At 40.5% G+C, this 57,671-nt stretch carries 52 protein-coding genes, 1 other RNA gene and 4 pseudogenes (1 of these 57 running past the window's edge); 13 read left to right on the plus strand and 44 right to left on the minus strand.

Annotated features, from left to right (window positions below):
• Positions 1–2,010: 2,010 nt before the first annotated feature.
• The 9 genes and pseudogenes from fic to ACY3FQ_RS12450 all read right to left on the minus strand — a co-directional run bounded on the left by fic (position 2,011) and on the right by ACY3FQ_RS12450 (position 10,299).
• Positions 2,011–3,117, minus strand: a complete 1,107-nt coding sequence (gene fic / locus ACY3FQ_RS12410; RefSeq protein WP_489774122.1) for a protein adenylyltransferase Fic — start codon at positions 3,115–3,117, stop codon at positions 2,011–2,013.
• Positions 3,118–3,405: 288 nt separating this feature from the next.
• Positions 3,406–3,729, minus strand: a pseudogene (ssb, locus tag ACY3FQ_RS12415) (single-stranded DNA-binding protein); the annotation flags it as partial.
• 525 nt (positions 3,730–4,254) lie between these two features.
• On the minus strand, positions 4,255–5,877 hold the full coding sequence (locus ACY3FQ_RS12420) for a DUF3987 domain-containing protein (RefSeq protein WP_407079333.1): 1,623 nt from the start codon (positions 5,875–5,877) through the stop codon (positions 4,255–4,257).
• Between the two features lie 34 nt (positions 5,878–5,911).
• On the minus strand, positions 5,912–6,103 hold the full coding sequence (locus ACY3FQ_RS12425) for a hypothetical protein (RefSeq protein ID WP_407079332.1): 192 nt from the start codon (positions 6,101–6,103) through the stop codon (positions 5,912–5,914).
• A gap of 3 nt (positions 6,104–6,106) precedes the next feature.
• The gene (locus ACY3FQ_RS12430; protein ID WP_201950384.1) at positions 6,107–6,322 is read right to left on the minus strand and encodes a transcriptional regulator; all 216 of its coding nucleotides are present in this window, start codon (positions 6,320–6,322) and stop codon (positions 6,107–6,109) included.
• A gap of 100 nt (positions 6,323–6,422) precedes the next feature.
• Positions 6,423–7,451 carry a hypothetical protein gene (locus ACY3FQ_RS12435; protein WP_201950381.1) on the minus strand — a complete coding sequence of 343 codons (1,029 nt, stop codon included), beginning with the start codon at positions 7,449–7,451 and terminating at the stop codon, positions 6,423–6,425.
• Between the two features lie 397 nt (positions 7,452–7,848).
• Positions 7,849–8,634, minus strand: a pseudogene (locus ACY3FQ_RS12440) (tyrosine-type recombinase/integrase); the annotation flags it as partial.
• A complete protein-coding gene (locus ACY3FQ_RS12445; RefSeq protein ID WP_489774123.1) occupies positions 8,622–9,950 on the minus strand; it encodes a phage major capsid protein in 1,329 nt (442 codons plus the stop codon). The gene ACY3FQ_RS12445 and the pseudogene ACY3FQ_RS12440, both read right to left, overlap by 13 nt.
• A gap of 94 nt (positions 9,951–10,044) precedes the next feature.
• Complete coding sequence (locus tag ACY3FQ_RS12450; protein ID WP_265102680.1) at positions 10,045–10,299, minus strand: primase-helicase family protein; 255 nt, start codon at positions 10,297–10,299, stop codon at positions 10,045–10,047.
• A gap of 113 nt (positions 10,300–10,412) precedes the next feature.
• Between ACY3FQ_RS12450 and ACY3FQ_RS12455 the strand changes: the two are divergent.
• Positions 10,413–10,703 (plus strand): annotated as a pseudogene (locus tag ACY3FQ_RS12455) (site-specific integrase); the annotation flags it as partial.
• A 376-nt stretch (positions 10,704–11,079) separates the two neighbouring features.
• Here the strand turns inward: ACY3FQ_RS12455 and ACY3FQ_RS12460 are convergent.
• Positions 11,080–12,072 (minus strand): Fic family protein, encoded by a 993-nt coding sequence (locus ACY3FQ_RS12460; RefSeq protein ID WP_017395734.1) that lies wholly within the window; start codon positions 12,070–12,072, stop codon positions 11,080–11,082.
• A gap of 199 nt (positions 12,073–12,271) precedes the next feature.
• On the opposite strand from ACY3FQ_RS12460, the gene ACY3FQ_RS12465 reads away from it, so the two are divergent.
• From ACY3FQ_RS12465 to ACY3FQ_RS12475, 3 genes are all read left to right on the plus strand, one after another.
• Complete coding sequence (locus ACY3FQ_RS12465; protein WP_017395735.1) at positions 12,272–12,949, plus strand: cupin domain-containing protein; 678 nt, start codon at positions 12,272–12,274, stop codon at positions 12,947–12,949.
• Between the two features lie 162 nt (positions 12,950–13,111).
• Complete coding sequence (locus tag ACY3FQ_RS12470) at positions 13,112–13,843, plus strand: Fic family protein (protein WP_017395736.1); 732 nt, start codon at positions 13,112–13,114, stop codon at positions 13,841–13,843.
• A gap of 431 nt (positions 13,844–14,274) precedes the next feature.
• Positions 14,275–14,517 carry a hypothetical protein gene (locus tag ACY3FQ_RS12475; RefSeq protein WP_017395738.1) on the plus strand — a complete coding sequence of 81 codons (243 nt, stop codon included), beginning with the start codon at positions 14,275–14,277 and terminating at the stop codon, positions 14,515–14,517.
• 334 nt (positions 14,518–14,851) lie between these two features.
• On the opposite strand, the gene arsH is transcribed toward ACY3FQ_RS12475, so the two are convergent.
• The 13 genes from arsH to ACY3FQ_RS12540 all read right to left on the minus strand — a co-directional run bounded on the left by arsH (position 14,852) and on the right by ACY3FQ_RS12540 (position 23,236).
• Positions 14,852–15,556: an arsenical resistance protein ArsH gene (gene arsH / locus ACY3FQ_RS12480; RefSeq protein WP_016659428.1), complete on the minus strand. Its 705-nt coding sequence runs from the start codon at positions 15,554–15,556 to the stop codon at positions 14,852–14,854.
• A gap of 9 nt (positions 15,557–15,565) precedes the next feature.
• The gene (arsB, locus tag ACY3FQ_RS12485) at positions 15,566–16,606 is read right to left on the minus strand and encodes an ACR3 family arsenite efflux transporter (protein WP_489774125.1); all 1,041 of its coding nucleotides are present in this window, start codon (positions 16,604–16,606) and stop codon (positions 15,566–15,568) included.
• An 11-nt stretch (positions 16,607–16,617) separates the two neighbouring features.
• Positions 16,618–17,088: an arsenate reductase ArsC gene (locus ACY3FQ_RS12490; protein ID WP_489774127.1), complete on the minus strand. Its 471-nt coding sequence runs from the start codon at positions 17,086–17,088 to the stop codon at positions 16,618–16,620.
• 6 nt (positions 17,089–17,094) lie between these two features.
• Positions 17,095–17,415, minus strand: coding sequence for a metalloregulator ArsR/SmtB family transcription factor (locus ACY3FQ_RS12495; RefSeq protein ID WP_489774129.1), 321 nt, complete (start codon positions 17,413–17,415; stop codon positions 17,095–17,097).
• Between the two features lie 195 nt (positions 17,416–17,610).
• Positions 17,611–17,850, minus strand: a complete 240-nt coding sequence (locus ACY3FQ_RS12500) for a thioredoxin family protein (RefSeq protein ID WP_489774130.1) — start codon at positions 17,848–17,850, stop codon at positions 17,611–17,613.
• An 18-nt stretch (positions 17,851–17,868) separates the two neighbouring features.
• Entirely contained in the window at positions 17,869–18,891 is a 1,023-nt protein-coding gene (locus ACY3FQ_RS12505) for a permease (protein WP_489774131.1), read from the minus strand.
• A 56-nt stretch (positions 18,892–18,947) separates the two neighbouring features.
• Entirely contained in the window at positions 18,948–19,382 is a 435-nt protein-coding gene (gene arsC, locus ACY3FQ_RS12510) for an arsenate reductase (glutaredoxin) (RefSeq protein ID WP_004988483.1), read from the minus strand.
• Between the two features lie 409 nt (positions 19,383–19,791).
• A complete protein-coding gene (locus ACY3FQ_RS12515) occupies positions 19,792–20,127 on the minus strand; it encodes a carboxymuconolactone decarboxylase family protein (protein WP_005400068.1) in 336 nt (111 codons plus the stop codon).
• A 55-nt stretch (positions 20,128–20,182) separates the two neighbouring features.
• Positions 20,183–20,578, minus strand: coding sequence for a rhodanese-like domain-containing protein (locus ACY3FQ_RS12520; RefSeq protein ID WP_489774133.1), 396 nt, complete (start codon positions 20,576–20,578; stop codon positions 20,183–20,185).
• A gap of 100 nt (positions 20,579–20,678) precedes the next feature.
• Entirely contained in the window at positions 20,679–21,461 is a 783-nt protein-coding gene (locus ACY3FQ_RS12525; RefSeq protein ID WP_489774134.1) for a sulfite exporter TauE/SafE family protein, read from the minus strand.
• Positions 21,462–21,526: 65 nt separating this feature from the next.
• A complete protein-coding gene (locus tag ACY3FQ_RS12530; protein ID WP_005400070.1) occupies positions 21,527–22,399 on the minus strand; it encodes an MBL fold metallo-hydrolase in 873 nt (290 codons plus the stop codon).
• Positions 22,400–22,401: 2 nt separating this feature from the next.
• A complete protein-coding gene (locus ACY3FQ_RS12535; protein WP_005400071.1) occupies positions 22,402–22,818 on the minus strand; it encodes a DUF6691 family protein in 417 nt (138 codons plus the stop codon).
• 1 nt (position 22,819) lies between these two features.
• Positions 22,820–23,236: a YeeE/YedE family protein gene (locus ACY3FQ_RS12540; protein ID WP_005400072.1), complete on the minus strand. Its 417-nt coding sequence runs from the start codon at positions 23,234–23,236 to the stop codon at positions 22,820–22,822.
• A 120-nt stretch (positions 23,237–23,356) separates the two neighbouring features.
• Between ACY3FQ_RS12540 and ACY3FQ_RS12545 the strand changes: the two genes are divergently transcribed.
• Positions 23,357–23,668 (plus strand): ArsR/SmtB family transcription factor, encoded by a 312-nt coding sequence (locus tag ACY3FQ_RS12545; protein WP_004984482.1) that lies wholly within the window; start codon positions 23,357–23,359, stop codon positions 23,666–23,668.
• Between the two features lie 256 nt (positions 23,669–23,924).
• Here ACY3FQ_RS12545 and ACY3FQ_RS12550 read toward each other — a convergent pair whose 3' ends face one another.
• The 7 genes and pseudogenes from ACY3FQ_RS12550 to ACY3FQ_RS12580 form a co-directional block, all read right to left on the minus strand.
• Positions 23,925–24,638 (minus strand): ABC transporter ATP-binding protein, encoded by a 714-nt coding sequence (locus ACY3FQ_RS12550; protein ID WP_004984479.1) that lies wholly within the window; start codon positions 24,636–24,638, stop codon positions 23,925–23,927.
• A complete protein-coding gene (locus tag ACY3FQ_RS12555; protein ID WP_005400074.1) occupies positions 24,631–25,854 on the minus strand; it encodes an ABC transporter permease in 1,224 nt (407 codons plus the stop codon). The genes ACY3FQ_RS12550 and ACY3FQ_RS12555 overlap by 8 nt, the downstream gene beginning before the upstream one ends.
• Positions 25,851–27,077 (minus strand): annotated as a pseudogene (locus ACY3FQ_RS12560) (efflux RND transporter periplasmic adaptor subunit). The gene ACY3FQ_RS12555 and the pseudogene ACY3FQ_RS12560 overlap by 4 nt, the downstream one beginning before the upstream one ends.
• A gap of 371 nt (positions 27,078–27,448) precedes the next feature.
• Entirely contained in the window at positions 27,449–30,328 is a 2,880-nt protein-coding gene (locus tag ACY3FQ_RS12565) for a type I restriction endonuclease subunit R (protein ID WP_005400076.1), read from the minus strand.
• A gap of 58 nt (positions 30,329–30,386) precedes the next feature.
• Complete coding sequence (locus ACY3FQ_RS12570; RefSeq protein WP_005400077.1) at positions 30,387–31,049, minus strand: hypothetical protein; 663 nt, start codon at positions 31,047–31,049, stop codon at positions 30,387–30,389.
• 8 nt (positions 31,050–31,057) lie between these two features.
• The gene (locus ACY3FQ_RS12575) at positions 31,058–32,296 is read right to left on the minus strand and encodes a restriction endonuclease subunit S (RefSeq protein ID WP_005400078.1); all 1,239 of its coding nucleotides are present in this window, start codon (positions 32,294–32,296) and stop codon (positions 31,058–31,060) included.
• Positions 32,296–33,864, minus strand: a complete 1,569-nt coding sequence (locus ACY3FQ_RS12580; protein ID WP_039889810.1) for a type I restriction-modification system subunit M — start codon at positions 33,862–33,864, stop codon at positions 32,296–32,298. The genes ACY3FQ_RS12575 and ACY3FQ_RS12580 overlap by 1 nt, the downstream gene beginning before the upstream one ends.
• A 203-nt stretch (positions 33,865–34,067) precedes the next feature.
• Between ACY3FQ_RS12580 and ACY3FQ_RS12585 the strand changes: the two genes are divergently transcribed.
• Together ACY3FQ_RS12585 and ACY3FQ_RS12590 are read left to right on the plus strand one after the other, a co-directional pair.
• Positions 34,068–34,229, plus strand: a complete 162-nt coding sequence (locus tag ACY3FQ_RS12585; protein WP_004694826.1) for a YhfG family protein — start codon at positions 34,068–34,070, stop codon at positions 34,227–34,229.
• Positions 34,230–34,241: 12 nt separating this feature from the next.
• Positions 34,242–34,838, plus strand: coding sequence for a putative adenosine monophosphate-protein transferase Fic (locus ACY3FQ_RS12590; RefSeq protein ID WP_005400080.1), 597 nt, complete (start codon positions 34,242–34,244; stop codon positions 34,836–34,838).
• Between the two features lie 27 nt (positions 34,839–34,865).
• On the opposite strand, the gene ACY3FQ_RS12595 is transcribed toward ACY3FQ_RS12590, so the two are convergent.
• The 7 genes from ACY3FQ_RS12595 to ACY3FQ_RS12625 all read right to left on the minus strand — a co-directional run bounded on the left by ACY3FQ_RS12595 (position 34,866) and on the right by ACY3FQ_RS12625 (position 42,154).
• Positions 34,866–35,096: a helix-turn-helix transcriptional regulator gene (locus ACY3FQ_RS12595; RefSeq protein WP_004694829.1), complete on the minus strand. Its 231-nt coding sequence runs from the start codon at positions 35,094–35,096 to the stop codon at positions 34,866–34,868.
• Between the two features lie 79 nt (positions 35,097–35,175).
• Positions 35,176–36,057, minus strand: a complete 882-nt coding sequence (locus tag ACY3FQ_RS12600) for a recombination directionality factor (RefSeq protein WP_039889811.1) — start codon at positions 36,055–36,057, stop codon at positions 35,176–35,178.
• A gap of 222 nt (positions 36,058–36,279) precedes the next feature.
• Positions 36,280–37,326, minus strand: coding sequence for a YqaJ viral recombinase family nuclease (locus tag ACY3FQ_RS12605; RefSeq protein WP_489774138.1), 1,047 nt, complete (start codon positions 37,324–37,326; stop codon positions 36,280–36,282).
• Between the two features lie 142 nt (positions 37,327–37,468).
• Positions 37,469–38,524, minus strand: coding sequence for a DUF932 domain-containing protein (locus tag ACY3FQ_RS12610; RefSeq protein ID WP_348959028.1), 1,056 nt, complete (start codon positions 38,522–38,524; stop codon positions 37,469–37,471).
• A 22-nt stretch (positions 38,525–38,546) separates the two neighbouring features.
• Positions 38,547–38,825: a hypothetical protein gene (locus ACY3FQ_RS12615; protein WP_005400084.1), complete on the minus strand. Its 279-nt coding sequence runs from the start codon at positions 38,823–38,825 to the stop codon at positions 38,547–38,549.
• A gap of 118 nt (positions 38,826–38,943) precedes the next feature.
• Complete coding sequence (locus ACY3FQ_RS12620) at positions 38,944–39,810, minus strand: YagK/YfjJ domain-containing protein (RefSeq protein WP_005400085.1); 867 nt, start codon at positions 39,808–39,810, stop codon at positions 38,944–38,946.
• A gap of 307 nt (positions 39,811–40,117) precedes the next feature.
• The gene (locus tag ACY3FQ_RS12625) at positions 40,118–42,154 is read right to left on the minus strand and encodes a hypothetical protein (protein ID WP_489774140.1); all 2,037 of its coding nucleotides are present in this window, start codon (positions 42,152–42,154) and stop codon (positions 40,118–40,120) included.
• Positions 42,155–42,263: 109 nt separating this feature from the next.
• Between ACY3FQ_RS12625 and ACY3FQ_RS12630 the strand changes: the two genes are divergently transcribed.
• Complete coding sequence (locus tag ACY3FQ_RS12630) at positions 42,264–43,424, plus strand: tyrosine-type recombinase/integrase (protein WP_489774141.1); 1,161 nt, start codon at positions 42,264–42,266, stop codon at positions 43,422–43,424.
• A gap of 65 nt (positions 43,425–43,489) precedes the next feature.
• On the opposite strand, the gene ssrA is transcribed toward ACY3FQ_RS12630, so the two are convergent.
• Positions 43,490–43,848: a transfer-messenger RNA gene (ssrA, locus tag ACY3FQ_RS12635) on the minus strand.
• 130 nt (positions 43,849–43,978) lie between these two features.
• Here ssrA and glpK point away from each other — a divergent pair.
• Positions 43,979–45,463 (plus strand): glycerol kinase GlpK, encoded by a 1,485-nt coding sequence (gene glpK, locus ACY3FQ_RS12640; protein ID WP_004984334.1) that lies wholly within the window; start codon positions 43,979–43,981, stop codon positions 45,461–45,463.
• A 96-nt stretch (positions 45,464–45,559) separates the two neighbouring features.
• Here glpK and ACY3FQ_RS12645 read toward each other — a convergent pair whose 3' ends face one another.
• The 3 genes from ACY3FQ_RS12645 to ACY3FQ_RS12655 form a co-directional block, all read right to left on the minus strand.
• Positions 45,560–47,089: a DHA2 family efflux MFS transporter permease subunit gene (locus tag ACY3FQ_RS12645; RefSeq protein ID WP_005400144.1), complete on the minus strand. Its 1,530-nt coding sequence runs from the start codon at positions 47,087–47,089 to the stop codon at positions 45,560–45,562.
• Positions 47,090–47,095: 6 nt separating this feature from the next.
• Positions 47,096–48,247, minus strand: coding sequence for an EmrA/EmrK family multidrug efflux transporter periplasmic adaptor subunit (locus ACY3FQ_RS12650; RefSeq protein ID WP_489774142.1), 1,152 nt, complete (start codon positions 48,245–48,247; stop codon positions 47,096–47,098).
• Between the two features lie 247 nt (positions 48,248–48,494).
• Positions 48,495–48,992 carry a thioesterase family protein gene (locus ACY3FQ_RS12655; protein WP_004694841.1) on the minus strand — a complete coding sequence of 166 codons (498 nt, stop codon included), beginning with the start codon at positions 48,990–48,992 and terminating at the stop codon, positions 48,495–48,497.
• A 108-nt stretch (positions 48,993–49,100) separates the two neighbouring features.
• On the opposite strand from ACY3FQ_RS12655, the gene hemB reads away from it, so the two are divergent.
• The gene (gene hemB, locus ACY3FQ_RS12660; RefSeq protein WP_005400146.1) at positions 49,101–50,114 is read left to right on the plus strand and encodes a porphobilinogen synthase; all 1,014 of its coding nucleotides are present in this window, start codon (positions 49,101–49,103) and stop codon (positions 50,112–50,114) included.
• 27 nt (positions 50,115–50,141) lie between these two features.
• Positions 50,142–51,251 (plus strand): glycine oxidase ThiO, encoded by a 1,110-nt coding sequence (gene thiO, locus ACY3FQ_RS12665; protein WP_005400147.1) that lies wholly within the window; start codon positions 50,142–50,144, stop codon positions 51,249–51,251.
• Positions 51,252–51,267: 16 nt separating this feature from the next.
• Here thiO and ACY3FQ_RS12670 read toward each other — a convergent pair whose 3' ends face one another.
• The 3 genes from ACY3FQ_RS12670 to ACY3FQ_RS12680 form a co-directional block, all read right to left on the minus strand.
• Positions 51,268–52,179, minus strand: a complete 912-nt coding sequence (locus ACY3FQ_RS12670) for a TIGR01777 family oxidoreductase (protein ID WP_005400148.1) — start codon at positions 52,177–52,179, stop codon at positions 51,268–51,270.
• 59 nt (positions 52,180–52,238) lie between these two features.
• Positions 52,239–52,685, minus strand: a complete 447-nt coding sequence (locus ACY3FQ_RS12675) for an ABZJ_00895 family protein (RefSeq protein ID WP_005400149.1) — start codon at positions 52,683–52,685, stop codon at positions 52,239–52,241.
• A 334-nt stretch (positions 52,686–53,019) separates the two neighbouring features.
• Entirely contained in the window at positions 53,020–53,997 is a 978-nt protein-coding gene (locus ACY3FQ_RS12680) for a GGDEF domain-containing protein (protein ID WP_039889837.1), read from the minus strand.
• Positions 53,998–54,394: 397 nt separating this feature from the next.
• On the opposite strand from ACY3FQ_RS12680, the gene ACY3FQ_RS12685 reads away from it, so the two are divergent.
• Together ACY3FQ_RS12685 and ACY3FQ_RS12690 are read left to right on the plus strand one after the other, a co-directional pair.
• Complete coding sequence (locus tag ACY3FQ_RS12685) at positions 54,395–55,648, plus strand: exonuclease SbcCD subunit D (RefSeq protein ID WP_005400151.1); 1,254 nt, start codon at positions 54,395–54,397, stop codon at positions 55,646–55,648.
• A 9-nt stretch (positions 55,649–55,657) separates the two neighbouring features.
• Positions 55,658–57,671, plus strand: the 5' portion of a protein-coding gene (locus ACY3FQ_RS12690; RefSeq protein WP_489774143.1) for an AAA family ATPase. The gene runs 1,583 nt beyond the window's last position; the window shows 2,014 of its 3,597 coding nt (coding positions 1–2,014); the start codon lies at positions 55,658–55,660; its stop codon lies off the right edge, out of view.

Below are 57,671 nucleotides of genomic sequence, written 5' to 3' on the forward strand. Positions count from 1 at the left end.
TTTAAAATGTAGTGAAAAGATATACTCAAATTTGATTGCATTAAAACCACGCTTTAACGCTCTGCCTCGCACGCCCATGCGTTTCTTTTGATTATACGAATAGGTAGCTCAGGTTTACTGTGTTTTATTGAGGGCAGTCAAAAGGGCTAGAACCTTATAAAACCTGAAATCAAAACCTAGCAAGACCCAACATTAGGACGGCAAGATAGAACTATAGAAAACTTCAGGTTGTTATCAATTATTATCGTTTGAACTTAGTAAAACTTAGTCTTAGAACCTATCAAAACCTGTGGTCTGTCTGCATAACTGCTAAGGTTAAAACAGATCAAAATTCTATACAGTTCTATACGGCGAATAGAGTTTTCCTTGATGTACCTTGATGAAATAGGTTTTTCTCAAAATGACGATAAGCCTTACTGTACATACCTTACAGCCAGTTTTTACCATATTTAATGAGCAACTCATCAAGGAAAAGTATCCAGTTTTTCTATGGTCGGATTAGATGAAATTACCCTTACGTAGTCTTACGAAACACCTTATCGTCAAAATTGCCGTAAAGCTTGCACCGTGTAGGCTTAAGCCTGTTTTTATGCCATTTAAACGTGAGTGGCGTAAGGGTAAATGTGATGCCCTAAGCAATCGTACTGGTTCAGTTGATTTATACTTATCTTGCTTTACGTAGCTTTACGAAATAAGAACCATCATTTCGCTGTAAGTCTTTCTATATATGATCTGCTTATCAATTTCCACCAATACGCCGTAAAACAAAAATTACTTAGATGTACTTAGATGGAATAGGCTCTTTTTCAACTATCTTGTGATACGTACTGATACGAAATTAAAGATCAAAAGTCGCCGTGTCCCTTATAGTTCTTGGCATACATACGAATTTTAGTAAGTGAGCTGTATCACAAAAAATAAGCCGTCCTTGTATCTCTAAAATTGAGGCATTTTGTACGACCTAGTACGACAAAACACGTTTTTCTTGCATGACGTAGCATGACAAAACGCACTTTTCTCAAAAGCTCTAAAACCCTTATATAGCCTAGCTTTTAGTGTATTTTTAGGGGTTATTTTATTGACATCTTGTCAAGCAAAATATAAATACCCTGTCGTACAAGATTTAAAGCCTTTTTGCGACACGTAGCGACACAGAACGGTATATGTACCAGTGCGTTTTAACCCTCATAGATTTGAAATCCATAAGGGTAGAATTTCGGATTCTAAATCCTGAATTTGTTATACGTAGTCATACGGATTTACTTTGACGTACCTTGACGAAACGCCACTTTAAAAAACTCACTTAAAACGACTGTAATGCAATACTGGCAAGGCTTTCAATTGAATATACATGCTGTTTTATGTGTGGGTCTGTCAAAGTAAATTGCCTGTGTCTTGTATGACAAGATTTAAGCCCTTTTTATTTATTTTGTTGTACGTAGCTGTACGGATTTACTTGGACAAAACACAACTTTCAACAATGTACATAAAAGAGCTGTGATGCTTTATTTGTAAGGCTCTCAATGGGTTTTCAATGTGGTTTGAAACATAAAGCCGTCCAAGTAAATTACACCAGTGTTGTACAACAAAATACTCGGCGTTTTTCATTCTACGTTGATGGAGTGGTGGAAATGGCACGTAAGTTGATGACATTTAGAATATGACCAAGTTTTTGCTATACGTAGCTATACGAAATGCGCTTTTTTAGGTTGACGTACGTTGACAGAATGGGGATTTATAAAAAATGGCTAAAGCCTTTCTATACATGGGTTTGAATGGGATTTAATGCCTAATTTCTATCGCATACCGTCAACCTAAATTTAAACACCCTGTATAGCTATATTCACGATGTTTTTGTCGATCAAAATGTTAAAACAATTGGTTTATTTTTTAATATTTTATGGCGATATGTCGTAATTAAATGTCAAAAATCTTGGCGAACTTGGAAGTAAATCTTCTATGTTTAATTAGCCAATAAAAAAGCCCCTCAAGCTAAGGGGCTATTACAATTTATTTGTACGGCGTGAATTGGTTGCTATCGTCTTGTAAGAGATTTAATAGTTTAGGATGAATAAAAAGCTTCTCTTTTCCTAGTTGTAATTCATGCAATACACCAATTTCTACAAGTTTTTTTAAGTATGTTGATGCTGCTTGGCGCTTAGCTATATTTTTGTCAACTAGGTTGGATATACGACTGTATGGTTGCTCAAAAATAGTATCAACTAGCTCACGAGTATAAATTTTATCTGCATGAGTTCTTATGTATTCAATTGTATGCTCATGTAGACTTTTGATAGCTGTAATTTTAGATATAGTCCATTCACTGGTGTTCTTGACCGCTTGTAGCATAAACATTACCCAAGAACGCCAATCACTTTCTTTGGTCACATTGAGTAGCAACTCGTAATATTGTGATTTATTTTGAATAATGAATCGACTTAGATAAAGAATAGGCAAGCTTAATAAGTTGCAATCCATAAGGTAGAGAATATTTAAAATTCTTCCTGTACGACCATTCCCATCAATAAAAGGGTGAATTGCCTCGAATTGATAATGAGCTATAGCCATTTTAACCAAAGGGTCTAATTCTTCATTGTAATGAATAAATTTTTCCCAATCGGACAATAATGCCCGTATTACATCTTCGCCTACTGGAGGGGTATAGATAATTTCACCAGTATAACTATTTTTTAAGGCAGTGCCCGTTGTTGCTCTAATCCCTAAATCCACACCTTTAATTGTTTGGCATATCTCAACAGTTGTGCCTGTACATAGAGGTCGTTCTTTAATTGATTGAACCCCTTTATACAATGCAGTTCTATACCTTAAAGCCTCTTTAGTTGCATGGTCTGCATGTTCATCACCCTGTGCATGCTGAAATAGTTTGTCTGTGGTTGTGACAATATTTTCAATTTCTGAGCTGTCTTTGGCTTCTAATAGCGGAATAATATTTATTAGAATCGTTTGATTCGGTATCAACTCCCCAGCTTGTTTTAATTCAGCTAGTGCCGATCTAGCTTCAATACATAATTTTAATACAGCTTTATTTTCTACATCTTGTGATGGGGGAAGAAAGGGTAGAGTGTTATATGGTTGATCTGCTTGCCATTGACTCATTACAGTTATCTCATTTTGTGTCGATTACAATAAGAAAAATCGACATGATTTTTAGTTTATGTCGATAGGATAAACATAACACGACCTTCATGTCGATATATTTAATAAAAATCGACATGAAGTTGTAATTATGTCGATGCAATAAACATGACTATATAAATATGTCGATAAAAACTAAAAAATCGAACATGAGTTTTTGTATATGTCGATGGTATAAGCATATTAATGGTCATGTGTCGATTTGAATAAAAAACATAAGCCCCTTAAAAGAGAGGAGCTTTATTTTTAAAGCAACTGCAACACGTCTGCCCGAATCTCTGTTACCTCTCGATCTACGCTGTTTTGGTCTTTCCATTTCCTAGTACGCAATGAACCCTCTATATATGCCTTACAGCCTTTCTTGAGGTACTTATTGGCAACATCCGCTAAACGTCCGTTGGTGCTGATTCTGTGCCACTCTGTAGCCTCTTTGCGTTCTCCAGTGGTCTTGTCTTTCCAAAACTCAGAAGTTGCTACGCTGAATGTGGTAACGCTTCCACCATTGGGAAATTGTTTAGTTTCAGGGTTACGACCCAGCACACCCATGACAGTGACTTTATTTACGTTTGGCATCTTTTACCTATCAAATTTATATATTTTCTTAGAAGTCTTGGCTTAATGGCTTAATTGCGCTGTAAGGCTTATGTAGTAAGGTTTTCCACTTAGCCAACACCCTAAAAAGCCATTGGCATAATGGCTTAATCAGGATAATTTATTTACTCATTAAGCCACTATGCCACCACATAAAACCCTATCATGCTTAATGGAAAGCCTTTTATAGCAAGGCTTTCAAGGTGATTAAGCCATGAAGCCACCATTTCTAGCAAAATAGGGTTAATTAAGATGTGTCGTGTTCTCCCTACTGATTCAACTTTTATATATTTCCCTAGAAACCTTGCGATTTTGCGATTTCATCTTGTAACCCTTACGTATCAAGGCTTTCAATATCGCAAGCATGTGATTTGCGGTTTTGCATTTTGCGATTCCTTGCATCAATCGCAAAGGAATCGCAACTTATCGCAGTGCTATCGCAACCTATATTGCGATTCTCAAGCCCTTATGCAGTAAGACATACAGCTTTAAATCGCAAAAACGCAGTCATTCTAGTAATAAAGGGTTTAATTCAATGTATGTGGATTTGTTGATAGTGACCAATCGAACATAATTAAATTCAATCAATTCATTGATACAAGGGTCAAATTCTTTGGCTTTTCTTAGGTGTGACGGCGCACCTTTCATAGCCAATGTTTTAGAAATACTACTTACTTTTTGCTCTACACATTTTCGAATAAGCCACTTAATCAGACGTTCAGCATCACTTTCCGTTTTGACCTCAATATCTGCATACATTGCCCATTCATTGAGTGAATGCTTAACGACCTCACAAGCCCCTGTTAAGGTTTTGGCATCAATCCACTGTAAGCCCTCAAAATAAGCGAACACAGTAGCTAAGCGCCGTGCTAATTGACTGGCACGACTAGCAAATGCTTGTAGGTATTCGTAGCGCTTACCTTTGCCCTGCAATTCTTCAAACATGTTGTAGAACGATGCATCTATTTCCCTTGCTTCCTCATTCATGGGAATGACATAACGCCCATTGTGAAGTTCTTGCCCTCCTTGTGGTCTAGGACAGTCATCGAGCAAGTATTCGCACCGTGTCCAGTAAGCAATCAGTCTATGGTCATGATTGGCATTCATAGATCGGTAAATGGCATCTTGTAGGCGTGTCCCTGCCAAGTTCTCAGGGATGGTTAAGATGAATCTCGGCAAAAAGCCTTGCCCCCTTAACACTGGGTCTTTCAAGGCATCTGATAAAACCTCATGCTGTCCCTGTAAATTAAAGGTCAATCGCCCATCATAAGCACGACCACTCCCGTTTAAATTGGATTTAGATCGAGTACGCTCCACAAAACCATCATCAAATAACTTGGCATAGCCTCCAATGGCTTGGGTGCGGGTATCTCCTTTCATGGTATAGCCACCAAAGAATTGACCTGCTTCATCACTGGCAATGGATGCATTGTTTAATATGCCATCCACATATAGCCCTGCAATGGATTCCAAGGTGATGTCACTGTATAAGGTACTTGGGTCATGTGATGGGGGATTCTCAGTACCGTATGCCTCCTTATCCTTTTTATTTAACCCTGCTTGACCGCTTTTCCATTGTTCAAGGTCACGGCGGTATAACTCATATTGTTTACGCTCATGCTGAATAATGGCCTTGTCTGCCATATTACGACTGGTACTTTTACGACTTCCGCTTTGTCCCTCGGTGAGTAGATATAAACTACATGGCTCACCTTGAGGGTTGAATGGGTGCGGTGCATTTACGTGCGCTTGAGCGATATGTGACATAGTCCCAATGACACATTGAGCTGTCATACCAATTGGCGCTTGCACATGCTCGGCTATCGCTATCACAGCATCCCTTGCCAGTGGTGGTAATGCATGGATTGGATAAGTGCTATTTACGGATGTTTCAGCCTGTACCAATGGTAAGAGTTCACCCCATTGATTAGGGGGTGATAAACGCTTGATAGATTCATCAATGAAGATTGTCACATCCTCCGCATCATCATCCTTGTACAGCTCAATGAGGTAATCGGTTTTAATGCCTTGCTCATCAATCACGATATGTTGATTCAGCAAGCGAAGCGCCGTGTCCTGCTCTAGCTTTTGAAATCCCTCGAGCTGGATATGCTCGGGGCGTACTGGCATATAGAGCTTGGTATATCCTGCCTTTGAAAGCTGATTAATCACAAAAATCAAAGGGCTTAAACTCGGTATGTGGAGCATCACATAGGCTTGGCAATATGATCAATGCCACGGCGTAGCCTGTTTGGGCAATCTTAAAGAATGCCTCTAGGTTATAAACATCCTTTGCCACGGCGTTTAATTGTCGACTGGCATTTAGGGCAATGGCTTTGATTTGGGTCTTAGTCATGGATTAAGCCCCCAATACTGCAAGGCTTTGCATTTGCTTGTTATGCCATTCGATCAATTGAGCATAATCAAAATAGACTGAGGCCTGTTTGCTCTCCCCTGTCTTAATTGGTCGGGGAAATGAGGCATCAGTGCGCACGATATGACGCAATGATTCACGGCTTACGTCCAATAACTCGCAAGCTGTTTTAAATTGAACTCGGATTGGTTTGATATTCATAAAAAAACCCATACATGAAAGAATATGGGCTTAGTATGTTTTTGATTTTTATATTGTAATAGTAAGCAACATCTACTTAATAGGGATTAAGCTTAGGTTCCTACCCATTTCTAGGCCTTCCCGCTTGTCTTGAATATGGGTATTTAATTGCTATAGGTTTAATCCATTCCTCAATACTTTTTGCTGTTTCAGGCAATTCATTTTTGTGCTCTGTAGAAACCAAAATACTTTTCAATGTCTTAGCCATCTCACCAATTTTTATTTCTTGTACTTTATCTTGCATCCACAAATAATCAGCTAATGTTCTAGCTGCAAACTTTGCATCAGATTTGCTCTGACTAATTCCTGTTTTATGGCTAGCTGTTATACATTCATCATCATCTTGAATATCTCTACTATTCAAATTCCTCAATTTACCCGTCTTAATTAATTCTAACTCATCATGCGTTATATACATGTTATCTCTAGATAAAGGAAGTTTTATTGCATCATGCAACCCATGCCCTGCAACATATGGGTTTAGTATTTTATTTGTCCTATCCTCTGTTATGGAAAGGGGGACGGGGACAGAAATATCACTACTAAATATAAAACATGAGCATGATTTTTCTGTTTTTTTTAATTTAAATAAAAAATTTCCTAAATGGGTATTTGAGTCAGCAATATATCTAGCTTTTATATCATCCTTATCTGGGTTAAAATTTGAGCGCTCGGTGAATGGTAGGCTTAGAGCTTTTTTTTCATCCAAAAAAACACCATATGGATCATAAATATAATATTCAAAAAATGATTTATAATGGGACTTGTCACAATAATTAAAACCAAAACTCATTAATGACTTAGGATCAATTTTTAAAAAAATATAGTGAGTATTTCTATTAATTAAGTAGCTTCCGTATACGTCAAGCTCCTTTTCGTCACCTTCATATTTTGCGTGAGTATTAGCAAGTAAACCAAAATCATGAGTTGGTGCCAAAATATGTATCTTACCATTCCCCCCCAAGCCAATAAGGCTATCCACTGTCCATAAGTCGGTATCACCAAAATAATTAAGAATATTTGATGCCTGTTCTAATGAATAATAGTGAAGTGATGGAATAATAGTATTAGGCCTTGATAATTTACTCATATATACCTTCCCACAGCATCCCAAAAAAATAGCTAAGTCAATCAAATTTGGTGGCTGCCTTTCGGGGATCAACCTAGACTTAGCAAACTGAATATAAACGATATTTAATTATATTTGTGTATGTTTGGATAAGTAGTAAGACAAGCTATGTCGCAAATGAATCTCAAACCGCTTGCGAAGCGTAAAGCCATATGTAGCAAGGCATACAAGAGAAAAACGCAAAATCGCAAGGTTTCTAGGGAAATATAAAATATATCCATTAAGCCACTATGCCAGTGCATGGAATACTGTGGTGCTTAATGGAAAGCCTTTTATAGCAAGGCTTTCAAGGTGATTAAGCCATTAAGCCACGCTTCTGTAGGAAATATATAAAATACAGATTGTGGGGTTAGTGATTTCACTTGGTCTTTTTAAATTGAATAATGCTCTGGTCTGCTATTTCTTCTAAATAATTGGCATACCACTGCATCATATTTGCCCTGTCATCTAAATATTGGGCTTTGTTATATACCCCTGCTACACCGTCCTTAACATGGGCCAAAGCAGATTCAATATGACGCTCATCAAAGCCACGGTTATTTAGTAGTGTACTGGCTATATGCCTAAATCCATGTGGTGTCTGTCTGCCCTCATATCCCATACGGCGCAAAGCCATGATAAAAACTGTATCTGACTTAGGCTTACTCTTATCGGATCTACTTGGGAATAAATACTCAGAAGTGGTTTCATAGGTTTTTAATTCATTGAGTATGGCAATGGCTTGCTTAGGTAAAGGCACAACATGCTCACGGCGTTTCTTCATGCGTTCCTCAGGGATATTCCATAAACCTTGTTCTAGGTCGAACTCAGTCCATTTAGCGCCCCGTAGCTCAGTAGGACGGCAGAACAACATTGCCAAAAGCTGTAAGCCCATACGGACATCCGTAGTCGGGTAATTATTAATAGCTCGAATTAAGGTTGGTAACTCAGCCTCACTCACATGAGCCATATTCTCTTTTTTGCCCTGCTGTAGATACTTCTGAATGCCCTCTAATGGGTTGTAATCAATTCGCCCTGTTACCTTTGCATAATCATAAATATCACGGCACATGGCCCGAACTCGGCTTACCTGTTCATAGATACCCTGCCTCTGCTGAATACCTTTTAAATGATTCATCCACTCGATAGGTTTTATGCTGGTGTACCCGCATCATCAACAGCAGTAATTGATCCAACCACACCAACTTCTAATGGGTTTGGCTCAATAGACCATGCACCAGCATTATTGGCATGTGTAGCAGCAATCAAACTACCTTTGGCAGCACGAACTTTAATAACTGCACCTGCTTCAGCCGTACCACTTAATTCATCGGCAGAATTAACAACTACCACTGGTAATGCTGGTGCAACTCGATCCGCTGGAACACCAGGCAAATCACCTGCAACGTTTGCATCAGGAACAATAACGCCACCCGCAGCACGCATTTCAGAACGCACTGTGGCTAAGTTTTTACGGAAGTTGTCACCATCTTCTAGTGAAACTTGGGTATCAACATCTTCACGAATATATCCATCAAAACCGATTGATAAATTACCGCACCAGTATTTAGCAGGCTTCTGAACAGGACTAAAGCGAACAGGCAGCCCCCAAAGGTATACTTGAACACCTGTACCTGTTGGAACACCAATTAAATAATGACCATCAGAACCTTTTAAGCGCTCAATGACACCCCAGTCTTGTGGATTTAACACATAACATTCAGGTTGTAAGAAAGATAATGCCGCCTTATATTTTGCACGGTTTAGAACATCAAGAGCCGTATCACCTGCTTCAACTGGAACTGTGTCGTGATTGCCTTCTTCCATCAAGCCGCTAAAGTTTTTCGGCTGACCTGTTGCTGGAATGTGACCATTGACCACAAAATATTCAAGCTTGTAACGAATACCATAGGCCAAACGAGTTTCAATATAACTGGCCAACATTGGCATATCTGCCAAAACTTGATTTGATACTTTGATCCAATGTGCAATCACACCAACATTCAATACAAGTGGACCAAACTCAAGACTAGATTCAGGCTTTTCCTCGCCTTCAGGCACAATATCTGCCATTAGATCCCAAGCTGTTTCACGCAGTAACGTCACGATGTCATTGGTTAATGGTGCCCAGTTAATCAGGTCAACCAAGCTCAATGGCTGGAACGGTACGCGATTTAGGTCATTTTTTGCGTATTGGTAATTTTCACCAAGGCTACCTAGAGTCACAATATTGCGTGCTTTGATACCATCAAAAGAAACAGAGGTATTTTTTTGACGTTTATCAAGCATTGCCTTCGCAATTTCAATTGATTCTGTATTACGAACCAAAATTCCCGCAATGGTGCTTGACTCATCAGTTTGGCGGGCTTTCGCCTGATTAACTAAATCAGTTTGAAGCTGCTCAACTTTGGACGCTAGGTCTTTGATTTCTTTTGAACGTGTTTCAAATTCTTGCTTTTCTTCGGCGGTTAATTGGGTCAAGGCAGTTTTCGATCAAACCCTTAAGATCGTTGCCTAACTTCTGATTTGGTTCAAGTACAAGGAAACGACGGTCACGCTCCTCAATAGCAAGCGGCTACACCTCGTTGGATAAGAACACACAGTTAATGTGGTTATTTTGGCTATAACCTGACATGAACTTTTTCTCAATACGAATCTTCTCTCCAGTGATCATGTGTTTGATCAAACCCATCATGCCGAACTTGGACTTATTGTTAAATATTTCTTCAAAAAGACAGTAAAGCTTACGCTCTGCCCAGTCGGTATAAATAGATTCAAGGCCATTTTGACCGAGCGTAACTGAATAACATTCACCATAGATACGGGTCATGATCTTCTCAAAGAATAATGATTTACCCGATCCTTGAACCGCACTACACAGCAACACGGATGTATTCAATTTTGCACCAGGATGTTGAAGTGGGTAAAGATTTAAAACTCAGTAGCGATTACGTCATGATTTGCCCAGAGACTAATGCTCCATTTTTCAATGAGAAACCACCACGTTTGAGAATGGTAGAAGCTATGAAGTCCTGCATGATCCGCCACCGCCCTGCATATAATGCACGGCATACTTATGCAACCATGCTTTTAATGGATGGCGTTAATCCAGTCTTTGTCGCTGATCAACTTGGCCATAGTCTCCAAATGCTGATTAAGCGATATGCAAAATGGATACATGGAGATAAGAACAGAATAGAAATGGCAAAACTAAACACTACAAATGGCACTTAAGGTGCCTTTTTTAATGCATATGAAAATGTGGCGGGTTTTGTGGGGAAGTGTGGCAAAAATGTGGCAATAAAAAAGCCACTTTTGCAAGTGGCTGATTTATATAAAGAATTTTGGCGGAGGTGGCGTCAATTGAACTCAAAACCTAACTCATTCACTTTAAAGCTCTTTTATTGAATAAAAAAATTCATTGACCCAATTTTGACCCAAATTAGATTTAGTGCATTGAATCACTTTAAAATCTTGTTCAAATCCGAATTCAGGATTTGAAGTGGCGTACGGCATTATAGCAGCAAATTACACCTAAAAATAAATGTAATGTTATAATGTTTCAATTAGCTCATTATGATATTAATAATCACATCAACTTCAGTACAGTTCAATTTTTTAATTTGTACTTTTGCTTAGGACTCTTAGGCTTATCAGGAAGGGTACGTTCAATCACACCTGCTTCTAATGCTGGAGTTAAATAATTTTTTTGGAATGTGGCTCGATGGGACAAGTCCAATAGAGCCATAAGCTCAGTTAAGCTATATTCTTTCTGCTCCATATTCTGGATGAGACGTTTAACTTGATCGCTAACTTGTACGCTAGCTTGAGCGGTATCTTGATCGCTGGCATCAGAACTAAGTATTGCATCTAGAATCATCTGCAAAATAAACTCAATAAAAGGTGCAGAATCTGAACGATCTGTGCTCGCTTGCAATGCATCGTAATAAGCTCTTTGGTTTTGATAAATCAAGCTTTCTACAGGGATGTTGAGAAAAATAGGATTCCACTGGCTTAAGATTAAAGTTTGCCATAAACGCCCCATCCGCCCATTGCCATCAGCAAATGGATGTATAAACTCAAATTCATAATGAAATACTGAACTCTGAATTAATGGGTGCTCATTACCTTCAGCCAACCACTGTAATAACTCTCTCATTAAACGCTGGACTTGATTTGCAGGCGGAGCCATATGCACGACTCGATCCCCTGACATCACACCAACACCGCCATGACGATACTGTCCAATTTCATCAATCAGTCCTGTCATCAATATTTGATGTGCTTTCAGCAAATGCGATTCTTGATCAGGATTCCAATCTTGAATTTCTTCATATGCCTTTAGGGCATTACGTACCTCTTGAACTTCTTTAGGTGGAGCGATAATGGTCTTGCCATTCAGAATCGCTGTGATTTGCTCTGTACTCAAGGTATTTCCTTCTATCGCTAAAGACCCTTGAATCGTTCGAATACGATTGGCTTTTCGCAATTTAAGGCTATCTTGGATTTGAGTTAATGCAGTCAAACGCCCTATTGATTCACTAATTTGTGCAATCAAGTGAATAATTTTAGAGGTGATCGTATAAGGCGGTTGATATTTCATGCCATTCCTCATTGATGTAAAAACAAAGCACAGTTGATTAAACTCTAAAATATTAATATTTCATAGCTTAGTGAGTAATATCTGCTATCAACATGCTTACCTTTTCTGAAACAGTGAGCTAACTAATCGCTATTTCTTTTAAAATAAACCTGTGCATTCTCGTTAAAATACGTAGGTTTCTTCATTACAGGACAACATTATGTTTATTTATGCCGACTTCTCACAACTCGTCATCATCAAGCCAGAGGATTACCATTGGGTAAAATCTCCAGGAGGTGAAGTCGATAGAATGATGCTTGATCGTATTGGCGATGAGAAAGCACGTGCAACTAGTCTTGTGAAATACGCACCAGAATCTGCCTTTCCTGAACATCAACATCCTTTGGGTGAAGAAGTCCTCATATTGTCAGGCATTTTTACCGAGAATGCTGAAGATGATTATCCGGCAGGCTGGTATTTACGTAACCCCCATCATTCAACTCATCGGGTTTCCAGTAAAGCAGGTTGTTTAATCTTTGTGAAACTGATGCAAATGACTGAACATGAGAGAGAACCAACCCGGATTAACACCAATGACTTAGCGAATTGGAAGCTTACCCAACGTCGGATGATATGCCCGCTATTTCAATCTGAACATGAGCAGACCTATTTAGAAAAGCTAAAACCTGATCAAATTTTCGTAGAGAAATCAGAACAAGGGATTGAATTGTTCATTATTAAAGGTCAATTATTTTGCGACACTGAAATATATCCAGCAGGTTCGTGGGTCCGTCTTCCCCTCAATAGTGCTGCTAAATTTCAGGCAGGTCCATCAGGCGCAACGCTTTATGTCAAAACTGGTCATCTACAACATGCCATAGATGTGTGGGTGAAATGAACAATAATGTGTTTCCAAAATGAAGCTGTCTCGTGTCTAGAATACTTGGAGCAGTCCACTTACCACTTTTAAAACCCATACAAAATGTAATGATATATCACTACATTTCTGATCTTTCTTTTTTCATGTATGATCGACTAAGACAAATTCAGGGATAAGGTTATGTTTGAAACTATTGATGATTTAAAGAAAAAATTAGATCAACATCGCCCTCTCTCTCCGTCAATTGTCAAAAATTTACAAGAAGATCTTATTGTCCGCTGGACCTATCATTCCAATGCAATTGAAGGTAATACCCTCACCCTGCTAGAAACAAAAGTAGTACTCGAAGGTATAACTGTTGGTGGAAAGGCATTAAGAGAACACTTCGAAGCGATCAACCATAGAAATGCAATTTACTATGTTGAAGATATCATTCGGAAAGAGGAGCCTTTTTCTGAATGGCAAATTCGCAATATCCATCAACTCATTTTAAAAAATATTGATGATGATAATGCTGGCCGCTATCGCCAACAAAATGTCCTAATCTCTGGTGCCACGTCTACCCCGCCTGATTACACATTATTAAATGACAAGATGGCTCAGCTAGTTGATTGGTATAGTAATGACGCACATAAATTTCATCCTATCGAACGTGCAGCCAAAGTACATGCTGATTTTGTAGGTATTCATCCATTCATTGATGGCAATGGCCGTACATCACGTCTATTGATGAATCTTGAATTGCTTAAAGCTGGTTATCCCCCTTGTGTAATAACAGTTGAAAACCGATTGGCCTACTATGAGGCCCTAGATCAATGGATGGCTTATGGAAAAACTGAAGCATTTATCCAGTTGGTTTCTGAAGCTGTACTTGAAGGATTTAAACCTTATCAAGTTGTATTGGGCATTTAATCGGCTTGATCGGTGTATTGATCCCTAGTACTAGATACCATCCACAATTGCATCTAAAATCATTTGTAAAATAAACTCATTAGATGCTGTAACACTGAAGATATGAGCGGTACAAAGAATATCGCTAGTGACTCATAAATCCGTGGTGATTTACTCAATCAATTTCAATCTGATGAGCGAACAGATTCTGTCTATACTGAGTTGTACGACACTATAGGCTGTAAATCAAAAACCTTTAGACTCAGCATTAAAAGCTTTTTTAATAGTTTTTCCTCCAAATCTATCCAATAAGATTTGATCTACAACATTTAGTTCAATAATACTCAATGCAGCATCTACCCCAAAGTACCCGAAATGCAACTGTCATCAATTTGTAATAAAAATCGATTATATCTCGTGTGATAATGCAACTTTTCTTTGCGAGTTTATAAATGTCAGACAAAATCAGCTTAAACTATTTAAATGAACTCATTCGTAATGCTGAGAAAAAAGATAAAAAAATTGACAAGATCTTATTAGGCTATAAGGCGTATTATTTTTTTATGTCTGACAGCGAATTCCATAAAGAAGTCACTAACTCTGCCCTTTCACCAAGTAAACGTAAATATAAAAACTATAAAATCAAAGTGACTCAGGACGAATATCAAATTGATTTAAAATTTCAGGAAAAATAAGCAGGATTGCTCTAATTCTCAGGTTTAAACTCTTTATTTATTGACAGCCATTATGATTAAAGCATCAAAAAAGACAATCTAGACATTAGATGACCTGTTGTACTTAAGATCGTTACCCGCCAATTCAACATCATCTGATACAATCAAAATAACGGTTCACGTATCCTGTGAACTCCTGTTTTCTGACCAAATAGCACTCCGATAGTGTCCTCTTAAAATTTATTGGACACTATCGTGGTATTAATGAGTTAGAAAAGTGGGGCTCAGCGGATGCTTACGATTAAACAAACGATCGAGCCATCCGTTACCCTGCTCACACCATGATTAATCAGCTTTAAAGATTACGCTGATTGACTCGTTTAGACAGTTCTTCAGCCGATTCTTTTCGCTCCGAATAACGGTTGGTCAAATAGGCACTCTGACCGCGAGTCAGCAAAGTAAACTTGTATAGCTCTTCCATTACATCAACAATACGATCATATAGCGATGAAGGCTTCATCCGTCCTTCCTCATCAAACTCCAAAAAGGCTTTAGGAACAGAAGACTGATTTGGAATCGTGATCATCCGCATCCAGCGCCCAAGAATTCGCATCTGGTTTACACTGTTAAAAGACTGTGATCCACCGCTCACCTGCATCAAAGCCAGTGTTTTACCCTGCGTAGCACGAATTGCTCCTCCAGCAAGTGGAATCCAATCAATCTGTGCTTTGAAGATTGAGCTCATCGAACCATGCCGCTCAGGCGAACACCAAACCATGCCTTCAGACCAAGCCAACAATTCATGCAGCTCTTTAACCTTTGGATGTTCCAGATCACCATCTTCAGGTAAAGGTAAACCTTTGGGATGAAAGATTTTAACCTCACAACCAAAACGCTCAAGAATTCGCCCAGCTTCCATCACAGCTAGGCGGCTATATGAACGCTCTCTGTTTGAGCCATATAGCAATAAGATACGTGGTGGGTGACTTAGTTCTTTAGCCTGCACTTCCGCAAAAGTTGGTGTCGGTAAAAGATCAGATTCAAGATTAGGGAGTGTCATCTTTGCCTCTTAAGAATTTGGATAATATTTTTTCTTCAGCCACAAGGATACGCTAACCAGTGCAATCAGCACGGGCACTTCAACCAATGGGCCAATAATCGTAGTAAAGGCAATTGGTGAAGCCAAACCAAAGGTAGCAATCGCAACGGCCAACGCTAACTCAAAATTGTTACCTGCTGCGGTAAATGAAATTGCAGTGGTTTTGGGATAGTCATTCCCCATCCACTTACTCATGAAAAAGCTGACAAAGAACATCACGACAAAGTAAAGCGTCAATGAAATTGCAATCCGCAACACATCCATTGGCAAACTCACTACATCACCGCCTTTCAAGCTAAACATGGCTACAATGGTGAATAACAAGGCCAATAAGCTGAGTGGACCAATTTTGGGTAGAAACTGATTCTGATACCAGTCCAGACCTTTGGCTTTCACTAAAGATAGACGCGTCAGGAAGCCCATCAGGAATGGAATCCCCAAGTACATAAGGACAGCATTGGCAATGGTCCAGAAATCAACATTGATGACATTCCCTTCTATCCCAAAAAATGGCGGCAGATAGGTCAGGAAGAACCAGGCATAACTGCTAAAGAACAGAATCTGAAAAATGCTGTTAAATGCGACCAATGCAGCACCGTATTGATTGTCCCCGCATGCCAGTCCATTCCAGATCAGTACCATGGCAATACAACGCGCCAAGCCAATCAGAATCAGACCTGTCATGTATTCTGGGTAATCACTCAAGAAGACTATCGCCAATACAAACATCAGCACTGGCGCAATCAGCCAGTTCTGAATCAGAGAGAGCGCTAATGTTTTTTTATCCTGAAATACTTTGGGCAAAGCTGCATAATCTACTTTGGCTAATGGTGGATACATCATCAAAATCAAACCAATCGCAATTGGCAAGTTGACTGAATTTACACTCATTGCGTCCAATGCGACGGATGCTTGTGGAAATACCACCCCAATCGCAACACCCAATGCCATGGCCACAAAAATCCATAGCGTCAGGTTGCGATCCAAAAAGGATAATCCTGGTTTAGACATGATCTGCTCGCTTAAAGATGGGAAATTTGATTGATTTCAGCAATAAGCTGATGACGGCTCATGTGATGGGTATCTAATGCAAAAAGTGCATCTAAGCGTTTGTTGATATGTTCTACAGTATTTAAAAATGCATGTAATTTTTCTTGTTCAGGCAAATCTAAATGTGATGGATCTGATAGACCCCAATGTGCTTTGATTGCTCCTCCTAAATACAATGGACAAGCTTCTTGTGCTGCCGCATCACACACGGTGATGACGACATCGGGCTGATACTGTTCACAGGCATCAATCGTTTTACTCGACAAACCTTCGGTAGACAACCCTAGGTTCTGTAAAGTCTGAATGGTTAACGGATGAACTTGACCAGAAGGTTTACTTCCAGCGCTATAAGCTACCCAACCTTCAGGCGCTCGACTATTAAACAGAACTTCAGAAAGAATACTGCGACAACTGTTACCCGTGCACAGAAACAAAAATTTCATGAAAACTTACTCGCAATGGCTCTGTATCGATAGAGCTGAGGGATCAAATAACACGGGAAAATTGCTACGTTTAAGTGTATTCAGAATTTCAAAGCACCATTCAGGTAGTTGTGGGTTAATACTGTAATACACCCACTGCTTTTGCCGACGGTCATTCAGCAAACCACTTGATCTTAACAGGGCTAAATGCCGTGAAATTTTTGGTTGGCTTAACTGGAGTTTATCTGTCAAATTACAAACACACTGCTCTTCATTTTCTGCAATAAGCATGACAATACTGAGACGTGTTTCATCAGATAAACATTTAAAAAACTGAACGTGGTCCATAACTGCTCCCATTCTATTATGTAAATATACACATATCCATATATTCAGTAAAGAGTACTCATTATAAAAGTATACCCATATCCGTATATGCTTGCCAGAACGGGAAAAATTTAAAACTTCTTAATATCTCAAGACACAGATAAAAAAAGACCCGTGGCTTATGCCACAGGTCTTTTTACAGTTTTCCACATACACTTATTTATTTTTTTCAATCAACTCCACAATGGCTTGTGGTTCCAAAACTTTGCCACTTGAAACGATTTGATTATCTATGATCAGACCTGGCGTACTTAACAACCCTGTTTCAGCAATTTGCATCATATCAGTTACATATTCAATTTCTGCCTGAACACCCATGCTTTTTACAGCTTCTTCAGTTGCAGCCAATAAGGCTTTGCATTTACGACAACCTGTTCCTAAAACTTTAATTTGCATCTTTATTCTCCACACTTTTTATAAAAACCAATAACCCAAAGTATTCAGGGTATAACCAACAATCAAGATTCCCACAAAAACGATCCCTACAAACAGGCTCAATAAACGGGTTTTCACCACTTGTTTTAACAAGATTAGCGATGGCAGAGAAAGTGCGGTGACCGCCATCATAAACGCTAAAACCGTCCCCAAGCCAACGCCTTTAGTCACAAGTGCTTCTGCAATCGGCAAGGTGCCAAATATATCCGCATACATTGGCATTCCCACAATCGTAGCAATCAGAACGGAATACCAGTGTTCCTGACCAAGTAAGGCGGTAATCCACTGCTCAGGAATCCAGTTATGAATTGCCGCACCAATCCCGACACCTATCAAGACATAAAGCCAGACCTTACTAAAAATGTCTGTCACCTGTTCCCAAGCAAATGTACGCCGCTCTTTTGCAGTCATGCTGAAATCTTCATCTTCGCCTGAGATTGTTTGATGATGAGTCACAAATTCAGCCACATACTTTTCCATTTTCAAGTAGCTGATTAATGACCCACCGATGACTGCCAGCACTAATCCAAGTAACACATAGACCAATGCAATTTTCCAGTTAAAGATACTCGCCAATAAAATAATTGAAGCTAAGTCAACAAGTGGTGATGAAATCAGAAAGGAAAAAGTGACGCCTACCGGTAGTCCTGCACGAGTAAAACCAATAAACAACGGAATCGAAGAACATGAACAAAATGGCGTAATAGTACCGAGTAATGCCCCCATGATATTGGCTTTGATTCCTGTCATCCGACCTAAAATCAGCCGAGTACGTTCTGGAGGGAAATAGCTTTGAATATAAGATAATGTATAGATCAACACTGAAAGCAGAATAAAGATCTTGAATACATCATAAATAAAGAAATGGACACTACCACCCAACCGGGTTGCAACGGATAAACCAAATACATTTTCAACGAACCAGCGCACCCCATCCGAGAGCCAGATCATTTTAAGTAGAACATCATTTAACCAAGCAAAAATTGCGACAATGTTCTCCATTTAGATCTCCTGCTCTACACTGATACAAAGTCCAACAGCGTTAGGGGTTTCACCTTTTATTTTAAGCGTCTGCCTTGCTCATCAATGATGACTTCACCATCTTCTTTAGCAAAAGCTTTTAATTGCGGCAAAGGTAGAATATCTAGCACTACTTCAGATGGGCGACATAAACGAGTGCCCAAATCTGTCACGACCAAAGGACGGTTAATCAGGATGGGATGTTCAAGCATAGCATCAAGCAATTGCTCATTTGTCCAGTTCGCATCGTCTAAATTAAGTTCAGTATAAGCATCTACATTTTTGCGTAACACATCACGAACACTTAAACCAGAGTCCTGAATCATTTTAATCAGCTGATCTTTTGATGGTGGCGTAATCAGATATTCAATTACTTCTGGTTCGATCCCCGTGTTGCGAATAAGCGCCAAAGTGTTACGAGACGTGCCACAGGCAGGATTATGGTAAATTTGAACTTTTGGCATTTGATCCATGAGTATAATCTCTTAAACAGACAGCTTTTTATATATGAATATTCGAATATACGCAATATGGAATATATGATTAACTACAAGTACCAATAAATAAGAAAAGCTCCTGAATCAATCAAAAACCTCCCATTTAGGTATTTCTGAAACGGTGTCAATTAAATTAAGAAGCCAAAGCTTCTTTTCGGATTCTCAACTCACATTAGGAACATCCCTCATCTAACAAACTGATCCTAGCCAAATAAAGGATATTCCTCCCCTCACCCTCTGCTATAGCAAGAGTTTTTCCCACAATTGGAACCTGATCTGCTATCTGTTGAATAAAATGATTGGGCGAAATGCCATACAGATCCTGTGTTTGCGAATAAAGATTATCCCAGTGCTGATTCATATCGTTTCCCAATGATTGAAAAAATTAAGCTGTGAATTCTTTAAATGCTTCCAATGCATTAGCGGCATACATCAATGAAGGACCGCCCCCCATATAAACTGCAACACCAAGCACTTCCTCTAATTCTTGCAATGTCATTCCCATTTTGACTAGGGTTCTGACATGAAAACCGATACATCCATCACATCGTGCTGCAACACCAATCGCTAAGGCAATCAGTTCTTTTGTTTTAGGATCAATAACACCATCTCGCATTGCAACTTGTGACAATTGATTAAAACTTTTCATTAAATCAGGAGAATCCTGCGCTAATGTCTTTATACTGCCTGAAATATTTTGAGTTAATTCTTTGTACTTCATGATTTTCTCACTTGAATGTCCATAAACTTAAGTTAGACTTAAAAGAGAAATCTAGTTATTTCTCTACTGGATAACCCTGCTCTAGCCATGCTTGGAATCCACCCTGAACAGATTTCACCTGAGTAAATCCCATATTCTGTAAAGTATCTGTAGCCAGAGCTGATCGGCCACCCGTCCCACAAATCAAATAAATCGGCTGATCTTTAAGATTTTCTAGTGCTTGCAAGGTATCGCAATGATGGCTCGCCACAGGATGCTGGTGAATTCTCATTTCTAAAACACCACGAGGATAATTCACGGCTCGGTCTATCGCTGCCGCCTGAAATTCATCCGGTTCCCGAACATCAATCAGAATGGTTTTATGGTTTTTCATGGCTTCAAGTAAGCCGTCTACCGTCACTTCTTGAATTCGGTTTTTTGCCATTGAAATTAATTGTTCTGCTGTTTTCATTACTCTTTACCTCTTCCGATCTTTAGAAATCTGGTCTCTGATTAAATATTCATGTCTTTAAAATGCAGTTTTTAAATTTGGCTCTAATCTCTTGCTTGTATTAAGTTATGATGACTGTAGAAATTAAATAAAATGCTACGCTTATGACAGTTATGGCAAAAACCTTTTGGATTTGACTATTCTTAACTAAAGGCATCAAACTTCGACCAATCAACATCCCAGCCATGCAAGCTAAAACGAAAGTCAGCGTGACCGAAACGGGGTATTGAAAACCATCTAAAATATGAGCTGAAATGCTGACACCACCTATCAGGAAAATAATCATCAACGAGGTCGCAACAATACTGCGCATATCAAGATCAGTTACTTTACTCAGTGCTGGAACAATCACGAATCCCCCACCTACCCCAAGCAAACCAGTCAATAAACCTGCCACGACACCAATGGCACCGAGAGACAATGCAGTTTTCATGTTCCAAATCAGACGACCAGTTGTTTGGTTAACTTTACACAGCACACCTGTATGGTCATTCACTTTTTTAAAAAAAATCCGGTAAGCAACCACGAGCATGACTAAACTGAATGCTAAGGTAAGCCATACAGGAGAAATTATTCCTCCCAGATGCACACCATAACGTGCTGAAGGAATGCTAATCAGTGCAATCCAAAGCGCAGCCCGATAGCGTACTATCTTCTTAAATAAGCCTTCAAATGTTCCAACCAAGGCAGATAAAGTGACTGCAAGCAAGCCAACAGGTGCAGCTTGTGCGACCGTCCATCCTCGACTTGCCATCAGTGCGGGTACGGCCAGAATGCCACCACGAGCACCGGTTAACCCAAGCAAACCACCGATGGCCAGTCCTTCAAGTATTAGCATCCACATCGCTACTGCCCCCCTCTATTACCAAACCAATTAAACAAAACTTGTTGTTTAATCTTAAAATTTGCCTATTTGAAGTAATTCAGTGGAAGTTTTAAATAAGAAACACCATTCTCTTCGGGTTCAGGGAATTGTCCTGCTTTCATATTGATCTGTATCGAAGGTAAAATCAGTTTGGGCATACTTAAACCCGCATCGCGCTTATTACGCATTTCAACAAAATCATCTTTGGTCGTGCCGTCGTGAATATGGATATTCTGATTTTTTTGAGTCTGAATATCCGTTTCACACATATAGGTATCGCGCTTTTCTGGCAAATAATCATGGCAGAGAAATACACGTGTTTTCTCAGGCAGTTGATACAAACTTTGTATTGAATCAAAAAGGATTGATGCACTTCCCTTCGGGAAATCACAGCGCGCTGTTCCATAATCTGGCATGAATAAGGTATCACCCACAAACACGGCATCACCGATGACATAACTCAGGCAAGCAGGCGTATGTCCCGGTGTTGGAATGTTATAGGCTTTCAATGTTCCGATTTGGAACGACTCATGATCTTCAAATAAATAATCAAAGAGCTGCTGGGCATTCCATTGTTTAATATCCAGATGATAAATCGCACCAAAGGTTTCCTGTACAATGCCAATTTTCTGGCTCATGGCAATTTTGCCACTTAACTCAGCTTTGAGATATTGTGCAGCAGTCAGATGATCAGCATGTACATGGGTTTCGAGAATCCACTCAACCGTTAAATCCTGCTCTTTAATATAGGCAATAATTTTATCGGCATGAATAGTTGATGTACTTGCTGATGCCGGATCATAATCCAGAACGCTATCAATAATGGCGCAGGCTTTGGTCGCAGGATCACGTACAACATAACTGAAGGTATTGGTATCTTCGTGAAAAAAATCTTTTACTATAGGTAAGTTTGACATCGTTAAGCTCCTGACCATTTACGGTGAATCCATACACCCACCAGCATTGCTACAATAAAATAGAGCACTTGATAGTGGCCCAAACCGATCAAGGTAAAACTTGGTGCCGGACAGATGCCGGCAATGCCCCAACCTGCACCAAATAAAACCGCACCCGTAATCAGCTTCTTATTTATCTGATTATTTTTAGGTAAATCAATAGGTTCATTAAATACTGTTTTCGGTTGTGCCGTACGTAATACTTTCTGGAAAGGAATAAAGGCCACCGCAATCGCGCCCATCATGACAAAGGCCAGACTAGCATCCCAGTCACCAAACAGATCCAAGAAATCGAGTACTTTTTCCGGATTGGACATACCCGATACCATCAACCCCACAGAGAACAGTGCACCAAATAAAAAGGCAAACAGATTTTTCATTTTAGAATGCTCCTGTGATATGACGGATAATATAAACAGCGACAAAACCTGCAAACATGAAAGTCATGGTCGCGATGAAAGAACGTTTAGACATGCGACTGATGCCACAAATTCCGTGACCACTGGTACAGCCCGAACCTAAGCGCGTCCCAAAACCCACCAGCAGACCTGCCACAATCATCATCAGTGGGCTGGCATTCAATTCGATTTCAGGTTGTACAAACAGACCATAAATAAACGGTGTGAGAATCAAGCCTGATAAAAACCAGATTGCAGGTGTTTTAAACATAGTTTTTGAGTTTAATACTTGCCCAATCAAACCACTGATTCCTGCAATACGGCCATTGACGTAAAGATAGCCAACCACGGAAAGCCCGAGCATTAAGCCGCCAATAAATGCGATGAGGAAGTCATGCATGATGAATTAATCCCTACATAATATACTTTTTTATATTATATAATGAAAAATATTAATCAAGCAGTTTTATGGTAAATTATGTAAACTGCACGGGCTACATCAAAAGTTGTGAGGACATTTATGGATATGATTGCTGAAAATGCCAAAATTGATTTTTCTCAAGTCGATTTCGTCAGCCAATGCCTGAAAGTTTTGGCCAATCCTGATCGCCTGAAAATCTTATGTGTCCTGGTGGATGGGGAAATGAATGTTCAGGAAATTGAAGAATCCACTGACATTCATCAACCTACACTTTCACAACAACTGACTGTCCTACGTAAGGCTGACATGGTCAGCACACGACGTGAGGGTAAACAGATTTTCTATCGTCTGAGTGATCCCAAGGTCTTAAGTTTGATGCAAAAGCTGTACGAGCTGTATTGTGCGAATTAATCCGCTTAGTACAGCCAAAAAGAAATGATCAGAAGCAGTAAACCTTTGTTTTTTTAATACTCTTAATATTGAAAAATCTTGTACTCATTTTTTCTCTAGATTAGATTTAGTGAACTAAATCTGAAAAATATTTTATTCAAATTACACAGGGTTATAATTTATCGATTTACAAGTTTGTTCTTATATCGTGCTAGAATTTTGATGTCTACTCAATGTTTTGAACTGCTTTTACCAGAAGAGTGATCTACATTCCGGCTCATTCCATCTCGTGTTTGGAATCACTCTGAATTCTCCCATCCACCAAATTAATGGTTCGATCACAGGTCGCCGATAATCTAGGATCATGAGTCACCAATAAGACTGCACAGTCATGTTCGCGATGTACTTTACGAAATAATTCAAACATTTCCGCAGCAGTTTGAGTATCCAGATTACCTGTCGGTTCATCGGCCAACAATAGTGCAGGCTGAGTAATCAGTGCACGTGCAATCGCTACGCGTTGCTGCTGCCCTCCAGAAAGCTCATTGGGTTTACGGTCAGCGAACTTATCTAACCCTACAGCGGCCAATAATTCATGGGCATATTGCAACGCAGATTGATCTGGCTTACCTTGCTTCAGCATTAATGGCATGAGTACATTATGTAAGGCAGTAAAAGCCTGTATAAGATGATGGAACTGAAACACAAAACCTATACTATTGCCTCGTAATGCTGTCCGAGCCGTATCATCCATACGGCTTGTAGCCTGCCCCAACAAGTACAACTCACCACGACTAGGCTGATCTAATAAGCCGAGAATATTCAGTAAAGTACTTTTGCCTGAACCAGAAGGACCAATTAATGCAGCAAAGTCATTCCGTTGAATACACAGGTCAATTCCATGTAATACCTCCACTTCATTAGGCTGCCCAACATTGTAAGACTTTCGCAATGCTTCTAAACGCAGTACTTCCTGAGATGGATCAAACATGACGAATTGCCTCCACAGGATCAAGTGCAGCAGCCCGACGGGATGGTATTGCAGCAGCCAAAATACCTGTCATTGTCGCCAAGAATAATGCCGACAAGATAAGCTTGATTGAAATCGAAATATAAAACAAGCCGGGACCAAACTGATTAAATCCCCAGATCAAACCATAACTGACTACACTACCAAGCATCGAACCAAGCAGACCAAAAATTGCTCCCTGAAACAAGAAAACTCTTAAAATTTGTGCTTGTGTCGCCCCCGTCGCACGTAAAATACCGATTTCCCGAGTCCGTTGCACCACACTCACCGACATCACACTGGCAATGCCAAAAGCGACTGAAATCCCTACAAAAACAATAATCATGTTGGTCGAAAGACTTTGAGCGGTAATCGCATTCATTAATTGAGCATTGGTTTCAATCCAGCTTTCTGCTTTTAATCCTGTCAGGCGTCCAACTTGTGAGGCAATTTGATCCGCCTGAAAAATATCCTGAATCGTCAGATCAATCACGGTCACGCCACCTGGCAAATTAAGTAAAGATTGCGCCTGTTTCAAATCCAGATAGACATAGCGCGCATCCAATTCACGCACGCCCAGTTCAAATATTCCAGAGATATTCACCACTGCATTTTTCTGTTGCCCAGTATCTAACCTTAATTTGCTCCCGACTTGCACACCCAAATCTTTGGCCAATTGACGCCCAATTAATACATTATCCGCACTGACTCGTAGTTCACCACTCACCATATATTGCTTTAACGGAATAATTTGTCGATAACGTTCAAGATTGATACCAACCAAAGCAACCGATTGAATCGCCTCTCCACGCTGTACAAATGCAGGACCAGAGACCACCGGAGAAACCGCCGTCAACACGGGCAACTGATCTAAAGTCTCAGTAATCTGCTGCCAATTATTAATAGAGCGTAAGCGTTGCGCACGCTGATCTTCTTGTAACAACTGAAGTGTTCCTGCTGCTGGTGGCACAATGTGATTCACCTCATCTGGTGAAAGCAAACGAATATGCGCCTGCGTCCCTAAAGTCCTTTCTACAATATTCGATTGTAAGCCCTGAATTAAGGCACTAATGAACACAATGACTGCCACCCCCACCGCGATGCCAATGGTAATCATCATCGACTGTGTGCGACCCTCTCGCAGAAAACTGATTGCGATAGTCCACTCTGTCCAAAGTCGCCCAAAAAAGTTTTTCAATCGAATTTCACCGGTAATTCGTTTTTGCTATTTGTCGGATCCGTTTGACTCTGCAAAACACGTTTAGTTTGCTCTATTCGGACACGAATTCCATCTTTAAGTACTGATTCTGCATCGGTAAGGACGTGATCACCTTCTTTCAATCCAGCTACAACTTCCGACATGACCAAACCACGTAAACCCAGTGTGATGGGATGACGTTGAATTTTTCTATCTCTTACTAAAATAACCATAGCCTTGTTTCCACTTATACTGCTTAAAGCATCATTTGGAATGACCAGGGTTTGCTCGCGCTTGTTGGTTTCAACATTTACCGATACCGTCATGTCTTGACGCAAAAAATCAGGGACTGGATCAACTGTTAATCGAACGTCTACTGTGCCACGTTGAGCATCAATACTTGGGGCAATAAAATTAATATGGGCAGGAAAAGGTTGATCTGGATAGGCATCCGTAATCACTGCTGCTTTTTGTTGTAAAGCCAGCAGTGGTAAATTTCGCTCATCAAATGGCACTCGTATTTCAGTCGCACCATCCAGTGCAATAGTGAACAGAGTCTGACTCGGTTGTACCAAATCCCCTGGCTCAACATTACGGGTTAAAATAATACCTGAAACTTCTGCGCGAATTTTGGTCTTGGCGAGTTGCGCTTGTAATGCAGCGAGTTGTTCACGTTATTTTGTCTCTTCAACTTTATCTGGGGCAAGTGAAGCAACTTTTAATCGAGCTGATTCCAAATTATTACGGGCGAGTTTTTCTGCCTCTATCGATTTCTCCCTTTCCTCTGCTGATAATATTCCTAATTCGGTATTTCGTCTGCGTACCGCCTCTCTTTGAGCCTGTTCTAATTGCACTTTGGCATTCGCTAAATCGAATTCTGCTTGCGGACGTCTAGTGGTTGCGAGTTCCTTTAATGCAGCTTCTGCCTGCCGCACCTGCGCTGAAATTTCATCAGATTTCAGTACTAAAAGAACATCCCCTCGAGAGACCCGATCTCCCTCTTGAACCAAGCGCTCAAGAACAACCCCTGTAATTTCACTACCAATCTGAGTCCGAGATACTTTCTCTACCCGTCCTGAAGCAACAACTGTCTGAATCAATGGACTAGATACGACTTCATAACTAGGTAACAATGGTCCTTGCCACCAGCGATATATAGCAAAACTGACGAGCAAAACCAGTAGTATGATCATGATCCAAGGCTTATAACGGGTAACAAGCAATTCCATTCTCCAAGCCAGATTAAAGAAAAGTTTTTGAATTGAATAATTAATATCTAGTTAAATATATATGAAAATTTAGTTACAACACACCAAATTAAAAAAGCACACCATTTTTATTAAATTATTTTCTCTTACTGTTATAGTTTTTTCATAATTTTGATTAAAAAACAAACAAAAAATAAACCTATATTTCTATATATTTCATAATCTTATATAAAATAATAACACGTTTTAGACTTTAACATTCCAGCTATCAATAACGTAATACATAGCCATATTTAGTAAAGTAGCTGTGATGGTGACAGATGAACTACCACTTTACTCATTAATAAATCTGAATTTTTATAATTGCTTTGACCCAATTATTACCTCTATTGAAACCCCACATAAAATCGCTCAATCAACTGTCGTGTTTTCACGAATAAATTGGTTAATACGCCATCCCGCTCAAAGAGCTTCACTTTAAAGTTTGGCAGGTCTTTGAGTTCTTCTTTTCTTGGTAAGCGTTTATTGAATTCATAATTATCTAAAACCTGTTTCATTGCTTCGGGCTTGAGATTTTCTTGCTCACAGAAATGCTGATAGGCTTGTTCTTTTTCTGCATCCCAGAACTGAGCAAAAGCCACTTGTACGCTTTGCCCGTTGATCATTTTTGGCATATTTTCTTCGATGAATTTTTGAATCAAATCTTGTTTGTCATGCAAGCTAATATCACTACCAATCAGATCATGGACTTGAGCTTCGTATTTCTTACGCTGCTCATCTGTTTCAGCATTCACTGCCATCTGTAGCAGTGTCAGGATATACCCCACATTAATGCGGTCACTGTGCAGTAAATCCAATTGGAAATCGACATCATCCAACACAGAGACTTTTTCTTTCTTGGTGGTCTTTCTAACGGCACGACATAGGTCAGCATACTTAGAGGCAAAATTCGCAAAGTGCTGTTTATCGAGTTGTGTTTGGTCTTGATCATATTCAATGAAAGTTTGTAGCTGGGCGTTATAGCGCATTACTTCACGGAATGCCTTGATGAACTCTAGTTGTTGATCTTCTGTGACTAAATCATCTACTGTTTGATAATCAGGCGTAATACGGAGTAGCTTTTCAACCGCTTGCTCATAATCTTGTTTGATTTCATCAAAACTTTGGACAAGTACAGTCTTCCGTGCTTCTTTATTTGAAAATAATGCCAATGCTTCATCGGTGGCACGTTTTAAATTACGGAAGCTAATAATATTCCCGAATGGTTTTTTATCGTTGTAGACACGGTTAGTCCGTGAAAAAGCCTGAATTAGACCATGATATTTAAGGTTCTTATCGACATACAAGGTATTTAACGGCTTTGAGTCAAAACCTGTAAGGAACATATTTACCACCAGTAAAATATCAATCTGCTTTTTCTTTACCCGATCCGCAATATCACGGTAATAGGCATAGAATCCATCACCAGAGTTATAATTCGTGCCGAACTGAGCATTATAGTTGGCAATGTAGCGATCCAACTTGTCACGACTAGACTGATTGATTTGGTTCGGAGCATCTGTCGACTCTTCCTGAATCAATCCATTTTGGTCGTTGTTCTCAACAGCTTCATTCGCACCGTAGGAGAAAATGGTCGCAATGGTGAGAGGTTTAAATAATCGCCCCTCCGCTTCGTCTTGTTGTTGCTTCTCAGCTTGTACCTTTTCAAACAGTTCATAATACTGCGTTAAGGTATCCACTGAACTGACACAAAACATTGCGGTAAATTCACGGTTTTTGGTTTTGGTATCATGCGTATCAACGATATAACGAGCAATCATTTCTAATCGCTGCGGATTGTCATATAGCTCTTGGGTATCAATCCCCTCGACATCATCCTCATAGTCGAGATTGTTTTGCATACCCTTGACAGTAAATTTACCTCGGTAATCAATTTGGAACTGCAATACGTTTCGATCTCGAATTGCATCCACAATCACATATTGATGTAAGCACTGATTGAACAGGTAGTCTGTGGTGAGTTTTAAACCTGCTTTGCTTTGGCTGTTCTTTTCAAAAATAGGCGTACCGGTAAAACCAAACATTTGTGCATTGCTGAAGAATTTTTTGATGTTCTGATGGGTCTCACCAAATTGACTGCGATGACATTCATCAAAGATAAAGACCACTTTTTTATTTTTAAGATAATCAATCGATTCTAAATAACGGTCTGTGCTGATGGCCCGATTGAGTTTTTGGATGGTGGTCACAATCAGTTTGTCATGACGTTGATCCAGCTGTTTCACCAAGGTCGATGTATTATCAGTGCTGTCCACGCTTTCGGCTTTAAAGGCATTAAATTCACGTGAGGTTTGCGTGTCGAGGTCATTACGATCCACCACAAACAACACCTTTTCCACATCAGGCATTTGCATGATGATCTGACTGGCTTTAAAAGAAGTCAGGGTTTTGCCTGAACCTGTAGTGTGCCAGATATAGCCGTTCTGATTGGAGTTTTGCACATGCTCCACAATTTTCTGTACTGCATAAATCTGATAGGGACGCAGCACCATCAGGCTTTTGGTGGTTTCTAGCAGCACCATGTACTGGGTCAGCATTTGGGTCAGATGCTGCTGATTGAAAAAAGCTTCGGCAAAGTCGACAATTTCATTGATGTGTTTGTTATGGACATCCGCCCAGGGAAAGGCAAACTCGATGCCTGTGGTGCCGTTGGAGTAATAACGGGTATTGGCACCATTACTAATCACAAAAAGCTGAATAAAACCAAATAATCCTTGCCCTGCCCAATAGGCTTCACGAATATAGCGTTGCGTTTGATTAAAGGCTTCGGCAATTTCCATGCCGCGTTTTTTCAGCTCGATCTGTACCAAAGGTAAACCATTGACCAGTAAGGTCACATCGAAACGGCTGGTGCGGCCATTATAGTCACGGTGATCGATGGTGATTTGATTGGTCACCTGATAGATGTTCTTGCTTGGATCATCAGACAGGAAAAAAAGGTGTTTACTGGTACCATCATCAAATTTGACTGGGAACAGATCACGCAGATTTTTGGCGCGCTCAAATACTGTGCCCGTATTTAAAAAACTGATGACCTGTTTCCATTCAGTTTCTGACATGGATGCAAGTCCGTTGGCACGTTCAATTTGTGTTTTGAGATTAGACAGTAGTTGGCGTTCATCTTTAATCGTGACGATTGAATAGCCCAAGCCTTTTAGCTGTGCAATCAGTTCATTTTCAAGTTGATATTCGCTTTGTACTGTCATTTCACCCTCTAATCTTTTAAATTATACACTTCAATCTTTATTATCTATAATCAAGAACTTAAGCAACTTTGATACCTTGCGCATCAAGATAATTATCTAACTCTTCTGAGTACGCATCATAATCTTGCTCAAACAATGCCTTGCTATAACTTAAACCACTAGGTAATTCAAATTGCTCATCAAGAAAATCATTAAATTCAAGATAGTCCTCGTAACGATAACTTTGTGTGTAAGAGAGATCAATTTTAAGTAGAAGAAGAAGCAATATATATGATAATCGATCTGTTGTTTGTGCAATAATCTGAGCTAATTCCACTCCAACTGAATAACTCTTTGGAAGAATTTTGCCGTGAGATATCTCACCAACATTATTTCTCATCTCCCCCAGAAAACGTATCCATTGATTAAGTGCTGAAAAATAATTTTCTATGTCGCTTTTTGGCATTGCATTTTCAATTGCTGAATGTTCGTAAATGCACTCCTTAGCTTTTTTAAACAAGCGCCCTAAATCCAATAAATTAATATCCTTGGCGTTTTCATACGGTCTAAGTTTTAAAATAATATTTTTAGCTATCGCTTCTATAAATGATTTACTACATTCAATCAGTGTATCTCCACACTGATTAGTTTGTTGATCAATTTGATTTAATAATCTTTCTAAATCTTGCAACCATTTATGTTTAGATGAATGTAGTGCTATAAGTTCTCTGGATTTTTTCATAACAAAACCTATATAAACATCTGCTGCAACAAGCCTTTTTTCCAAGTTTTCGCTTGTTCAATTTGCTGTGCCACCACTTCAATTTTTTGGTCAATGGCAGATAAGAAATTGGCGATTTTGGTTTGTTCTTCTAAACAAGGGTAACTGATTTCATAATCTTGAATTTGCTTTCCACTTATATGAGGAATACCAGAGCTGGTTTTAACTTGATCTACATATCTATGAAATTCTTTTGATATGATCCATTGATAAACATATTGAATATTTGTATTTGCTTTTTCACGCAAAATACAAACACGCTGAACAAGTAAAGAGCCTGCATCTTTTTCTGTGACAAAAGCAGAGTTGCGTCCTACTTTGGAACCATCCATGCTCAGGACAATGTCATTAACTCTGACAAAATACTTTTCTAATTTGGAAGTATCTTTGAGAAAAAATCGATCAAGTTCAAATGAATGTCTAATATGACATTCACCAATATTAATTCCTCTCATTAAAGGAATACCATTAGTGTCTTCAACCATTTCTTTACTATCAAAAGGATATCCAAAAATTGTTTCTGTAATATTGCCTACTTTTGCTTTTCCCCACTCCCCAAACTCACTCCCATCATCCGCTTTAAAACGAATTTGCTGACTAAATAGCTTTTGCATCATGCCTTGTTTATATTGGCTCAGCAGCTCATGTTTTTGCGTGAGTTGGCTGATCTTTTCATCCACTGCAGAAAGAAAAGAAGTAATTTGGGTTTGTTCTGTAAGTTCTGGGAAGAAAAAAGAATAATCCTTCAATTTAGCTAAAGTAATACGAGTAATTGCTTGTCCTGACATTGAAGAAATAATAGTATCTTGCCCTAAATCACTTTGTAGAATTTGCAAAATAAAATTATTATTAAAACTATCTTTTTTTCCTCTTAAAACTGCAACACTTGATAAAAGTGAAAACTCTTCATCTAAAGTATTTAGGCAACAATTTCCTGTATTTGCTCCATCTTTTGTAAGCAAAATATCACCTAGCTGAACTTTACATCTTTTATAAATTTTTTCATGTTCATCTTTTGAGATGTAGGAAATATTAGTCAAGTCTAAACCGTCATTTCTAATATTTTTTGATGTTATATATTTAAACTCTCCTTCTGTGGTTTTAGGAGAAAAATGTGTTCCATCTACTAAATATTCAGTTACTTCTGCAATTTTGTATCTAGACCAATCCCCATCAAACTCTTTAAATCTTAACTTTGGAGCAACCATTACTTCACCTCCACAAACGGTGAAACAATGCCTAGCTCTTTGCAGAAATCTGCAATGATGGCATCGGTTTTTTGGCTGTCTTGTTCCAAAGCTTGAAGCTGTTTTGCAATCGCATCTAAATCAATCTCGGCTTCCGCTTCAAAGGTATCCACATAACGAGGAATATTCAGGTTGTAATCGTTATCTTTCACTTCTTGCAAGGTCGCCACATGCGCATACTTTTCAATATTTTCACGCTTTTCAAATGCCGCAACAATCTTATCCAAATGCTCAGGCAATAACTTGTTTTGGTTCTTCTGCTTTTCAAAATCATTGCTGGCATCAATAAACAGAATATTGCCGCTCTGCTCACGGCTTTTCTTCAACACCAAAATACAGGTCGGAATTGAAGTGCCATAGAAAATATTGGCGGGTAAACCAATAATGGCATCCACCACGTTCATCTGCTCAATCAAATACTGACGAATCACACCCTCACTCGAACCACGGAACAATATGCCATGCGGTAACACCACCGCCATGGTGCCGTTGTCATCTAGTTGATACAGCATGTGCTGTACAAAAGCCATATCGGCTTTGGAACTTGGCGCCAGTTTGCCATACGCGGCAAAGCGTTCATCTTGTAAAAATAACGGATCGGCAGACCATTTTGCAGAAAATGGCGGATTCGCCACCACCGCATCAAACTTTTTATCTAAATGCTGCGGACGGGTTAAAGTATTTTCCTGCTTAATGTCGAACTTGGCAAAATGCACATCATGCAGAACCATGTTCATACGTGCCAAGTTGTAGGTGGTACGGTTCATCTCCTGACCGTAAATCATATCGACATCTTTCACTTCACGTTTTACCCGAAGCAACAACGAACCTGAACCACAAGTCGGGTCATAGACTGAACGTAAACGGTCTTTGCCTTGGGTGACAATCTTTGCCAATAAAGTCGATACCGTTTGCGGGGTGTAAAATTCCCCCGCTTTTTTGCCTGCACCTGATGCAAACTCACCAATCAGGTATTCGTAAGCATCCCCCAGTACATCGGCTTCGGTATTGGAAATATCAAAATCAATATCATCTAAATGACTGAGGACTTTCGCCACCAGTGCATTACGGTCGCTGGCATTATTGCCAAGCTTGGTCGAGTTTAAATCTAAATCTTCAAACAGGTTGGCAAAGTCATCGGCAGAGTCGGTGCCTAAGGTGCTTTGTTCAATCGATTTTAAGGTCGCAGTTAAATCATCTAGAATGAATTCGCCCTGACGACCACGCTCGGCTAAGGTATGGAATAGCTGTTTTGGTGTAAGCGCATAACCCACTTCGGCAATGGCATTCTTTTTAATTTCTTCGATGTATGGCACATGCTCAGGATTATTTTCATCTAATTCTAAAAAGCTGAGGTCTTCGCCATCGAGCAATTCGTTGGCAAAGTTCACCGATTTTTCTGATAAATATTTAAAGAAAATAAAACCCAGTATGTAATCACGGAATTCATCGGCGCCCATGGTGCCACGCAAAGTATTGGCAATATTCCAAAGTTGTTTTTGTAATTGTTGCAGTTGTACGTGGGTCATTGTTATAGGAGTCCGATGAAATAAATAAAACATGACTAGTGTACCGAAAATTAAAGTTTTTTCAGCAAAATTGGTTGGATAAAGACATAAACTGTCGCAATTAAATTTAACCACAACAACATTTTTATTTTTTGACTGCCGCCATTTGATATAAGTCAAATCTGATATACTGATTAAAATTTTTGGACTTAAGGAGCCTCAACGTGCTTAAGACAATTGAACAGAAAAAAAAATATATTCAAGCAACACGCTTACAGAATTATCGGGCTAGCCTAAAACTTGAAGGTCTTTCTCCTTCAACAACTACTTCAACTTTAAGCAAAGACCAAATCCTACAAAAGTATAAAAAGCTTTCAGAATCATAATTTGGTGATTTGATGGATAAATATGGTGAAATGGGAGACAGTCTTTACTGTTATCCAAATTCTAGTATTCTCAAAAACAAATTACATATCCAAGATGAAAAAATTTTGGAGCAGGCCGAATTAGAGCTATCTGAATATGCCAGTTTACACATTGAATATACTGAACCACCTTACGATCTCCAATACCTAAAAAACATACACTACTCCTTATTTTCAGACCTTTATGAATGGGCTGGTGAACTTAGGCAAGTTGATATTTCAAAAGGTGATACACGCTTTTGTACTTTTAGTCGTATTGAAGTTGAAGCTAATAAGCTTTTTAAACAACTTCAATCTCAAAACTATTTTCAACATATTGAAAAGCAAAAGCTTATTATGAAGCTTGCCGATTTTTATTGTGAACTTAATGTCATTCATCCCTTCCGCGAAGGTAATGGACGCACTCAGCGCATTTTCTTTGAACATCTTCTCGCCTATTGTGGTTATGGTGTTGATTGGTCTCAAATAGAATCTCAGGAACGTTGGATTCAAGCTAATGTTGAAGGGTTCTATGGACACTTAGACGGATTAGTTCAAATTTTCAAGGAATGTATCGTCATTCCTGAATGAAAAAATAAGGGAGCAGTAGCTCCCCAATTATTCACGACTCGCCAACTTACTTTCAATCCATTGATGGATCTCAAAAGCTGACCAGCCGATACGGTTTTGGGTGATCTTTACTTTCTTTGGAAAAGTTGGATCATAATACGGTGAATATTCATCCATCATTGCATAAACTGTCGAACGTGCTACACCTACTATTTCTACTACTTGATGTATATTGATCAGCTGATTTATTTGAAAAGTTTGGCCAACAAATGCATTCATGATATGTACTCCTATCTCATGGTGACGAGCAACTCGCTCATGAGATACGGGATTCCTGTAAGGTTTTAACCAGTTCAATTCAGTTCAACGCCGTAACCGACCCTTGCAATCCCTGCTGGATATTAAACACTTTATCCTCATCTGTTGGCTGACCTTCCTCTCCTTGATAAAACTCCTCAACGACATTCATGCCATCCTCACTATCCACCTCAAACTGCGAATTCCCATAACCCTGTAAAGCAATCTGATCTAAAGCATTTTGATTAAATCCAGCCAACTTACTTTTCTGATCAATCTCCTTGGCCATTTGAATCGCCTCTTGTAAGTGAATCCCCTCACGTAGGGTTAAGTCCACGTAGTACACAGGGGTACGATAGCTTTGTGTCGTGGATTTGCCTCGAAGGGTCAATTGCAACGGCAGGCATGACAGCAAGCCATTCGATGCAGCATGGTAATAACGGAGTCGTGCTGACAAAGTCCGAATACTGTTAAAGCCTGTGGTCCTAAAAACAAAGCTGCCAAACTCATCCGACTCATCCAAATTCACATACAGACGACCATAGGGCTTGCATAAGCCCCCTTGTGCCAAAGCGCATAAATCAGGGGATGGACATGGATGTTGCTCTACGCCTTGATTGGTTAAGCGTTGACAGGTTTCACCATTACCCATGCAAACAGGTCGCCCCGTCTGCCGATCAAATAAACTGTATTCCGCACGTAAGTTCAGTTCGGGATCATTAAAGATCATCCGTACTGGAATGGTTCTGAGTTTTTGACTAGGGGCTTTGACTCGAAGCTGCTCATCTAAAGGATGTTTCACCCAACCCTCCTTGTTCTGGATTTGGCTGGTGATGGTGAATTGGTCATCTTTTTCAGGTAGGCGCTTGCCGTTCTTTTCTACAATTTTTCCGATACTGATTCGTCCGAGTACTGGCGGTGTAATCACTAAACCTTTAATCATGGGGATATTCCTTCTATTCATTTTTATACTGATCAGCCGAATGTATTGAAGCACCTGCTCTTACGTCATTCTTTGATAGCGTCAAGCAAGACACATCAAGCAATGACTACAGGAGTCTGTTGTGCATCGGTCAATCGATCTGGCAAAGCTGTCCAATGCCCTTTCTTCTTTGAAGGAGGGGCGAAGGGGCTGCTTTGCCGATTTTTTATGCAGGCACTTAGATCAAGATTCAGCATCAGTAAAGATATTGAATCGACGACTACCCTGCTTGTGCAGTGGATATTGCTGTATTAGCTCAGGTTGATGTTCGATCAATGTTTTGGTATTGAGACTGATCGTATCTTTTGCTTTTTTCCAGACCACCGAACCTCTGCTAAACACCGCACGTTCGTTGTCTTTCATTAGCATTTGGATTTGATGTTTCAGTTGATCAACGTGTTCTTGCTGATCTTGAAGATCGGCTTTCATTTTGATGAGCTGATCAAACAACTGATTGGCATGTGGGTCATGACTTAAATCTTCAACACTAAGTGGCACATGTGCTGGATATAGTAGTTGCAATGCTTTGGCTGCGGATTCACTGGCATCGGCATCAGGTGGAATATCCTTTTCAACACAGTCCCAGAAGTAACGTTCTGCATTTACAATATCTTGAATCACCGATTCACTACGGGTGACTTTAAAGATACGTGTTTCATGCCCACAGATCAGTACACAAACATGTGCTGCCTTTTTTCCAGTCACCGCCAGCTGATGCTGTACCTGACAAAGTACATACAGCGGGATGCCATCTCGCCAAAGTTTGGCACCATGTTCACCTGCGGTTTTACATTCCAGAATTTGCACATCTGCATTACCCACCACTGAATAATCCAAGTTAGCCAGCATGAAATGTTTGTCTGGATCTGGATGTTGGAGTACTGCATTGACGCGACGCACTTTATACTGGGTATGCATACTGTAGTATTCCGCCACCAGCGGTTCTAAGCGTTTTCCCCAATATAAAGGGGCATGCCCTTCAGTTTGTTCATCCATGTTGTGCTGGATACGACCAGTTTTGATCATCCAAAGTTCCAGCATCGACATATACGGGTTGAGACCACAGGCTGCGGCACAATCACTACTGCCGATCCCTTTGCGTCGAACTTCTAACCATTCTGCATGTGTCAGGTTTTTGGTATCGACAAAGCGTTTGGCTGTAAACAATTTGGGCCGAGGAGTATGGATACTCGGTATTGCATTGTTCGGGTTAATCACCGCTGAATTCATAGTAATGTCCTCTATCTGTAAAATTTTGCGCATAAAAAAAGCTGTGTCCGTAGACACAGCTTTGAATGAATGGGTTAAGGTTTTTGAAATATGAAAATAAGGATGCTTAGGCTAATAAATTAACTCATCTCATTGATTAAACTTAAGCAATCATCGCGAGGGCTTGTTCTAATCCTCTTTGCTTAAGTCCAGCACCTGCACCGAACCATGCAGAATCCAAACGATGATCCTGACTCATGGCTCTGCGTTCGTGGTCGGCAAATTCCGTTATAGAGCAAAGCAAGCCATAGGCGGTATCTTTGACCGAACTCAGTTCAGCCCCACGCCCCTGTCCATTAAACATAGTCATCACCTTCGACATGGCTCGGCCATTCGGTTCTGTCTTGTTATCGGCTTTGGTTGCTGGGTTATTGCTTTGAGCCTGCATCGCCACATTACGGTAGAACTGGATAATGCCATCCTCCTGTTCAGGCACACTCAGACTGGTATTGTTAAATACTGCATCGAAATAAGCTGCTGCTTCGGTCTGTGTGACTTTACGTTGACTAAGTTGTTTCATCTCATACATGTGATCTTCCCATGCACGGACTGAAATACCCAATTGCTGCTTAATCTTCTCAGCATCGAACTTGGTGCTGTGCGGGACTTTCACCACGCCTGCACTAGAATTTTGACCCTTTAAGGCAATGGCTAAGGTGTTATTACACACCACACGAATAGAGGTGAATTGTGCCGTGGTTGCCAGTGTACCGTCGCAAGCGGTTGCCAGTAAGATATAGCCATTGCTGACATCTTTACCTTTTAAAGCCGATGTTTGCCCCGTTTTGGCTAAAGCCCAGAATTTCTTACCACCTTTCAGCACGCCTGCGGTTTCTAGCTCAAATCCTGATTGTTCAGTCAAATCACGATAAAACTCTAAGATCTGTTTCGGTTGCACTTCCTGATAGCGTTGACTGACCACAGATAAAGGGGCATGGGTATCTGAACGATACAGGACCCGCTGTTCCTCATACGGCATGATGATGCTTTGCCCACGTTCATTCTGCGCCATATAACTCACATCGGAAGATTCAATCCGCCAATCCATGCCTGCCTGCTCTGCCCAGACTTCAATCGGTTGATGAGGACTGAGTTGATTCCCAAGGCCATGCCAAGGGGTTTCGCCCACATAGGCGATCTGTTCAATTTGATGTGCCATTGTTCATTTCTCCTCTGTGAGCTTATTGGAAGTTTTGGTTACAGTGGTGGCAATGGTAATAACACATCGGAATGTGCTGTTTAGGTGAATCGAATAAGCTACTGAATACCCCACCGATCACAGCACCTGCAATTCCACCAAGCAATGGAGATAGCGGTAAAGGTAGGGTTTTAGAAATCGATGCGCCAATCGTGGCAAAGGAGGCTGATGCTGCAACGCCTGTTCCAGCCGAGCCATTTACCTGTTGATTCATCACTTGAACGATTTGATCAGAAAAACAGTAAGGACAATGTTTACTCATAAGATATACCTCTAAAATGAAAAAAGGCTTACCGTATGGCAAGCCTTAGATTTTGAATGTCGGGGGAAATAAACATTCACAGTTCATGTTAATGATGTATATCTATGATTTTTTGGGATCAACGGTCTGCCGCTCTAGGCTTTAACTCCCCTTTACTAAATTGCCCCTTTACCTTCACAGATGCTCTCAAGTATTGATTGTCTTTTTCAGGATCAGCCAGATAGCTGATGGCGAGCCAAGCATTCTCGACCTCTTTTAAATTCCGCCTTTCGATCATTCCTATACCTAGTTGATCTAGGTCCTTGTAATATTTTTTATGGCTGACTTGATTGCAGTTATAAAACTGTCCACACCCTCCTGTAATTTTATCTTTCCACAATTCACCAATGCACTGCGCTAAGTACGAATCTCGATTACGCAAAGAACCGTTATAGATCACCAGCAGATGACAGTGATACCCTTTACTCTTCCCTCCCTGCTCTAGACGATAGGCATAACCCACCTGATCTCTAAAGATAGTGTCCTTGTCCTGAATACGCCGTACCAATTTATTCACATCACGTTTAAATTGTTTTATATCTGGCTGAGCACTGAATCGATATGAAAGATCAACCCTGACCAGCAATAACTTGCGATGGTTTTGTACAAGATTATTAAAATACTCTTTCAAGTTTTTGCGGTTGCAACGGTTATTGCTGCTGAATTTATCAAGAAAGGATTCATGCTCTTCAATAAGCTCATTCTGAAAACAACTGAATGCTCTGCTGTTTTTAAAGACTTCTAGATTTTCGAAAGATGCATGCTCTGGCAATAATTCAAAGTAGGCTTGAACCAAAGGACAGTATTCACATTTTGGATCGTAGACCGCTTCAGCTGATCTTTTTAGTTCGTCATAGTCCGCTTTAAAGTAAATCCAGCGGTATGTTCTTTTAGTCGCCTTAAGCATAAAGTTTTCAATTTCAAGTAAGGTTTGTGCTTCGTTCATGAGTATATTTCCTATGGTTGATTAAACTCATAGGAATCACTGCTCAGTATTTTTTACACATGGACTGAAATATTGAACTCAATAAAAAACCTTCATCATTTGGAGTGATGAAGGTTCATGAAGAATATTAAGTAATTAATAAATAATAATATTAAATATATATCCTAGCCCAATAAACTCAAAACACACTCACTCGACATCTCATAAAATTAAAAACGCTGCTTCTATAGCAAACTGTCGAAATTCTACAATTTATCCTATTTTTATAGAAAAGATTAAAGCGGAAGTTACGCACAAAGTACTCAGTCTATTTAACTATCGGCTTAGCGATAGCTCTAACTCTGGCTTTAGATCGCGCGATTACAGCTTTTCTTATGAACTTATTCCCTACATCTGGTTTTGATATATCAGCTTGTTCTACTTTAATTTCTGGGGCCACACTAGGTATCGGCTCCAAAAGTTTTTTATCTTGCTCTAAGGCAAGCATATTGCTTGAATTTTCATAACTACCAGAAGTATCAACGGACTCATCTTCCGTACAGTATTGTTCATTCGATTTTGGAGTTTCAAATGCACTTGTTTCAACATTGTACAAAGTTGATATTTGAATATCACTCTTATGACCCGCAGCTTCGCCTGCGGTAGGCTTAGAGCCCCCCTCTTTTTTATCTTTGGCTTCCTGACTTTTTCGTTTTCGCCCCATAATTAAACAATCTTTCCTTGGTAACAAGTTACGATCTTCATCGTCAACTAAAATTAAAGGACCATAGGCATAAAATTTAGAGATACTCTCCATTAATAATTGTTTGTTTTTTCTTTGATTTGGGAAAACTTCTACATACTCTTCATTTAATGGACCTTCCATTCGCAACACATCTACCGATCTCGCTGACAATTGCTCCCCCCTAAAACATTCAAATGCATTAGTCATATTGTTGGTTTTTTTCTGCTTCTGAACATAGGTTTGAATTTGTTCACTCTTTCTAAAGACGTACTCAACCCAATATTCAGCCACTTCTTTTTTTAGAGTATTCGGCTCAATTTCTTTTTTTTCATCGTACTCAAAAAAAAGCGTTGCATCGATATAAGGGGCATGACAATAAGGAACATAGATTCCGACATGATCAACTAAGCGTATCCCTGCTGTGTGGCGGCGTTTCAAATTATCAATGTAGTCTTGGAACATTGCATTAAATGTTTTAGCTTTATCTAATTGCCCTACCGCTCCACACGTAAATATAAATCTCAAAACAATTACACCTTTTTGAAGGACTTGCTCAAGATAGTTTTTTATTGATACCTGATGCTTTTTAGCTTTCTTAAATGCCACTTTTTCATCTTTTGCTACAACCCGAAGGATGCTGTTTTGATAATTATGTAGCTTATTTTTAATCGTTTGAATGGAATCGATTCTGACTAGCTGCGGAAAGTCATTGTTAATTTCTTTTAAGAACCGCACCGCTTCCGAGCGTAAGTTCCTAGATTGAAAACTCTTACTAGAAGAATAATTCCCTAGCATGTGGTTTGCATTTTTGAAACAACTCATCTCTAAAATTAAAATGAATTGTCGAAATAAAACTGTCAGTTTCAAAAAGGAAGGCTTTGCATTAAAGCCTTTCTGTATCATTTCTGTCTCAAAAGCATTCACACGTCTTAAAAACATCAGTTGAGTTAAAAATTTTTCAATTCGAATCAAATCTTCCAATAAGTACTCATCGCATTCCAGAATCGATGCTTGCTGACGATACAAAAACTCAATTACTTCTATTCGCTCTATGGCTTGAGGAGTCAAATCCCTTAAATAAAAATATTTGTCTAAATTATCCGTATTTCCATCATCTAACAGATCGCTCAAGAATACTTTATTCTCAACCAGCTGCTGAAACAAAGATCTGTGAACTTTTTGAGACTTTGGTTCAATATAAATTTTTTCTTTAAAATATCTGAAATGATTAAAGAAAATAGAATAATAATTTTCATACTCTTCAAGAAAAGTTCCTTTATCAACATCCAACAAAAAAACACTCGATAAAAAATATCTCAGGAATTTTTCTCGAAAATCAATTTTTTGTTTTTCGCCTTTTAATTCTCCAATGAAATGATCTAAAGGATAGATCTTCTTGATCATTTGCCCTCGATCAATCACTTTTATATGTTCAGCCTTTCGTGTACCTGCAAACGTGTATGTTCTTTTTAAATAATGTTCCACCAGTTTTTCTGGGGAATCATAATTTTTTTTCTTATAAATAACCAAATATGATAAAGCAAATGTGTTGTAGCTCACCACATGCGCATGGTTAATAACTAATAAGACGCCATCATCCCCACTAAACTCTCTATCCATATAACGAGCAAATTCAGCTACAAACTTAGACGAAAAAAACCGTACATCAGGATCACTTAGATCATTCAAACTACTAGGTAAATAAACATCAAATACAAGGTTTTAATGAATGGCTGACTCAAAAAGCACAAAGTCGATGCCAACAGGCGTGCGGATCAGAAACGGGGCGATTCAAATTTACTTCGAGAGAAGAAAGAAAGAATACAACATCACACTACCACACCTCCCAAGTGCAGAAGGTATCACGGCAGCCGCTAAAATTAGAGCCCAGTTAGTAACAAAGGCCGAATGGGGTATTTTAACTGATAGTGATATTGCCGAAGCAAGAGGCCAGCTCGTTGATGATGATGCAGTCATTGTCAACGGCGGTATTCTATTTCAAGAGGTCGCTCAGAAATATCTTAAATTCTGTGAAAGTAATACCGATACCAAAAAAGGTTATTTAAATATTTTGGAATTTCATTGGATGGGTTATTTCGCACTTATGCCAATCAACTCAATATCAATTGAGAACATTAAAGAGGCTATTATTGATCGTGATTTTAAAACAGCGAAAACTCTAAATAATTGCCTGATTCCTTTACGTGGGGTTTTCGATTGTGCAATGGAAAATAAATTTATTACAGAAAACCCGTTAGACAGCATAAGGAATAAAAAAGTACAAGTTGATATTCCAGATCCCTTTAGTAGACCAGAAATGGACGCAATACTTGAAAATCTTAAAACGACTTTAAAGGGAGATGAAATTTTATATTATTGGTACTACGAACTAGCTTTTTGGACTGGATGCCGCCCCTCTGAACTAATTGCATTAAAAGAGTCAGATTTTGATTTTTTTAGTGGAATGTTCAAAGTTAATAAAAGTCGGGTTCGCGGTGTTGAAAAAAACGTGACGAAAACTCACACGGCGCGTGAAGTTTGTTTGAATGCACGATCTAAGAAAGCAGCACAAGAGTTAATCAAATATAAAAAGGATAGAAATATTCAGAGTAAATATTTGATGCTCTGCCCTGAAACTGGTGAACCTTTTTTTAATGAGAAACCACCACGTAATAGGTTGGTAGCGGCACTAAAAGCATGCGGTATTCGTCACCGCCCTGCTTACAACGCTCGACACACTTATGCAACAATGATGCTAATGGATGGATTAAACCCAGTTTTTGTATCTAATCAGATGGGCCATAGCTTACAGATGATGATGAAGCGCTATGCGAAGTGGATGCATGGGGATAAGAACAAAATAGAGATGGGAAAGCTCAAGACAGACTAAACCTGTCAAAAACCTGTCAAAAAAAACAAGCGCCTATTAAGGCGCTTGTTTTATTTAGGGAATTTTGGTGGAGGTGGCGGGAGTTGAACCCGCGTCCGCCAGCACTACGCTCGAGAATACTACATGCTTAGATATCGTCTACTGTTTTAACTCTTTGTGACCCGACGAACAGGGTACAAATCGCGATCCTCTTAATTTAGTACAAAACCCCGAGGCTTGGTTTTATACGGACTTGTGTGCGTGCGCTTCAGTCGGACTCTCTAACCACAAGTATTCGGAGAGGCGGACAAGCTGCCCTTAGGCAGCTAGAGCGTATGATTCGTCGTTTGCGACTAAAAAATGCAAATTTGATTTACGAGAGAAAATGCGCTCTCGACATGCATCTATGAGTTTCATCACCAGCGTCGAAGCCAGAAACACCCCCAAAGTAGCGGTAATCATAGCATAGTTGCTAGAAAATACGATCTATTTTCTAAACAAACACACATATTGATGCGCTTAATTATATAATTGCGCTAATATTTTGGTTTTCAAGTCCAACAATAAAATAATTTATGAGCTACTTACTTGCACTCGACCAAGGAACCACTTCGAGTCGTGCCATTATTTTCAATGAACAAGGTCAAGTTCAGGCAACGGCGCAACGCGAAACACGTATACATACCCCTCAATCAGGCTGGGTAGAACAAGATGCCCAAGAGATTTGGAGCTCACAAATTGCTGTTGTACAGCAGGCTCTGGCCTCTGCTCGTATTTTAGCCAAAGACATTAAAGCCATAGGCCTTACTAACCAAAGAGAAACGACTGTCGTATGGGATAAGCGCACAGGACAGCCGCTTGCACCAGCCATTATCTGGCAAGACCGTCGCGCATTTGAATGGTGCAATCAGCTCCTACAGCAAAACTTAAAAGATAAGATTCAATCCAAAACTGGACTCCGAATTGACCCTTACTTTAGTGCAGGAAAATTGGTCTGGTTACTTGAGCATGTCAATGGTCTACGCAGACTGGCTGAACAGGGGCATGTGGCCTTTGGCACGATTGATAGTTGGCTGATTTGGAATCTTACCCAAGGTGCTCAACATGTCATGGAAGTCAGCAATGCCTCTCGCACCATGCTCATGAACTTAAGTACCCAGCAGTGGGATGAAGAGCTATTAGATTTATTTAATATTCCGTCTGCATTACTACCGAAAATCATCAACTCAGATACCTACGTCGCAGATACCGCGGCAGGCTTGCTCGGTGCCAATATTCCGATCACAGGCATATTAGGCGACCAGCAGTCTGCACTGTTTGGACAGTCCTGTTTTGACATTGGGACTGCAAAAAACACGTATGGCACAGGTTGTTTTATGCTGTTCAATACAGGCGAGACCGTTCAATACAGTAACAACAAACTGCTTTCGACACTGGGTTGGAAAACGCAAAATCAAACCACTTATGCCCTAGAAGGCAGTGTATTTATGGCAGGTGCGATTGTTCAGTGGCTACGGGATAATTTAGGCATTATTCAAAAAAGTAGCGATGTTGAAAAATTAGCTTGTACAGTTAAAGATACCGATGGCGTTATGCTTGTTCCTGCATTTACTGGACTTGGTGCGCCACATTGGGACAGTGAAGCGCGTGCCCTCTTATGTGGAATGTCACGCGGCACCAATAAGGCCCATATTGCTCGTGCAGCCTTAGAATCCATTGCCTTTCAAGTCTCGGATGTACTGACCGCCATGCAAGCCGATATCCAGCAGCCGCTGAAAGAGCTCCGTGTCGATGGTGGCGCCAGTCAAAATGACATGCTCATGCAGTTTCAAGCCGATATTTTAAATGTGCCTGTACTACGCCCTAAGATGCAGGAGTCGACCGCATGGGGCGCGGCTGCTATGGCAGGCTTAAGGTCTGGCGTATTTTCAAGTTTGGATGAAATTGCACAGTCTTGGCAGCTTGAACGTGCTTTTGAACCGAAAATGAGTCCAGATCAACGTGAGTTTCATTTGCAACAATGGCAATCTGCCTTAAAGCGTGCAAAGTCAGAACTTTGATTATTTAACGCTATTGTTTTGAGATAACAAAAACATCATAAAACTGCATAACATGCATAATAAAAAACCGCTTCAAGAAAGCGGTTTTTTATTACCTTAATGCGCATGCCCGCCACCGCCTGCCCCTATTTTAGGTTTAGGACAGAGCCAAATAATAGATGCTGCAAATAGGAACACCAAGGCCAAGATTAGGAAAATATAGTTTGCCGATAGAGTCAACGCTTCTTTATCCACCAAACTAGAAATATAACCTAATGCACCTTCCGCGCTCATTCCCTGCTGCATCAACACCGACTGAGTTTGATCTGTATGCAAACTACCGACCATTTCGCTACGTGCAACTTTGGTATGGTCGTCCCAAATAGTGACAGCAATAGAGGCACCTATCGCACCTGCCATGGTTCTTAAGAAGTTCATTAAACCTGCGGCAGATGCCATTTCATGCGGCAATACCGATGACAGTGCCATATTTGATAATGGGATAAAGAAAAATGGTACAGCAAAGCCTTGCAAGATTTGCGGCAATGCCAATGCAAAAAAGTCTGCATCTGTGGTCCAGAACGAGCGCATCAAGGTCACCCCGCCCAAGATGCTCAAACCAAAACTGGCCAGTGCACGTTGGTCATATTTGGTTGCCAATTTCGCCACAATGGGTGACATGGCTAAACTACCAAAACCCATGGTTGCGGTTAAATAACCAGCCCAAGTTGCGGTATAGCCCAAATTGATCTGTAACCACTGCGGAATCAGTACAATACTGCCGAAAAATGCGCCAAAGCCAAAGGCCAGTGCCAAGACAGAAATCGTGAAACTACGGTATCTAAAGATTTGGATATTCACCACTGGATGCCGTTCGGTCAGCTCCCAAATGGTAAAAATCACCAAGCCAATCACAGCCGTTAAAGCCAGTATCACGATCGCAGGGCTATTAAACCAATCACGTTCATGCCCCAAATCGAGCATGAGCTGTAATGCCCCAATCCATAAAATCAGGAGGATCAATCCACCGCGATCAATTTTGAGTTTGGCCGTTGCTGTTTCCGCAGGTTTAAGTAGACGCATCGCAGCAAAAGCACACGCTATACCGACGGGAATATTAATAAAGAAAATCCAGTGCCAAGACATGTTGTCACTGATGGTTCCCCCTAAAATCGGACCAAGAATCGGGCCAACCACCGTCGTCATTGCCCACATGCCCATGGCTTGGGATTGCTTTTCTGGAGGAAAAATCCGCATCAGTAACATCTGACTGAGCGGCATGATCGGGCCACCAAATAAACCTTGGCCAATTCGGCAGAAAACCAGCATTTCTAAACTGGTCGATAAACCACAAAATACCGAAAATATGGTGAAGCCAATCAGACTTAAGGTAAAAACCCTCACGCCACCAAAACGACCTGCGAGCCAGCCTGTTAAAGGGACACAAATCGCTTCAGCCACGGCATAAGAGGTAATCACCCATGTTCCTTGCGAACTCGATACGGCAAGGCTCCCTGTAATATGAGGCACAGAAACATTGGCAATGGTCATGTCCAGCACGACCATAAAGTTAGCCAAAGCGAGGACGAAGGCCGCCAGCATAAGGCGACCACCCTTTAAGTCACCATAAGGAACGTAGCTATTCATGCGTAACTACTTCGATTTCAAATCGATTTGAGCTTCCATAGATAAGCCGACACGTAAAGGATGTTCAGCCAACTCTTTCGGGTCGAGTTGAATACGTACAGGCAAACGCTGTACCACTTTAATCCAGTTGCCTGTGGCATTTTGTGCAGGAATCAGCGCGAAGGCTGAACCTGTTCCACCGGAAAAGCCCAAGACCGTGCCATGGAACTCAACCGAGTCGCCATAGAGGTCTGAGGTTAAAACCGCTTTTTGACCTGGGCGTACATTTTCAAGCTGGCTTTCTTTAAAGTTCGCATCGACATATATCTGTGAAATTGGCACCACCACCATGAGCACCGAACCCGGCGCCACACGCTGTCCAACTTGAATTTTTCGGCTCGTCACCACCCCATCAAATGGTGCTTTAATTTCAGTACGCTCTAAATCAAGTAAAGCTTGTTTTAGTTTTGCTTGAGCAACCAAAACATCGGGGGTCGAATTTTCATTGCTGCCTTTAATTAAGGCTTCATTTGCAGCCAAATTGCTTTGTGCAGCTTTCTGACTGGATTTAGCCTGCGCCAAACCCGCTTGCGCCAAGTTATAGCCTGCTTGCGCATTATTTAAAGCAGCTTGTGCCGTGCTTAATTCTTCTTTAGAAATCGCGCCTGTCGCACTCAACTGCTGACGACGGTTCAAATCATCTTGCGCTTTATCCAACTCCGCTTTGGCTTTAGCCACTTGTGCTTCAGCACTATGAATGGCGTCATCACTTACAAAGACTTGCGAGTTTAGAGAGCTACTGTTGGCCGCACTTTGTTTATACTGGCGCTGCGCTTTAAGTAATTCGGCCTGAGCTTGGGCTACAGCAATTTCAGCATCACGATGATCGACCAAAACCAACACATCGCCTTGCTTTACAGTTTGCGTGTCACTGACCAACACTTTTTCAACTTGGCCTGTCACCATAGAGGTAATCGAGGCCGTTTCTGCGCCCACATAAGCATTATCAGTTGAAACCGAATGGTTAAAGAACAGTTTCCAAATCAAGAATAAAATGGCAGCAATGATCAGGATCATAGCCACGAAACCTAAGCTTTTCTTACGTTTGGCTTTCAGTGCTGGATCATTGATTTGATCGGCTGGATCAGTATCTGGCAGTGTATTTGAGGCATCTGTCATTGATTTTTCCTAAATCTAACAGACTTGGTCAGCCGGCATCATCCCTGCGAAAGGGACATCAGACAAGTATTGTCTGCATTGGTGTCGATGAGAAAGTCACAATAAAATTTGATGCATTCTAAGAGCAAATAATCACATTTTGAGAAAATAAATTGTAACTTCTCAGTCTATTTTAGTTTTCAGCATCCAACTTCCTATTAGATGCTGTAAATTTCACTTGAATATTAACTACTTAATTAATTTAAAACTAATAAGCATAAGAAGCAATCGCTGTTGCAATCGATTTGCCTTCATCATTGACCATGGTCATGCGCATCGTGCAGCCTTTACGCCCCAATCTTAGAGTTTCAGCACGGGCAATAAAGTATTTTCCACGTCCCGGCGCGAGATAATCGACCCGCATATCGACTGTAGCTAAACGGGATACTTTTTTAATGGTGTCCGCAATCGTGTCAGGTTCCGCTTTTTTATACAGCTCTCCCATCGCCACAATGCCACCAATACTGTCCAAAACCGTTGCAGCCACGCCTCCGTGTAGAATTTGGAACGCAACATTGCCAATTAAGTAATCTTGCATATCGATATAGGCTTCAATTTGCCCGTCAACGACTCGCATAGTCATGGTGTTGTGCTTAAAAAATGGCGACGCATTAAAAGCCTTAACCAACTGCTCAAAAACCACATCAATATCCACTTTTGCTCCTAAGTGTATGCTGCCCGTCCAGCTTTTTTCACCACTACTCATAACAATCTGCTTCACTCTTAAAACAATAAAAACCCGTCAATATGTGCCCAAAGCCATAAGATAGGTCTACAATACTGACCTAGTTTAATACCGATTATCGAGATTTGTATGACCTATACGTTCAATCGTCCCGCCTTCCCTGCTACTCGCATGCGCCGTATTCGTAAAAATGAACATCTGCGCTCTATGGTTCGCGAGACCCATTTAACGACAGATCATCTTATCTATCCAGTATTTGTCCTGCCAGGACAGAACCAGACGCAAGACATCCCCAGTATGCCGAAGGTGCAACGCCTATCTGCGGACTTACTCTTAAAAAAAGCAGAACGTTTACTTGAACTTGGCGTATCGAAACTGGCGCTATTTCCAGTTACTCCCCAAGAAGATAAAAGCTTAAGTGCCGAAGCAGCATGGCGTGAAGATGGTGTGGTTCAAAACACGCTACGTCTGCTCAAAAAAGAATTACCTGAAATGGTGCTGATTACCGATGGCGCACTTGACCCGTATACTACGCATGGTCAAGACGGCATCATTGATGAAACAGGTTATGTACTCAATGACGAAACCGTTGAAGCACTGATCAAACAAGGCTTAAGCCATGCTGAAGCTGGCGCAGATATTTTTGCGCCAAGTGACATGATGGATGGTCGTATCGGTGCGATTCGTCAAGCCTTTGAAGCCAATGGTCATATCTACACCTCAATCATGGCCTATTCAGCAAAATACGCGTCAAGCTTCTATGGCCCTTTCCGTGATGCGGTCGGTTCATCCAGCAACCTTAAAGGTGGCAACAAATACAACTATCAAATGGATGTCGGCAACCGCGCAGAAGCATTACATGAAATTGCCCTTGATATTCAAGAAGGGGCTGACATGGTGATTGTGAAACCGGGTATGCCGTATTTGGACATTGTCCGCGAAGTCAAAGACAACTTCGGCGTGCCAACTTTCGTTTACCAAGTCAGTGGCGAATATGCCATGCTCGCAGCGGCCATCCAAAACGGCTGGTTATCGGACAGCGTGATTATTGAATCACTGATGAGCTGCCGCCGCGCGGGTGCAGATGGCATCTGGACCTATTTTGCAGAAGAAGCGGCACTGAAACTAAAAGACATGAAATAACAGCACGTTTAAAAGGATTGAATTTCAATGCATATTGCCATCATTGGCGCAGGAATCAGTGGTTTACTGACAGCGCTTGAGCTGATTGAACACGGTTGTTCGGTTGATATTTTTGATCAACAGCAAGCCGGACAAGCGGCTTCATGGGCAGGCGGAGGGATTCTCTCCCCGATGTACCCATGGCGCTATCCACAAAGTGTCAATGACCTCGCCAAATATGGCAAAAGCATGTATCAAGCATGGAATGAAAAAATTAGTCCGGTTTCCGGGATAGATTTTGAAATCCACGAAACAGGTATGCTGATTTTTGACGAAACTGATTTTGACATTGGCCTAAATTATAAAGACCAACATCAAGAACCGATGCAGCATTGTGAACTTTTGCAACACGAACAACTGGAACAGGTCAATCCGCGCATTTCCTCGCGCTTTCAACAAGCCATCCATTTTCCGCAGTTGGCCAATGTCCGCAATCCGCGACTGCTCAAGTCGATTGTGGAATATCTCAAACGGCAGCCACAAGTCACCTTTCATGAGCAAGCGTGGGTACATACCTTTGACATGCTCAATCAGCAAGTTCAAGGGATCAAAACTGCTGATGGTCAGAGCTACCATGCAGATCATGTGGTGATTGCAACAGGCGCATGGTCACAGCATTGGTCCGAACAACTCCAGTGCAGCATTCCAGTGAACCCCGTACAAGGGCAAATGTTACTGTTTAAAACCCCGGAAAACTGGCTACCAACCATGTGTATGAATCAAGTTATGTATTTAATTCCACGTTTGGACGGTCATATCGTTTGTGGTTCAAGCATCGCGGATGTCGGTTTTGACCAACGCCCTTCACTACAGACCCAGCAAAATATTTATAAAGCCTGTTTGGACATGGTGCCCGAACTGGCCGATTTCCCAATTGTGAAGCATTGGGCAGGTCTACGCCCAAGTTCGCCAACGGGCGTCCCTTATATCGGAGCATTTCCTGAAATAGCCAATCTCTGGGCAAACTTCGGTCACTATAGAAATGGTCTATGTATGGGGCCTGCATCTGCACGACTGCTACGAGAATTGATGTTAAGCCAAAACTTAACGGTTGATGCGACTGCCTATACTCCAGAACGTTTAGCACATTTTGCGTGATGATGCTTCGCCACAATCAGGCTTTGGGCTGAATGAGATGAAGCAATCCTTCTTTTAAAGTCGGATACTTAAACTCAAATCCCTGTGCTTTCAATGCTTCGGGGCGAATAAATTGACCATTCAACACCAGTTGAGACTGCTCGCCTAAAAGTAATTTCAACACAAAAGCGGGTAAAGAAAGTACAGGTCTACGTTTTAGAATTTGCGCTGCAGTTTGTGCAAACGCTGACTGGGTAACTTTTTCTGGACTGACGACATTAAAGACTTGTGCAGTGGTTTCATGCAACATTAGAAACTCAATCGCTCGCAGCACGTCTTGAATATGCACCCAGACCACAGGTTGCCGCCCCGAACCAATACGTCCACATAAGTTCATTTTGATCGGAAACAACATTTGCGGCAAAATGCCAGCCCCACGTCCAAAGACCACACCTAAACGAATAATTTTGGTATTTTGCGACGTGTCTTGCCGTGCAGATTGTTCCCATTTTTGACACAACTCTGACATAAAAATAGACTGCGGCGCTGACTGCTCATTACAACACTCTGTCCATTGTTCAGTCGGATCAATACCGTAATAGCCCACTGCCGAACCCGAAATAATACATTTCGGTTGAATCTTTCTTTTAGCGAGATATTGATAGAGCATCGTCGTCATTTCAACGCGACTGGCGATCAACTTTTGTTTGCGGGCATCTGTCCAACGCCCCTGAGCAATACTTTCCCCTGCCAAATTCACCACATAATCAATGCGATCATGCTTGAGTTCTTCTAAAGCTCGAATCCAAGTCAAATGTGGGTGAATTTTAGGCAGATTCTTCTGTCGGCTTAAGCCGATCACTTCATAATCTTTTTCTAATAAATAATCGAGCAAGTTTGAACCAATAAAACCACTTGCTCCTGTCACCAATACACGTTCTTTTTGCATAGCGTGATCTCAAATGATGCTTTTGATCAAACTATAGCATTTAGCCAAGCGCTTTACGATTAATCGATCATTTTTGCCGCCATACGCTCCGCTTGTTTGCCATAAAACCAGTACGTCAGCACATACAGCGGAATCGCGATCAATAAAACCAGAATCACCACCATACTGATAAATTGAAGTTGTTGAACGTAGAGCATAAAGTTTTGCCAAACTTCGGCATCTCCCTGCGCAAAGATAAATAAACCTAACATGAGAAAGGCAAAGTTATAGCTCCAAAAAATCAGACTAAAACCTAAAGTGAATTTCTTCCGCTCTGCTTGGGTTGGCGCACGGCGCTGCTGCTTAATAAATTTAAGTAAAACCCAAATCATGGCCACCAAATAAGGTACAGCCGTTAATACCGCTCCCATCCCTGTCGGAAGTAGTGCAGCGAGCACACCACAGACACAACTAAAGACAAAACATATGAAAAAAAACCAGAGAAAATATCGTGTTAGCGAAATCATAGCGCTACTTTAAACCCAGCCAAAAAATCATTATAAAAAAAATTCAGTTTTTTTTCATTTTCATGTCAACCAATCGAAGTTGATGTGCGTTAAATAGGGTACAAGGTCGCAGCAACCGTCAACATTGTACCGGCATCCACAATACGTACGGTGACCTTTCCTAGAGCAATAAGATTGGCTCCAAATTTAAATGTTGTCAGCAGCCGACATTTAAGCGTGAAGCAGTTTTCTTTGACCGACGATTTCATCATCACTCGAATCGTCGGTCTTTATTTTTTTGAGGACTGATTTTTCATTGCTCCCCCACCTCAATAGATCAAGAAGCGCTTAAAAGTTAATATGAGTTTAAGTGCTGGACGTCTTCTGCATCCTGAATGACATAACCATTACGTCCCCGCTCTTTGGCCAAATAGAGATTCTGATCGACCTCTTTTAAAAAGGCCATTTTGTCATTTTTCTGGGTTGGGATAATGGTCTTCACCCCTAAACTGACCGATAAACGCTGATCCAATGGTGATGTACTATGGCAAATATCAGCGGTACGGATACTCTGTAAAATACGCTCCACCACTTCAATTGCAGACGCTTGTGTTGTATCAGGCAATATCAAAACAAACTCTTCCCCGCCAAAACGTGCGACCAAATCACGTGGTCGTGAGACACTTTTTTTCAGTATTTGTGCAATTTGTTTCAGACAAGCATCACCGAGAAGATGACCATTATGATCGTTGTATTGTTTAAAATAATCGATATCCAATAACATGAGGGTCAAAGGTTGCTGTTCACGCTGGGCATTGAGCCACTCACGTTGGTAGCTATCTTCAAAGAAGCGACGGTTGGCAATCTCCGTCAGACCGTCTTGATACGAATATTCTTCCAGTTGTTTTTTCAGTATTTCTAACTCTTGTTCCTGTTTTTTACGCTCCGAAATATCAAACATAAATCCAACCAAACTATCGACTTCCCCATTGGGTTTGCGCACTACATGCACCACATCGCGAATCCAAATATATTCTCCATTTATGGTCAGTGCGCGATAATCCGCCTCATGATCAACCCCAGAAATCGACTGCGCCACACAAAAATCAACCACCCATGCACGATCATTTTCATGCATTCGCATCGCCCAATCTTCAACTGTTCTCCACGAGTCTTGCTTCCAACCCAGCACTTTTTCAATTTGTGGGCCAATATAACTAAACTTTTTGGTACCCCAATCAATACTCCAAGGAATAGCAAGTGTTGATTCAATCAGCGTCTTATACACCAGATCATTCACAATACGGGGCGAACTGAAAATAGAATCAGACATAGTTATGTTCTCCTTATACCTTGCCCTATTCAAGGCATGACTTATTTTTTAGACATTCTGCATAAATCATTCTTATAAAGTCTCAAAATTGAATCCGTGATCGATGTTCACATTTCATTTACGACTTCGACACGATATACAATTTCACAGAATTACATAATACCCCATTAAAAGAACATTTTTTAATCAAAATTTATCTTTTTACTATGGTGTTAATCAAATAAACCCATCACATTCTTTTTCACATAATCGCTCAATAGTTTTTCTGTGCAATTCAACTTAAAAATAGGCACTCAACTATCAGGTCAAAGATTGTCGTCGTAGCGACAATTATCCATCGCATAATTTTGATTTATGTTAGCTTATAGCTCTATTGCGCTTTGAGCTTGGGGTATCTATGGCTGTTCGTTTTTTTCATACATCTGATTGGCATTTGGGACAGTTTTTTTATAACCATTCCCGTCAGTATGAACATGAACAGTTTTTAGCATGGTTACTGGAACAAATCAGTGCAAGACAGCCAAATGCGCTTTTGATTGCAGGAGACATTTTCGATGTCATCAACCCTGCATCGTCCGCACAAAAGCAACTCTATCAGTTCTTAGCAGATGCGCATGCACGTGCACCGCATATGCAAACCCTGATGATTGCAGGCAACCACGACTCAGGCTACCGCATTGAACAAGTTGAACCGTTATTGGCCAAATACAATGCCAAAGCGGTGGGAGTGATTCATAAAAATAGTCAACAGCAGATCGATCTTGAGCACTTATTGGTGCCAATTTTAGATGAGCAACAAAATACTGTGGCATGGTGTCTGAGCCTGCCCTTTTTACGTCCTGCTGAAATTACAGGCTTTAATGAACACACCACCAATAGCAAAAACGCGATTGCCTATTTGCATCAACAATTGATCGCCGAGGCTAAAGCTCGAAAAACAACGGATCAAGCCCTGATTTTAATGTCTCATGCACATATGCAAGGCGGCGAAACCTCTGACTCTGAGCGTCCTATTATAATTGGGAATGAAGAAGCACTCTCCACGACATTATTTGATGAAATCATTGACTATGTGGCACTCGGGCATTTGCATAAACCGCAAAAAGTCGGTGAAGAGCATATCCGCTATAGTGGCTCCCCAATTCCACTATCTTTTAGCGAAATTAACTATAAACATCAAGTTGTTGAAGTGATACTTGATCCCACACGAAATAATACCTCCCGTTTTCAGTTGAATGTTTTAGCGATACCACGAAGTATTCAACTGCATAAAATACGCGGTGAACTCAATGAGGTATTGGAGAAACTGCAAGCATTGCCTCAAGGCGCTATCCAAGACCTTGATCAACGTGAATATGTTGATATTGAATACCATACTGCTGTTCCACCGCAGCCCAATTTAAGACAACAATTCGAAGAGGCTCTACCCAAAGACCGTTATCGTTTAGTCCGTATTTCACGTCAATATTTAGCGACTGAGCAAGACCCCAATGCACCCACTAAAGTGAGTTTAGAGCCACCTACACCAGAAAAACTGTTTCAGCAAATTTGGGAAAAACAGGGTTATCACAATGATGCAGAAGTGTTAAACGATTTCATGAGCTTAATGCGTGAAGCAGAACAATCCCTTGCAGATGAACAAGAGGCTTAAAGGTTTAGTATGAATATTTTATCGATTCGAATTAAGAACCTTGCTTCACTTTCTGGCGAACATCTGATTGATTTTGAAAGCGATCCCCTTGCCAGTGCCGGCCTGATTGCCATTGTAGGGAAAACAGGCGCAGGTAAATCCACCATTTTAGATGCTATGTGTTTGGCACTGTTTAACCGTATTCCACGGCTAAAAGACAGTGATGGCAAACTTCAAGATGTCGATGGCTCAGAGCTACTTACCAACTCCCCCTTGACCGTACTGCGTCGTGGCACTGCACATGGTTATGCCGAGCTATGCTTTATTGCACAAGACCAAAAGCGCTATATTGCACGTTGGGAATTAAAACGTTCACGGGAAAAAGCAGACGGAAAACTGCAAAGTGTGCAGCGCTCTTTAAAATGTGTCACCGATGGTGTTGTGGTTGCGGATAAAGCCAAAGCCGTCGATGAAAATATCAAACGCATCACACAGCTCAGTTTTGAACAATTTACTCGTGCCGTTTTATTGGCCCAATCTGAGGTCACCGTTTTTTTAAAAGCACGGGACAATGAACGCGGTGAGTTGCTGGAATATCTAACCAATTCCGCTATTTTTGGGAAAATTGGTCAACTGGCTTATGAGAAAACCAAATCTGTCGCCACGCAGCGTAAAGAACTGGAAAATGTGCTGGGTCATATTGAACTGTTAACCGATGAACAAGTCACAGCATTATCGACACAATTTCAGCAGTGCGACAGGGATTATAAACAGCTTGAAGCTCAAAAGTCGCAACTAGAAAAACAACAACAATGGTTTGAACGCAAACATAAACTCGACAGTGAAATCATCAACAAACGACAACTCTTCAATACGCAAAGTAAGTTACAACAAGATTTAGCTCCTGAACGCGAACACTTGGCTCGTTTGGAGATCTTTTCAGAAATTCGTGCTGTAGTATTCCAACAACAACAGTTGCATCAAACGGTGCAGCAACTGACGCCCCGTATTCAACAACAGCAACAACTGTTCAATCATTTACAGCTTAAATTTGAAAGCGAAAAAACCCAATTTACGCAAGCTGAAATGGCAGTGAATGAACTACAACAGTTTGAAAGCACCTATCATGATGCATTAAATGAGGTGCGTAAATGTATCCAAGAACGAGATTTTGTTGGGGCTGAGTTTAAGAAAGTTCAGGAAAAATTGCAGGCTTTAGAGCAGTCTAAGCTGCCCCTAACTCAGCAACAACAAAAGCTTGAACAACAGATTCAACATATTGATCGACAGCAAACCGAGTGTAAGCAGCAACTGGAAAGCTCACAACAGTTTGTAAACTTAGACAAAGGTCTCAGCGCCCATACTCAACAGCTAGAACAGTTCATTCATCAATATCAAAAAATTGAACATCAACTCGGGCCTCGTGCTCAGGCAGAACATCGGCTAGCATCAGAAAAACAACAATTACAGCAGTCGATTCAACAGTTCGGGACGATCGAACAACTTGAAATCAAAGTTGTGCAAACACAACAGCAACGTGAGTTGAAAATTAATAAGCTCAGCCAATTCGAGCTGATTCAGCAAAAAATTCAGCAGTTTTTTGACTTACAGGCTGAGTCTACAGAACAGCAAGTACAACTCGACAATACCAAAACACAGCTTCAAGCCGTGCAACACAATAGCCAACAAGCAGAACAAGCCTTTCAATCTGTCAAAAGTGAACGCATCCAACTGCAACAGGTTTTGCAACAACAACGACTTTTACATGCTGAAAATATCGCAGATTTACGCTCGGCACTCCAAGACGGCGAACCCTGTTTAGTCTGTGGCAGTACCTCACATCCTTATAAACTGGAAGATACTGCGCTCTCCAAGGCCCTGTTTGAGCTTCAACAACAGCAGGAACAACAGGCAACACTGAAAGAACAAAATTGCTTTGATGGCTGGCAACAAGCGCAGCAGCAGCTGACTAAACTGAATACTGAAATAGAACAACGCCAAACTTTAATTCAGCAACTTTCTGAAAAAATTAGTACCTTGCAAC

This window comes from Acinetobacter sp. AB03 (assembly GCF_058107045.1).

Excerpts from the sequence above, each read along its gene's own strand:
- fic (WP_489774122.1), bottom strand. The coding sequence starts at position 3,117 with ATGAGTCAATGGCAAGCAGATCAACCATATAACACTCTACCCTTTCTT.
- ACY3FQ_RS12420 (WP_407079333.1), bottom strand. The coding sequence starts at position 5,877 with ATGCCAGTACGCCCCGAGCATATCCAGCTCGAGGGATTTCAAAAGCTA.
- ACY3FQ_RS12425 (WP_407079332.1), bottom strand. The coding sequence starts at position 6,103 with ATGACTAAGACCCAAATCAAAGCCATTGCCCTAAATGCCAGTCGACAA.
- ACY3FQ_RS12430 (WP_201950384.1), bottom strand. The coding sequence starts at position 6,322 with ATGAATATCAAACCAATCCGAGTTCAATTTAAAACAGCTTGCGAGTTA.
- ACY3FQ_RS12435 (WP_201950381.1), bottom strand. The coding sequence starts at position 7,451 with ATGAGTAAATTATCAAGGCCTAATACTATTATTCCATCACTTCACTAT.
- ACY3FQ_RS12450 (WP_265102680.1), bottom strand. The coding sequence starts at position 10,299 with ATGACCCGTATCTATGGTGAATGTTATTCAGTTACGCTCGGTCAAAAT.
- ACY3FQ_RS12460 (WP_017395734.1), bottom strand. The coding sequence starts at position 12,072 with ATGAAATATCAACCGCCTTATACGATCACCTCTAAAATTATTCACTTG.
- ACY3FQ_RS12465 (WP_017395735.1), top strand. The coding sequence starts at position 12,272 with ATGTTTATTTATGCCGACTTCTCACAACTCGTCATCATCAAGCCAGAG.
- ACY3FQ_RS12470 (WP_017395736.1), top strand. The coding sequence starts at position 13,112 with ATGTTTGAAACTATTGATGATTTAAAGAAAAAATTAGATCAACATCGC.
- ACY3FQ_RS12475 (WP_017395738.1), top strand. The coding sequence starts at position 14,275 with ATGTCAGACAAAATCAGCTTAAACTATTTAAATGAACTCATTCGTAAT.
- arsH (WP_016659428.1), bottom strand. The coding sequence starts at position 15,556 with ATGACACTCCCTAATCTTGAATCTGATCTTTTACCGACACCAACTTTT.
- arsB (WP_489774125.1), bottom strand. The coding sequence starts at position 16,606 with ATGTCTAAACCAGGATTATCCTTTTTGGATCGCAACCTGACGCTATGG.
- ACY3FQ_RS12490 (WP_489774127.1), bottom strand. The coding sequence starts at position 17,088 with ATGAAATTTTTGTTTCTGTGCACGGGTAACAGTTGTCGCAGTATTCTT.
- ACY3FQ_RS12495 (WP_489774129.1), bottom strand. The coding sequence starts at position 17,415 with ATGGACCACGTTCAGTTTTTTAAATGTTTATCTGATGAAACACGTCTC.
- ACY3FQ_RS12500 (WP_489774130.1), bottom strand. The coding sequence starts at position 17,850 with ATGCAAATTAAAGTTTTAGGAACAGGTTGTCGTAAATGCAAAGCCTTA.
- ACY3FQ_RS12505 (WP_489774131.1), bottom strand. The coding sequence starts at position 18,891 with ATGGAGAACATTGTCGCAATTTTTGCTTGGTTAAATGATGTTCTACTT.
- arsC (WP_004988483.1), bottom strand. The coding sequence starts at position 19,382 with ATGGATCAAATGCCAAAAGTTCAAATTTACCATAATCCTGCCTGTGGC.
- ACY3FQ_RS12515 (WP_005400068.1), bottom strand. The coding sequence starts at position 20,127 with ATGAAGTACAAAGAATTAACTCAAAATATTTCAGGCAGTATAAAGACA.
- ACY3FQ_RS12520 (WP_489774133.1), bottom strand. The coding sequence starts at position 20,578 with ATGAAAACAGCAGAACAATTAATTTCAATGGCAAAAAACCGAATTCAA.
- ACY3FQ_RS12525 (WP_489774134.1), bottom strand. The coding sequence starts at position 21,461 with ATGTGGATGCTAATACTTGAAGGACTGGCCATCGGTGGTTTGCTTGGG.
- ACY3FQ_RS12530 (WP_005400070.1), bottom strand. The coding sequence starts at position 22,399 with ATGTCAAACTTACCTATAGTAAAAGATTTTTTTCACGAAGATACCAAT.
- ACY3FQ_RS12535 (WP_005400071.1), bottom strand. The coding sequence starts at position 22,818 with ATGAAAAATCTGTTTGCCTTTTTATTTGGTGCACTGTTCTCTGTGGGG.
- ACY3FQ_RS12540 (WP_005400072.1), bottom strand. The coding sequence starts at position 23,236 with ATGCATGACTTCCTCATCGCATTTATTGGCGGCTTAATGCTCGGGCTT.
- ACY3FQ_RS12545 (WP_004984482.1), top strand. The coding sequence starts at position 23,357 with ATGGATATGATTGCTGAAAATGCCAAAATTGATTTTTCTCAAGTCGAT.
- ACY3FQ_RS12550 (WP_004984479.1), bottom strand. The coding sequence starts at position 24,638 with ATGTTTGATCCATCTCAGGAAGTACTGCGTTTAGAAGCATTGCGAAAG.
- ACY3FQ_RS12565 (WP_005400076.1), bottom strand. The coding sequence starts at position 30,328 with ATGACAGTACAAAGCGAATATCAACTTGAAAATGAACTGATTGCACAG.
- ACY3FQ_RS12570 (WP_005400077.1), bottom strand. The coding sequence starts at position 31,049 with ATGAAAAAATCCAGAGAACTTATAGCACTACATTCATCTAAACATAAA.
- ACY3FQ_RS12575 (WP_005400078.1), bottom strand. The coding sequence starts at position 32,296 with ATGGTTGCTCCAAAGTTAAGATTTAAAGAGTTTGATGGGGATTGGTCT.
- ACY3FQ_RS12580 (WP_039889810.1), bottom strand. The coding sequence starts at position 33,864 with ATGACCCACGTACAACTGCAACAATTACAAAAACAACTTTGGAATATT.
- ACY3FQ_RS12590 (WP_005400080.1), top strand. The coding sequence starts at position 34,242 with ATGGATAAATATGGTGAAATGGGAGACAGTCTTTACTGTTATCCAAAT.
- ACY3FQ_RS12595 (WP_004694829.1), bottom strand. The coding sequence starts at position 35,096 with ATGAATGCATTTGTTGGCCAAACTTTTCAAATAAATCAGCTGATCAAT.
- ACY3FQ_RS12600 (WP_039889811.1), bottom strand. The coding sequence starts at position 36,057 with ATGATTAAAGGTTTAGTGATTACACCGCCAGTACTCGGACGAATCAGT.
- ACY3FQ_RS12605 (WP_489774138.1), bottom strand. The coding sequence starts at position 37,326 with ATGAATTCAGCGGTGATTAACCCGAACAATGCAATACCGAGTATCCAT.
- ACY3FQ_RS12610 (WP_348959028.1), bottom strand. The coding sequence starts at position 38,524 with ATGGCACATCAAATTGAACAGATCGCCTATGTGGGCGAAACCCCTTGG.
- ACY3FQ_RS12615 (WP_005400084.1), bottom strand. The coding sequence starts at position 38,825 with ATGAGTAAACATTGTCCTTACTGTTTTTCTGATCAAATCGTTCAAGTG.
- ACY3FQ_RS12620 (WP_005400085.1), bottom strand. The coding sequence starts at position 39,810 with ATGAACGAAGCACAAACCTTACTTGAAATTGAAAACTTTATGCTTAAG.
- ACY3FQ_RS12625 (WP_489774140.1), bottom strand. The coding sequence starts at position 42,154 with ATGGATAGAGAGTTTAGTGGGGATGATGGCGTCTTATTAGTTATTAAC.
- ACY3FQ_RS12630 (WP_489774141.1), top strand. The coding sequence starts at position 42,264 with ATGGCTGACTCAAAAAGCACAAAGTCGATGCCAACAGGCGTGCGGATC.
- glpK (WP_004984334.1), top strand. The coding sequence starts at position 43,979 with ATGAGCTACTTACTTGCACTCGACCAAGGAACCACTTCGAGTCGTGCC.
- ACY3FQ_RS12645 (WP_005400144.1), bottom strand. The coding sequence starts at position 47,089 with ATGAATAGCTACGTTCCTTATGGTGACTTAAAGGGTGGTCGCCTTATG.
- ACY3FQ_RS12650 (WP_489774142.1), bottom strand. The coding sequence starts at position 48,247 with ATGACAGATGCCTCAAATACACTGCCAGATACTGATCCAGCCGATCAA.
- ACY3FQ_RS12655 (WP_004694841.1), bottom strand. The coding sequence starts at position 48,992 with ATGAGTAGTGGTGAAAAAAGCTGGACGGGCAGCATACACTTAGGAGCA.
- hemB (WP_005400146.1), top strand. The coding sequence starts at position 49,101 with ATGACCTATACGTTCAATCGTCCCGCCTTCCCTGCTACTCGCATGCGC.
- thiO (WP_005400147.1), top strand. The coding sequence starts at position 50,142 with ATGCATATTGCCATCATTGGCGCAGGAATCAGTGGTTTACTGACAGCG.
- ACY3FQ_RS12670 (WP_005400148.1), bottom strand. The coding sequence starts at position 52,179 with ATGCAAAAAGAACGTGTATTGGTGACAGGAGCAAGTGGTTTTATTGGT.
- ACY3FQ_RS12675 (WP_005400149.1), bottom strand. The coding sequence starts at position 52,685 with ATGATTTCGCTAACACGATATTTTCTCTGGTTTTTTTTCATATGTTTT.
- ACY3FQ_RS12680 (WP_039889837.1), bottom strand. The coding sequence starts at position 53,997 with ATGTCTGATTCTATTTTCAGTTCGCCCCGTATTGTGAATGATCTGGTG.
- ACY3FQ_RS12685 (WP_005400151.1), top strand. The coding sequence starts at position 54,395 with ATGGCTGTTCGTTTTTTTCATACATCTGATTGGCATTTGGGACAGTTT.